Consider the following 56,210-nt stretch of genomic DNA (forward strand, 5'->3'; position numbering starts at 1 on the left):
ATGACGCGGGGGTCGAGCAGGGGTGCGGCGCCGGTCATGACTGCTCCTCGTTCTTGTCGGTCTCGCTGCTGTCGGTGGAAGGGCCGAGAGGTGCGTCGAGCAGGGCCGTCAGCTCGCGGGTCAGCTCCCGCGTCCGCGCGCTGTCGAGACCGCCGAGCGGCTCCAGGAGCTGCTGGAGCAGACCGTGCACGACGTCGATCGCCCGCCGGGTGACCTCCTCGCCCCGCTCGGTGAGCGCGAGCTGCACCGCGCGCGGGTCGCGGGGGTCGCGGGTGCGCTCCAGAAGGCCGGCGGCCTCCAGCGCGCGGGCGAGCTTCGACACGTACAGCGGTTCGAGGCCCGTGTGGTCGGCGAGGCGGCGCTGACTGGGCCGCTCGCCGCCGCGCCGCATGCCGTACAGCGAGGCGACGAGCGAGTACTGCGCGTGGGTGAGTCCCAGGGGCGCCACCGCGCGGTCGACCGCGACCCGCCACTTCATCGACAGCCGCCACACCAGGAACCCGGGGGTCGCGCCTTCGGAACCGTTGCTCATGCGAAAACAGTACATGGATACTATAGCCATGGCTACTATTGTCTCCTTGGTCTCCCCGTTGGTCCGCCCGTGGCACGGCCGGGATGACACGCAGACGCGGGGTGCCCCTCGGACTAGGTTGTGCGCCATGAGCAATCTCGAGCGCGAGGCGGTTCCCGCGGTGTGCGGCGGCCGGGGTTTCGTCGTGGCGGAGCCGGTCCGGGAACTCCTCAGCCCTCGCCGGGTCCGGCTCGGCGAGTCCACCGAGGTCCGCCGGCTGCTGCCCAACCTGGGCCGCCGGATGGTGGGCGCCTGGTGCTTCGTCGACCACTACGGACCCGACGACATCGCCGACGAGCCCGGCATGCAGGTGCCGCCGCACCCCCACATGGGGCTGCAGACGGTGAGCTGGCTGCACGAGGGGGAGGTGCTGCACCGCGACTCCACCGGCAGCCTCCAGACGATCCGCCCGCGTGAACTCGGACTGATGACCTCCGGCCGGGCGATCAGCCACTCCGAGGAGAGCCCGCGCCCGCACGCCCGTTTCCTGCACGGCGCACAGCTGTGGGTGGCCCTCCCCGACCGCCACCGCCACACCGAGCCGCGCTTCGAGCACCACACCGGCCTGCCGCGCGTCACCGCGCCCGGCATCGAGGCGACGCTGATCCTGGGCGCCCTGGACGGCACGGCCTCACCGGGCACGGCGTACACCCCGATCGTCGGCGCCGACCTGGCCCTGACCCGGGGCGCGGACGTACGCCTGCCCCTGGAACCGGACTTCGAGTACGCCGTGCTGTCCATGTCCGGCGAGGCCCACGTCGACGGCGTCCCGGTGCTGCCCGGCTCCATGCTCTACCTCGGCTGCGGCCGCGGCGAACTGCCGCTGCGGGCCGAGTCGGACGCGGGCCTGATGCTCCTGGGCGGCGAGCCGTTCGACGAGGAGCTGATCATGTTCTGGAACTGGATCGGACGCTCCCAGGAGGAGATCGAGCAGGCGCGCCGGGACTGGATGGAAGGGACGCGGTTCGGGGAGGTGAAGGGGTACGACGGCGCTCCGCTGCCCGCGCCCGAGCTGCCCGCGACGGCGCTGAAGCCGCGGGGCCGGACCCGCTGACGGCCTCCTCGAAGGACCCTCCCGAAGGTCCGGGACCGCACGGGCCGAACGTCCCCCGGGCCGCCCCCGTACGGCCCAAGCCCCGTTCGTCCCCGGCCGGAAGGCTGGCGGTGACACAGAGGGACCGACCCGAGGGGCGACTGACATGAGCGTGCGCGTGGGCATCAACGGCTTCGGCCGCATCGGACGCAACTACCTGCGCCTGGTGCTGGAGCGCGCGGCGACGGGGACCGGGACGCCCGTGGAGGTCGTGGCGGTCAACGACATCACCTCGCCGGCGGCGCTGGCGCACCTGCTGGCGTACGACTCGACGTACGGCCGCCTCGGCCGCCCCGTCGAGCACGACGACGACTCGATCACCGTGGACGGGCACCGCATCGCCGTGACGGCCGAACGCGACCCGGCCGCCCTGTCCTGGTCCGGCCTCGGCGTGGACGTCGTGATCGAGTCCACCGGCCGCTTCCGCACCCGTGAGCAGGCCGGACAGCACCTGCGGGCGGGGGCCCGCAAGGTCCTGCTGTCGGTGCCGGGCAAGGACGTCGACGCGACGATCGTGATGGGCGTCAACGAGGGCGCGTACGACCCGGAGAGCGACCACGTGGTCTCCAACGCCTCCTGCACCACCAACTGCGTGGCGCCCATGGTGAAGGTGCTGGACGAGCACTTCGGCCTCGTCAAGGGGCTGATGACGACGATCCACGGCTACACCAACGACCAGGTCGTCCTCGACGGCCCGCACAAGGACCCGCGCCGCGGCCGCAGCGCCGCCGTCAACATCATCCCCACCAGCACCGGCGCCGCCCGCGCCGTCGGCCTGGTCCTGCCCGCACTGGCCGGCACCCTGGACGGGATCGCCGTGCGCGTCCCCGTGGAGGACGGTTCGCTGACCGACCTGAGCGTGGTCCTGGACCGGCCGGTCACCGCGGAGGAGGTCAACGCCGCGTTCCGGGAGGCCGCCGACGGCCCGCTGAAGGGAGTCCTGAGGGTCTCCGACGCCCCGATCGTCTCCCGCGACATCGTGGGTGACCCGGCCTCCTGCGTCCTGGACGCCCCGCTGACGCAGGCCCACGGCGAACTGGTCAAGGTCTTCGGCTGGTACGACAACGAGTGGGGCTACACCAACCGGCTCCTCGACCTCACCGAGTACGTCGCCGCCCGGCTCCCGCGGACCTGACGGACCCGGTGACCGGAGGGCGGCGTGCGCCCCGTACCGGCGGTCAGGGCGTGGACAGTTCGAACCGCGTGACGCGGACCGCGCCGCCGAGCGCCTGCGTGGCGTGGTTGAACAGGGCGAAGCGGTAGCCCATGAAGAACCGCCAGTCGTCGCCCATCGGGAAGGCGGGACCGAGGCGGGTGAAGCTCGTGCCGTCGGTGCTGTAGGAGAAGGCGCCGGGGCGTGGCCCGCCGGGCCGGATGTCCGCGTTCACGCGCAGCCGGATCCGGCCGCCGGGCGCGGGCGCGCTCGCCAGTTCGGTGCCGGTGCCGGTGGTGTTCCAGTTGCCGTCCATGGTCAGCCCGCCGACCATCACCACCCGGGTCACGCCGCCGTCGCGCTTGAGCCCGATCCACGCGGAGGAGTCGCGCAGCAGCGCGAGCCCGGCCCGGTCGCCGTCCCGCATGCCGGAGTGGTCGAGTTCGGCCGTGGCGGTCGAAGTGGGGCCCTGGATACGGTGCGTGAGGGTGTTGCGCGCCTGGTACAGGTCGTGGGTGACGGTCGCGGTCCGCAGGGTCAGGCCGCCGCCGGCCGACCACTTGGTGGCGTCCGGGTTGTGGTTCCACTCCCACCTCGGCTTCAGGGCCGGGCCGTCGAAGGTGTCGACGCCGGTCATGGGGGTGACCTGACGGGGCGGCGCGGGCACGGCCGGGCTCGGATACGACGTCCCCCAGGCGCCGTTCACCAGCTGCACGACGGGCCAGCCGTCCGCGGTCCAGGTGACCGGCGCCAGCGCGGGCATCCGGCCGCCCGGGTAGGCGTCCACGAACGCCAGGTAGTACCAGGCGCCGCCCTGCGTCCGCACGAGCCCGCCCTGGTGCGGCACGCCGCCGCCGGGGATCGGTCCGCGCAGGTCGAGAAGCACCTGCCGCATGGTGTACGGGCCGAACGGGCCGCTCGACGACTTCAGGATGTACTGCCCGTTCGCGGGCCGGGTCAGGAAGATGTAGTACTGCCCGTTGATCTTGTAGAACCGGGAGCCTTCCAGGGTGCCGACGCTCGGCGGTGTCGTGAACACCTGCTGGGAACGGACCTGGTTGCGGCCGTCCGGCGAGAGCTGGGCCACGCTGATGGTGGTGTTCCCGTACGCCACGTACAGGGAGTCGTCGCTGTCGACGAGCAGCCCCGCGTCGTAGTACGGCGTGCCGATCGTGGTCAGCCTGCTCCAGGGTCCCTCGGCGTTCGTGGCGGTGTAGACGTAGGTCCTGGCGAAGTCGATCTGGCCGAGCCAGTAGAAGGTCCGGTTGCTCGGCCGGTAGGCCAGCGAGGACGCCCAGATGCCCCGGACGTAACCACGCGCGCCGTTCAGGTCGTACTTGGCGCCGAAGTCGAGGACGGGCACCGCGTGACCGGCGATCTCCCAGTTCACCAGGTCGTAGGAGCGCAGGACGGGCGCGCCGGGGGAGTAGTGCATCGTCGAGGCCGAGGCGTAGTAGGTGTCGCCGACGCGGAGGACGTCGATGTCCGCGAAGTCCTGCCAGATCACCGGGTTGGTGTAGGAGGCGCCGGGCGCGGGGGCCGTGCCGGGGGCGAGGGGGGAGGCGGCTGCGCGGGCGGTGCGGGGGAGGAAGGCGCCGGCGGCCAGACCGGAGGCGGCGGCCAGCGCCCGTCGGCGTCCCAGCGGGTGGTGATGAGTCCATGACATAGCTGTCTCGCTCTCGCTCTCGCAGGTTCGGGATGTCGAACGCCGGTCGGCTCATCGAGCATCCTGGATGATAGGAGGCCGGGAAGGGCCGTCAATACCCCGCGCATGATTCGCCGTTGGCAGCGAAATGTTTCGATGGCGGGGTTCTTTCGGGGGCCGTCGCGCGGACGAAAGGCCGGGTCGACGGGGATTGACTTGTTCGAAAGTCTCCCTAGGATCCCTGACGCTCCGCCGCTCGAATGGCGTTCGAAATTCTGAACGGTCCTGCGCCCTCCTGGGAAAGGAATCCCGTGCTCAGACGATCACGCGGGCGACTGCTCCACCTCCTCGCGGCCGCGGTCCTGACGGCCACCGCGTCCCTCACGGCCTCCGCCCCCTCGCCGGCCTCGGCCGCGCCCGGCAGCCCCGCACTCACCCCGCCCCTCGGCTGGAACAGCTGGAACAGCTTCGGCTGCGGCGTCACCGAGACGCAGGTCCGCGCGGCCGCCGACGCGATGGTGTCCTCGGGGATGCGGGACGCCGGTTACCGGTACGTCGTCGTCGACGACTGCTGGTTCGCCCCGCAGCGCGACGCGGCCGGCAACCTGCGGGCCGATCCGGCCAAGTTCCCGAGCGGGATGAAGGCGCTCGGGGACTACATCCACGCCAGGAACCTGAAGTTCGGCATCTACCAGGCGCCGAACGAGCGCACCTGCGCCCAGGCCGTGGGGACCTACCCGGGCTCCACCGGCAGCAAGGGGCACGAGGCCCGGGACGCCGCCACGTTCGCCTCCTGGGGTGTGGACTACCTCAAGTACGACTGGTGTTCCCCCAGCGGCACGCGTGACGAACAGGTCGCGCGCTTCACGCTCATGCGCGACGCCCTGCGCGCCACCGGGCGGCCCATCGTCTACAGCATCAACCCCAACAGCCTGCACACCCCCACCGGCGCCACCTACGACTGGGGCGGGGTCGCCGACCTGTGGCGGACGACCGAGGACCTGCTCGACATCTGGCAGAACGGCAACACCAACAGCTATCCGATGGGCGTCGGCAACGTCGTGGACGTCACCGCTCCGCTGGCGGCGCAGTCCGGGCCGGGGCACTGGAACGACCCCGACATGCTGGTCGTCGGCCGTCCCGGCCTGACCCTGACCGAGTCCCGTTCGCACTTCGCCCTGTGGGCGCTGCTGGCCGCCCCCCTCATGGCCGGCAACGACATCCGCACCATGTCCGCCGACGTGAGCGCGATCCTGCGCAACCCCCGTCTGCTGGCGGTGAACCAGGATCCGCTGGGCGCGGGCGGGCGCAGGGTACGCGACGACGGCAGCACCGAGGTGTTCGCCAAGCCGCTGTCCGACGGATCCGTGGCGGTGGGCCTGTTCAACCGGGGCGGCACCACCGCGACGGTCACCACCACGGCCGGTCAAGTCGGCCTGTCGGGCGGGCCGTTCACCCTCACCGACCTGTGGACCGGCGGCACGTCGAGCACGTCGGGGCAGATCTCCGCGAGCGTCCCCGCGCACGGCGTGGCCGTGTTCAGGGTGAGCGGCGGCAGCCCGGTGGACGCCACCACCTCGCGGCTGCGCGGCGCCGGGTCGGGCCGCTGCCTGGACGTGGACGACGCCTCCACCGCGGCCGGTGCCACGGTACTGATCTGGGACTGCCACACGGCCGCGAACCAACTGTGGACCACCTGGGCCGGCGGCGAGATCCGCGTCTACGGCGACAAGTGCCTGGACGCCTACGAGCAGGGCACCACCGACGGCACCCGCGTCGTCACCTGGCCCTGCAACGGCCAGGACAACCAGAAGTGGACCTTCGGCGCCGACGGGTCGATCCGCAACGTCCACGCCGGACTGTGCCTCGCCCCGGACAGGTCCGGGACCGCGGGCGGCACCCCACTGGTGCTGACCGGATGCAACGGCCAGACCGGCCAGAAGTGGACCCGCGCCTGAGACCGCCACCCGGGCGGGACACGCCGCCCACCGCAACCAGCCCGAGAACAAGGGGAGTCGCCCCATGAAATGGACAAGCTCCAGCACACGGACAAGCTCAGGGACAAGGGCAAGGACACAGAAAGGGGCAAGGGTACAGAAGGGGGCAAGGACTGGGAACACGGCAGGCTTACGCACCAAGGCCCTCGTGCGGCCCGCCGTGCTGGCGGTGCTGCTCGTCCTGGCCATGGCCGTCACGGCACTGCCCGGCGGCGCCGGCACGACCGCACCGCTCAAGGCCACCGCTCCGGCCGCCGCGACCTCCGGCATCACCGCCGCGAGTCCCGGATGCGGCAAGGCCCCCACCCTGACGAGCGGTACCCACACCCTCCAGAGCAACGGCAGGAACCGGAGTTTCATCCTGCGCGTTCCCGACGGCTACGACCGCAACCGGCCCCACCGGCTGGTCTTCGGCTTCCACTGGCTGGGAGGCACCTCCACCGACGTCGCCACCGGCCGCACCGTCGAAACGGGCACCTGGGCCTACTACGGGCTCCAGCGACTGGCGGGCGGCAGCACCGTCTTCGTCGCGCCGCAAGGCCTCGACAACGGCTGGGCCAACACCGGCGGGCAGGACGTCACCTTCGTCGACGACATGATCCGGCGGATCGAGGCGGACCTGTGCGTCGACACCGCACAGCGCTTCGCCCTGGGCTTCAGCTACGGCGGCGCCATGTCCTACGCGCTCGCGTGCTCCCGGGCGACGGTCTTCCGCGCGGTCGCGGTCCTGGGCGGCGGGCAGCTCAGCGGATGCAGCGGCGGCACCCAGCCCATCGCCTACCTCGGTGTCCACGGCCTCCGCGACAGCGTCCTCGGCATCTCCGGCGGACGGGCCCTGCGGGACAGGTTCGTCAGGAACAACGGCTGCACCCCGCAGAACCCGCCCGAGCCGGCCCAGGGCAGCCTGACGCACCGGGTCACCACCTACGCGGGGTGCTCGGCCGGCCATCCGGTCGCCTGGGCCGCGTTCGACGAAGGGCACATCGCCGCTCCGCAGGACGGGGCGCCCGGTGACAGCGGCTCCCGCACCTGGGTGCCCGCGGAGGTGTGGAAGTTCTTCACGCAGTTCCAGACCTCCGACCCGGCACCGGCGCCGTCGGCCTGCCGGGTCACCAGCACCGTCAGCGCCTGGAACACCGGCCTGACCGGACACATCACCCTGACCAACACAGGTGACGACGCCGTCGACGGCTGGTCCCTCGCCTTCACCCTGCCCGGCGGTCAGTCCATCACCTCCGGCTGGAACGCCGCCTACTCGCCCGCCTCCGGCCGGGTGACGGCCCGGAACGTCTCCCACAACGCGGTCATCGCACCCGGAGCGTCCGTCGACATCGGGTTCCAGGCGGCCCACACCGGCGACACGGGCACGCCCACGTCCTTCACCCTCAACGGCACCGCCTGCGCCACCTCCTGACCGACAGCCCGAACCCCACCCGGCACGGGCACCGGCGGTGCGCGGGCGTCAGGCCGTCCCGCGCACCACCAGTTCCGTGCGGAGGATGACGTGCCGGTAGGCCACCGACGGCTCCTCCATGTCCTCCAGCAGCAGCCGGATCATGGCCCGGCCCATCTCCTCCAGCGGCTGGCGCACGGTGGTCAGGGGCGGTGCGGTGCGCTGGGCCAGCGGGAAGTCGTCGAAACCGATCACGGCGACGTCGTCGGGTACCCGGCGTCCCGCGTCCCGCAGGGCCCTCAGCGCCCCCGCCGCCGTGGTGTCCGAGGCGGCGAGGACACCGTCGATCCCGGGATGCCGTTCGAGCAGTTCGGCCATGGCGCGGCGCCCGCTGTCCTCGGTGAAGTCACTGGCGGCGACCAGGGACTGCTCGCCCTTCAACCCGGCCAGTTCCAGCGCCTCCTGGTAGCCGCGCAGCCGGCACCGGGCGGCGTACATGTCCAGCGGCCCGGTGATGGTGGCGATCGTTCTGCGGCCCGTCGCCAGCATGTGGGAGACGGCGTCGCGGGCACCGCCCACGTTGTCCGCGTCCACGTAACTGACGTACTCGTCGCCCGAGCGGCGCCCCAGCAGCACGGTCGGCAGCCGCGCCTCGGCGAGCATGTCCGGCAGCCGGTCGCCGGCATGCACCGACATCAGCAGGATGCCGTCCACCCGGCCGCCGCGCGCGTACTCCAGGAAACGCCGGCGCTCGGTGTCCGAGCGGACCAGGGTCAGCAGCAACTGCATCCCGGTGTCCGTCAGCGCGTCCCCGAGCGAGCGGACGATCTCCGAGAAGAACGGCTCGGCGAACACCCGCCAGTCGGGCTCCGTCAGGACGAGAGCGATGGCGTCGGTGCGCCGCCCGGCCAGGGAACGGGCCGCGAGGTTGGGGACGTAGCCCAGTTCCTCTATGGCTTGCTGCACGGCCCGGCGCGTCGACTCCTTCACACCGGCCGCGTTGTTGATGACGCGGGAAACCGTGCCCCGGCCCACGCCGGCGCGAGCGGCCACCTCTTCCAGCGTCGGCGTGCCAGGGCGTCGCCTGCCCATGACCACCTCCCCCAAGAGATCACCGATCTTACGGCCGCGAGGGACCGGGCACACGGCTTCCGTACGGGACCGGTGCGGTGTCGGCCAACCGGCCCGGGTGAGGGGGAAGGGGGGCCGTGCCCGGGCCGGTGCCGGGCAGGGCGCCGTACCGTGGAGGCGTGGGGAACGTCTTCAGAGGTGGACAGCAGAGCCTGTACCTGTCCAACGGCGGCACGGAGGTTTTCGTCGGTACGCTGATGCTGGCGGTGTCCGAACTCGCCGAGGAGGAATGGGACTTCCGCTTCGCCGCGCTGCTGACGTTGCAGGACCAGAACGTGATGGGGCGCGGCGCCGTCGGATTCGATCTGCGGGACATCGCGTGGGGCGCGACCCCGCGCGAGCGTGCCCGGGCGAAGGACTTCGTACTGCGGGCCACCGAACTGGCGCTGAGCCGCCACCGCTGGAGCGACCTGGGCTACGAGCCCTCCTTCGCGCCGGACCATCTGAGCCGGTTCCGGGCGATGGCCGAGTCCTTCGAGCCGACGGCCGCGGCCCGGCTCGCGGACGGCTTCCCCGGCCCGGGCGAACAGGCGTGTGCCTCGTGCGTACGGCACCGGATCCTCAGCGCACTCCCGTACTGGGACGGGTGCTTCCTCTGCACCGGCCCCTGACGGCCGTCCGCCGGAAAGGGGGTCGCCTCCGGACGAGCGGTCCTGGCAGGGTGTTGGGTATGCGTGACGAGCCGACGACCTCTCCACCCCCGCGCCACCACGACGTCGGCACGTGGCTCGTCCGGTTCACCGCCCGGGTGCTGGTGGTCTGCCCGCGGTGCGGCGGCCGCGCGGACGTCGTGCCGCGGCCGGGGACGGCGGTGCCGAAGTACTTCGGTGAACTGCTGTTCCAGCCCCGCCGTCTCGCCTGCGGCGGATGCGGGGCGGTCACGGAGTGGGCGGCCGAGCGGGAGGGCCGGGCCCTGGTCGGCGCGGTGCCCGGAGGCACCGAAGACCCCTTCTTCCGGCGGCCGTTGTGGTTGCAGACCCGCTGTGCGGGACGGATCCTGTGGGCCTGCAACGAGGAGCACGTCGACGCCCTCGCCGCCTACGTGGGGGCCCGGCTCCGCGAGCGATCCAGTTCCCCGACCCTGGCGATGTTCCCCAGGTTGCCCGTGTGGATGAAGTCCGCGTCCCGTCGTGACGAGGTCCTGGCGGGCCTGACGGAGCTGCGGGCCCTCGCCGGGCGCTCGGCCCCCGCCGACCGCTCCGACGCCGCCCACGAACGCGGCGACCGGCCGCGCCACCACCACAGCCTGTTCTTCCGCGGCGGACCGTACTGACCCACGGGGCGCCCGGGCGTCGTGCGGCCGGTCCGGGCCTTCCCCCAGCGGTAGAGCCCTCGTGAAAACCCAGTGGAGGGCCTGTCGGTGGGGCCGCTTATGCTGCACCCCGATGATCACGCGGGACCAGGGGAGGGCGCGGCATGCTCGGCAAGCTGTTCGGCAGGAGTGCGGAGAGATCCGAGGCGGGGCCGTACGCCCTGCCCGTCCCGCGCAGACAGAGGAACGGGACCTATCCGCTGCGCGCCCTCGGCGACACGCGGGTGCTCGCGCTGGTGGAGGCGTCCGACGCGGGTGACTGGGAGGGCGTCAAGGAGGCACTGGCCCCCTTCGACCTCGGCCGCGACCACCAGGTCCTGGGCGAGGTCGCCGACCGCGACGGTGTGCAGGACTGGATCGGCCGCGCCGTCGAGGAGGACAAGGAGCACCGGGCGACGGCCCTGCTGATCTCCGGGACACGCCACATCATGTGGGGCTGGGAGGCCCGCACCGCCGAACGCGCCGTCAACGTCACGCGGGAGCAGTGGCGGATCTTCCACGAGCGGCTGGAGATCGCCGAGGCACAGCTCCTCGAAGCCGCCGAGCTGCGGCCCGAGTGGATCACGCCGTGGCGCCGCCTGCTCACCTCCGGCCGGGGCATGTCACTGGGCCGGGCCGTCAACGAGACGCGGTTCGACGCCGCCCTGCGCCGCGACCCGCTGGACCTGGAGACCCACCTCGAGTGGCTGTCGCAGCTGCAGCCCCGCTGGGGCGGCGAGGAGGGACAGGCCCTGGCGTTCGCGCAGGAGGCGTACTCCCGCGCCCCGGAGGGGCACCGCCTCGGCTGCGTCATCGCCATGGCTTACATCGAGGAGTGGGTCGAGGCGGACCGCGGCGACCACCTGCAGACCTCCGAGATCAGGGCGAGGTTGCGGGAGGCGGCCGACCGCAGCATCCTCCACCCGGCCTACACCTGGCCCCTGGGCTGGCAGAACGACTTCAACATGTTCGCCATGGCCCTGACGCTGGCCGGCGAACGCCACACGGTGCGGCGGGTCTTCCAGACGCTGGACGGCGCCTACACCGAATGGCCCTGGACCTACTACGCGGAGCCCGAGAAGCAGTTCGCCCGGGCGTACCGCCGCGCCTGAGCACCGGCCCCCCCGCGGAGCGCCCGGGCCCGGCCGCTCACCCTCCGCGCACGCGCACCCGAGCCACCGCACCCGCGCACGCACACCCGAGCCACCGCACCCGCGCCCGCACACCCGAGCCACCGCACCCGAACGCCCGGACCTGGCACCGCCGTCCGAGCGTTCGCGTCCGAGCCCCGGCTCCCGGCCGCGCGCCGTACCTCCGGTGCGAGCGGTCCCACCCCTACGGCGACGCCCCGCGCACCCCGCCCAAGGGCGAGGCCCCCGCACCCGCACCCCCTCGGACCGGCGCCGCCCCCTTCCACCGTCCGTCCACTCCCACCCCGGACCAGCCGATGACCCCGTCCCACACCGCCGCGACTCCGCCCGGCAGCGACCGCACCTTCCAGGTGGACCTGCGCGGCCTCGTCGACCTCCTCTCCCACCACCTCTACTCCAGCCCCCGTGTCTATCTGCGCGAACTGATGCAGAACGCGGTGGACGCCCTCACCGCCCGGCACGGCCTCGAACCGGGCGCGCCCGCCGGCGCCTACGGCGTACGCCTGTACGCCGACGGCTCGGCGGTCCGCGTCGAGGACGACGGCGTCGGACTCACCGAGGCCGATGTGCACCGCTTCCTCGCCACCATCGGCCGCAGCAGCAAGCGGGCCGAAGGGATCGCCGAGCAACGGGCCGACTTCATCGGCCAGTTCGGCATCGGACTGCTCTCCTGTTTCCTGGTCGCGGACGAGATCCACGTCCTCAGCCGCTCCGCCCGCACCCCGGACGCGCCCGCCGTCGAATGGCGGGGACGCGGCGACGGCAGCTACACCGTCCGCACCCTGCCCGCCTCCACCCGCCCCGCGCCCGGCACCACCGTCACGCTGACGCCGCGCGCCGACGCGGGGGAGTGGACCCGCCCCGCCCAGGTGCACGCACTGGCCCGCCACTTCGGCTCCCTCCTGCGCCACCCGGTGACCTTCGACGACGGCACGGACGGCGCGGGCGTGCCCGTCAACCCCGAACCCGCCCCCTGGGCCCGCACGTACCCCACCCCCGGCGCCCGCTCGCGCGCCCTGGCCGCCTACGGCGAGGAGGTCTTCGGGTTCACGCCCCTGGACACCATCGAGCTGGACCTGCCGGCCGTCGGCCTCAAGGGCATCGCGTGCGTGCTGCCCGAAGCCGTGCCGGCCGGCCGCCGCCACGGCCACCGCGTGCACGTCAAGGGCATGCTGCTGTCCGAGCAGGCCGAGGAGATCCTGCCCGACTGGGCGTTCTTCGTCCGCTGCGTGGTCGACGCCGAGAGCCTGCGCCCGACGGCGTCCCGGGAGTCCCTGTACGAGGACGACACCCTCGCCGCCGTCCGCGACGCCCTCGCCGGCCGGCTGCGCGACTGGATCGCCCGGGCCGCCGCCAGCGACCCGGACCTGCTCCACCGCTTCCTCCAGGCCCACCACCTGGCCGTGAAGTCGCTCGCGGTGCACGACGACGAGATCCTGCGGATGCTGCTGCCCTGGCTGCCGTTCGAGACCACCGACGGGCACTGCACCCTCGACGAGTTCGCGCGCTCCCACCGCACGGTGCTCGTCACGTCCAGCGTGGAGGAGTTCCGGCAGGTCGCGGCGATCGCCTCCGCCGCCGGACTCGGCGTCGTCAACGGCGGCTACACCTACGACCGCGAACTGGTCCACCGGCTCCCCGAGATCAGGCCCGAGGCGACCGTCGCCGACCTCGACCCGGCGACCCTCACCGCCCATCTCGACCCGGTCGACCGGGAGACGGAACTCGCCGCCGCGGCCTACCTCGCGCGGGCCCGCGACGCCCTCGCCCTCTTCGACTGCGACGTCGCCCTGCGCACCTTCCAGCCCGCCTCCGCGCCCGCCCTCCTCGTCGACAGCCGCGAGGCCCGGCACGAACGCACCCGCTCCCAGCTCGCCCGGGAGCAGGAGGGCGGACTGTGGGGCGACATCCTCGGCGCCCTGCGCCAGGAGGCGCCGCGGGCCCAGCTGATCCTCAACCAGCTCAACCCCCTGGTGCGCGCCGCCGTCGCCATCGACGAACCCGAACTGGCCCGCACCAGCGCCGAAGCCCTCTACGGGCAGGCCGCGATGCTGTCCCGGCGCCCGCTGCGGCCCGCCGAGTCGAGCCTCATCAACCGCTCCTTCCTCGACCTTCTCGCCCACGCCCTCCGCAAGGACAGCTGACGATGCCGACGACCGCACCCCAGACCACCGACGAGCTGTACCAGGCGCTCCAGGAGAACGACCGGCGCCCCTACGGCCGCACCCGCACCCTCACCGCCGAGGAACTCGTCGACGCGGCCGAGCAGTTCGACGAACCCGTCCCGCTCGTGCACGCGCTCCTCGAACTGCAGGAGGCGTACACCTACGGCTCCGAGCCCCGCAAATCGCCCGTCGTCTTCGCCCGGCTGCTCACCCTCTTCGACGAGCAGCCCGACGTCTTCGACGACCGCCTGCGCCACCTGCTGTTCTGGCGGTTCAAGTGGGTCGCGAACGCCCTGCGCCAGCTGCCGGAGATACCGCTGGCCAGCCTGCGCCAGTGGCTGACGGAGATGCGCGACCGGTACGAGAAGGCCGGACTCGGCCTCCAGCCCTACTACGGGCAGGCCTACCAGCTCGCCTCCCACCTCGGTGAGGACACCACCCTCGCCTACGAGTTGTGGGCGGGCCGCACCCGCACCCGGCTCAGCGACTGCGAGGCCTGCGAGACCTGCGAGCGCGCCCTGCACCACCTCACGGCCGGCGACGACGCGCGGGCCTTGGCCACCTGGGAGCCCGTCCTGGCCGGGAAGGAGTCCTGCCAGGAGGAGCCGTCCCGCTCCGTGTCGTACGCGCTGCTGCCCCTGCTGCGCACCGGCGACGCCGACCGGGCCCGCGCGCTGCACCTGGCCGGCTACCGCGGCTGCCGCCGCAACCCCTCGATGTCCGCTGAGGTCGGCCGGCATCTGGAGTTCTGCGCGCTGACCGGCAACGAGGCCCGCGGGCTGGAACTGCTCGCCGAGAACCGCAACCTGTTCGACGAGGTCGCCTCGCCCCTGGACCAGCTCCACTTCCTCACCGGCGTGGAGGTCCTCCTCCAGCGTGTCGAACTCCTCGGCCACGGCGGGCTGCCCGCCGCCGGGTACGCGGGCCGCACCTGGACGGCGAGCGGCCTGTGCGCGGAGGTGCGGGGCCGCGCCGACGACCTCGCCGCCCGCTTCGACGCCCGCAACGGCACCACCGCGCACACCGACCGCCGCAGGGCCCGTCTGGACCGGGCCCCGCTGCTGGACGCGCTGGAACTGACCCTGCGCACCCGCACCCTCGACGAGGTGACCCCGGCCGCCCCCGCGGCACCGCCCGCCGACCGCACGGCCCCGGCCGCCGTCCCCGACGCGCTGCCCGAACTCGTCCTGCGCGCACGGGAGCTGGAGGAGCAGGGGCACCCGGACGCCAAGGCGTGCTGGGCACGGCTGCGGACGCTCGTCGCCGCCCGCGACTACAGCCACCCCGACGACCCGGCCGTGGGCCCGCTCGTCCGGCTGCGCGCGGACCTGCTGGCCGAGGAGGCGGGCCGGGCGGGCGAGAACGACGAGTTCGCCGAGGCCGCCGCGCTCTTCGAGGAGGCCGCGGCCCTCTACGACGACGCCGGGGTGCCCCAGCACGCGGCACTCGCCCGCGCCTCCGCCCTGCTGGCCACCGCCGAGATCCCGGCGGCGGACGCGCAGACGGAGCCGGCCGTCCCCGACCAGGCCGGGCGGGGCGCCGAGGCGACGGCCGACGCCCTGACCTCAGCCCACGCGGCCATGGTCCGGCTGCACGAGGAGACCCCCGGCCTCGCCCCGTACCAGGAGGCCCGGCTGCTGCGGCTGCGGGTGACCGCGCTCGCCCTGCGCCTGCAGAACTCGGGCCGCGAGGAACACGTCGCGCCGGTCCTCGCCGAGGCGGACCTGCTGCACGCGTTCGCCACCCGGCACGACATCCCCGGGCAGATCTCCGGCGCCCTGCTGCTGCGGGCCAGCACCTTCGCGATCTCCGGCGACCTGCCCGCCGCGATCACCGGGATCGACGCCCTCCTCGACCGGCTCAGGGCACACGGCCCGGCCTGGCACCTGCCCCGCACGCTCGGCCTGCGCGGCCGGATCCAGCTCGGCCTGCGGGAGCCGGAGGCCGCGTACGCGGACCTGACGGAGGGCCTGCGACGGGCCGCCGACTGGCCGGTCGACGCCATCGACACCGCCCGCCTGCACGGCGACCTGGCCGAGGCCTGCATGCATCTGGGCCGCCCCGACGAGGCCCTGCGCCACCTCACGCGCTCGGCGGAACTGGAGCTGCGCCGCGGCAGCCGGACGGACGCGTTCTGCACCTACAGCAACGCCGCCCGCCTCAGCCTCGACCTCGGCCGCGTCGAGGACTGCATCGCCCTGCTCGACTCCCTGCTGGCCGAACCGGACGTCGCCGCCGGAGAGCTGGACGACCGGCTCGTGGCCCAGCTGCGCCTGACCCGGGCCCGTGCCCTGCACGCCGGGGAGGACCTCAAGGCCGCCACGGCCGAGTTCGTCGCCCTCGCGGCCGAGTCGGCCGGCTGGGACGACGACCCGGGAAGCCACGCCATGATCGCCGCCGAGACGGCGGTGCTGCTCGGCGAGTCGGGCGACTTCGACCGGGCCCGGGAGGCCGCGGACCAGGCCCTCGCCGCCCACGCCCGGGACCCGCGCATCGAGCTGCTCAGCAACTGCCTGCGCGAACTCGGCCGCCTCCAGGCGCAGCGGCAGGGCCCCGACGGTCTGGCCGCCGCCCTCGCCTACCTCGCCGACGCCGGCCGGATCGCCGACGAGGCCCGCGCCACCGGGTACGAGCCCCACGGCCGCGACCTCGACACCGCGCTGGCCTACGAGTACGGCAGGGTCAACGCCTACGCCGGGGCGTACGACGACGCCCTGGCCGCCCTGGAGAAGGCCCTCGCCCTGCTCGGCGAGCCGGGCGAGGGGGACGAGCGCGCGGGCGAGTGGGCCGAGTGCGTCCGCCTCGCGGCGGTCGTGGAGGGCATCTACCTGGAGCGCACCGCTCCCGCCCTGAGCCGGCTCGACCCGGCGATCGCCCGCCTGACCGCCCTGGGCCACACCGAGGAGACCGAGGCCCTGACCTCCCTGGCGGCGCGGCTGCGCGACGAGGACTGACCCGCCCCGGTACGGCCGGGAGCCCCGGCTCCCGGCCGTACGCATGCCCCGGGGTGGGGCCGGGTCCCGGCGCGGCGTCAGGGATCCGTCAAGGCCGCGGGTGCGGCCGTAAGGGAGCCGTCAACACGTGATCCCTTCCGGTCGGCGAGGCGATTTCCTCTAGTCGTCCGTTGTCACTCGCACCTCACTCCAGGAGTTCACGATGGCCGATCCGGCCTTCGTCGTCACCGTGCTCGCGGCCTTCGCGCTGGTGGCCCTCGTCGCCCGGGGGGTGACGAAGCTGTGACCGCCGAGAACGTCGTCGGCCTGATCGTGGCCGTCGCCCTGCTGGGCTATCTCGTCCTCGCCCTGCTCTTCCCGGAGAGGTTCTGAGATGGGCCCCGTCCTCGCCGGCGCACTCCAGCTGCTCGCGCTCGTCGCGGCGCTGGCGCTCGCCCACGTCCCCGCCGGCACCTACATGGCCCGGGTCTACTCCTCGGAGCGGCACCTGCGGGTGGAGAAGTGGATCTACCGGGGCATCGGCGCCGACCCCGGCACCCGGATGACCTGGCCCGCGTATCTGCGCGGCGTCCTCGCCTTCTCGCTGGCCGGCGTCCTCTTCCTCTACCTCCTGCAGCGTCTGCAGGGCGTGCTGCCCGGCTCGCTCGGCTTCCGTGCGGTCGGCCCGGCGCAGTCGTTCAACACGGCCGTGTCGTTCGTGACCAACACCAACTGGCAGTCGTACGCGGGCGAGCAGACCATGGGGCACCTGGTGCAGACCGCCGGCCTCGCCGTGCAGAACTTCCTCTCCGCGGCCGTCGGCATGGCCGTCGCCGTGGCCCTCGTCCGGGGCTTCGCCGGGTCCCGCACCGGTGAGCTCGGCAACTTCTGGTCCGACCTGGTGCGCGGCACCGTGCGGATCCTGGTGCCGGCCGCGGCGGTCGCCGCCCTCGTGCTGGTGGCGTGCGGTGTGATCCAGAACTTCTCCGGCATCCACGAGGCCGGCCGGTTCGCCGGCGGGGCACAGCAGTGGAACGGCGGCGCCGTGGCCTCCCAGGAGGCCATCAAGGTGCTGGGCACCAACGGCGGCGGCTACTTCAACGCCAACTCCGCCCACCCCTTCGAGAACCCGACGCCCTTCACCAACCTCTTCGAGATCTTCCTGATCCTGCTGATCCCGTTCTCGCTGCCCCGCACGTTCGGCCTCCTGGTCGGCAACGTCCGGCAGGGCTACGCCGTCCTGGGCGCGATGTGCACGATCTGGCTCGGGTTCGTGGCCCTGATGATGTGGACCGAGTTCGCCCACCACGGCCCGGCGCTCCAGGCCGCGGGCGGGGCCATGGAGGGCAAGGAGGTCCGCTTCGGCGTCGGCGCGTCCTCGATCTTCGCGGTGTCGACGACGCTGACCTCGACCGGCGCGGTGGACTCCTTCCACTCCTCGTTCACCGGTCTCGGCGGCGGCATCACCCTGCTGTCGATGATGCTGGGCGAGATCGCACCCGGCGGCACCGGCTCCGGCCTGTACGGCATGCTGGTCCTGGCGGTCATCGCGGTGTTCGTCGCCGGGCTGATGGTCGGCCGGACCCCCGAGTACCTGGGCAAGAAGATCGGCGCCCGGGAGATGAAGCTCGCCGCCTGCCACCTCCTCGTCACCCCGGCCCTGGTGCTGGTCGGCACGGCGGCCTCCCTGGCGCTGCCCACCCCGCCCCACTCCGTCCTCAACCCGGGCCCGCACGGCTTCTCCGAGGTGCTGTACGCCTTCACCTCCGCCGCGAACAACAACGGCTCCGCCTTCGCCGGGCTCGACGCGAACACCGACTGGTTCAACACCACGACCGGCCTGGCGATGCTGCTCGGCCGTTTCCTGCCCATGGTCTTCGTCCTGGCGCTGGCCGGTTCGCTCGCCGCGCAGCGGCCGGTCCCGGTCACCGCGGGCACCCTGCGCACCGAGAAGCCCCTGTTCTCCGGACTGCTGGCCGGCACCGTCCTGATCGTCACCGGTCTGACGTACTTCCCCGCCCTCGCGCTGGGCCCCCTCGCCGAAGGGCTGGCGTCATGACCACCCGTACCGAACCCCACGAGGACGCGATGTCCACACCCACCCTGGTCCCGCCCCGGCACACACCGACGGGGCACCGGACCCCCCAGGGCCGCGCGGGCGCGGGCCTGTTCGACCCCGGGCAGCTGGTCAGGGCGCTGCCGGACGCCGTCCGCAAGCTCGACCCGCGGGCGATGGCCAAGTCGCCGGTGATGTTCGTGGTGTGGGCCGGGTCCGTCCTAACCACCCTGTCCGCCCTGCGGGACCCGGGCGACCGGTTCGGCTGGACCATCAGCGCCTGGCTGTGGCTGACCGTCGTCTTCGCCAATCTGGCGGAGGCGGTCGCCGAGGGCCGCGGCAAGGCGCAGGCCGCCACCCTGCGCCGGGCCAAGAGCGACACCATGGCCCGCAGGACGGACGGCACGCTCGTCCCCGGCACCGAGCTGACGGTCGGCGACCTGGTGGTCTGCGAGGCCGGTGACGTCGTCCCCGGCGACGGCGACGTCGTCGAGGGCGTCGCCTCGGTCGACGAGTCCGCCGTCACCGGCGAGTCCGCCCCGGTCATCCGCGAGTCCGGCGGCGACCGCTGCGCCGTCACCGGCGGCACGAAGGTCCTGTCCGACCGGATCGTCGTCCGGATCACCACCAGGCCGGGCGAGACCTTCATCGACCGGATGATCGGCCTCGTCGAGGGCGCCGCCCGGCAGAAGACGCCCAACGAGATCGCGCTGAACATCCTGCTCGCCTCGCTCACGATCGTCTTCCTGCTCGCCTGCGCCACCCTGCCGCCCTTCGCGGACCACGCCGGGACGCGCCTGTCGACGGTCGTCCTGGTCGCCCTGCTGGTGTGCCTCATCCCCACGACGATCGGAGCGTTGCTGTCGGCGATCGGCATCGCGGGCATGGACCGGCTGGTGCAGCGCAACGTGCTCGCCCTGTCCGGCCGGGCGGTCGAGGCGGCCGGGGACGTGTCGACCCTGCTGCTGGACAAGACCGGCACCATCACCCTCGGCAACCGGCAGGCCGCCGCCTTCCTGCCGGTGCGCGGCGTCACCGAGGCCGAACTCGCCGACGCGGCGCAGCTGTCGTCCCTGGCCGACGAGACGCCCGAGGGCCGTTCCGTGGTCGTGCTCGCCAAGGAGGGGTACGGCCTGCGCGAACGCGACCTCGCCGGCGCCGTGTGGATCGCCTTCACCGCGCAGAGCCGGATGTCCGGGGTCGACCTCGGCGGACGCAGGATCCGCAAGGGCGCGGCCGGCGCGGTCGGCGCCTGGGTGCGCGAGCGGGGCGGCACGGCCGCCGAGGACGCGACAGCCATCGCCGACCGCGTCGCCGCGTCGGGCGGCACCCCGCTGCTGGTCGCGGTCGACGACGCCCGCGGAGCCCGGGTGCTCGGCGTCGTCCACCTCAAGGACGTCGTCAAGCACGGCATGCGGGAGCGGTTCGCGGAGTTGCGCCGCATGGGCATCAGGACCGTCATGATCACGGGCGACAACCCGCTCACCGCCCGGGCCATCGCGGAGGAGGCCGGGGTCGACGACTTCCTCGCCGAGGCCACCCCCGAGGACAAGCTGGCCCTCATCAAACGGGAGCAGGCGGGCGGCAGGCTCGTCGCGATGACCGGCGACGGCACCAACGACGCCCCGGCCCTCGCCCAGGCGGACGTCGGCGTGGCGATGAACACCGGCACGTCGGCCGCCAAGGAGGCCGGCAACATGGTCGACCTCGACTCCGACCCGACCAAGCTCATCGAGATCGTCGAGATCGGCAAGCAACTCCTCATCACCCGGGGCGCGTTGACCACGTTCTCGCTCGCCAACGACGTCGCCAAGTACTTCGCGATCATCCCGGCGCTGTTCGCCCCGGTCCATCCGGGCCTCGCCGCGCTCGACATCATGCGGCTGTCCTCGCCCGACTCGGCGATCCTGTCGGCCGTCGTCTTCAACGCGCTGGTCATCGTCGCACTGGTGCCGCTCGCCCTGAGGGGCGTGCGCTACCGGCCGGCCGGCGCCGACCGGATGCTCCGCCGCAACCTCGCCGTCTACGGCGTCGGCGGGCTGATCGCCCCCTTCGCCGGCATCAAGCTCATCGACCTGCTCCTCTCCCTCGTCCCCGGGATCGGCTGACCGCCATGACCAACTCCCTCAAAAACACCGCCCGGTTGCTCGGAGCGGGCCTGCGCGCCCTCCTCGCCCTGACCCTGGTGACCGGCGTCCTCTACCCGCTGGCCGTCACCGGCGTCGCGCAGGGACTGTTCCACCACCAGGCGAACGGCTCCGAGATCAGGGCGGACGGCAGGGTCGCCGGCTCGTCCCTCATCGGGCAACAGGGCTACGACCTCGACCACTTCCAGCCCCGCCCCGCGCACGGCCTGGGCCGGAACACCCTCAACACCCGCTACGACCTCGTCGTCTCCGGCGCCACCAACCTGGCCGCCGACAACGAGGTCCTGGTCCGGCAGGTCGAGGAGGCCAGGGCCCGGGTGATCCGGGACAACTCCGTACCCGGTCACACCGTCAAGCCCTCCCAGGTGCCCGCCGACGCCGTCACCTCCTCCGGGTCCGGACTCGACCCCGACATCTCCCCGGCCTACGCCCGGCTCCAGGTCCACCGGGTCGCGCAGCGCAACGGCCTCCCGGTCGCCCGGGTCGAGCGGCTGGTGAGGGACCACACCCGCGGGCGCACCCTGGGCTTCATGGGCGAGCCGCGGGTGAACGTCCTCCAGCTCAACGTGGCGCTCGACGAACTCGCCGACGAGGGACCCGCCGGCCCCGCGTCATGAGTACGCGTACTCAGTCACGCCCGTACGCCTACCGATCCCAACGGCCTTGCCTGGAAGCAGACTTGGCCCATGCCCACCTCCGGACCCGCCCGGCGCGCCGCGACCGCAGCGGCCCTGACCCTGCTCGCGGCTCTCACCCTCACCGCGTGCGGTGACCTGCACGCCTCGGGCGGGACGGGCGGGAGCGCCACCCCCGGTACCTCGGACGGGACGGGCGAGAGCGCCGTCCCCGGCACGCCGGACAGGGCGGGCGGGAGCGCCGTCCCCAGCGCCTCCGGCACCTCGCCCTCGCCCTCGTCCTCTCGCTCCGCGGCGGGCCCCTCGCCGTACGTGGAGCCCGGAGCCGGGGACGGAGCCCCGCACCACGACGAGAACAACGCCCACCGCCGGCCCCGCGCGATGTCCGCCGCCCACGCCGAGGACGCCGCGCGGGAGGCGGACCGCGTCCGCCCGGTGCTGCGGCGGCTGTGGGAGCGGCGGACATGGGACCCCGGGACCGTGCGCACGGCCCTGCTCCGGCTGGGATACGAGGAGGAGCGCGTCGCCGCCGACGGCACACGGCTCGGCGGCACCCTCACCGTCACGACGCTGCCCTCGGACTACGAGAACGGCGCGTACGTCACGCCCGAGGGGGCGATGGCCGGGCTGCGCGTCCACGACGACGCCTGCGTCACGGCCGTCCTGCAGCCGGCGAACTTCCGGGTGGAGGTCCACGGCCCGTACCTGGAGACCGGCTGCTTCGCGCCGCCCACCGGCCACTGACCCCCGCAGCGGGCCCTCACCCGTCCGTACGCGCTGGGCAGGGCGGGGCGCGGCGCCCCGGTCAGGATGGGGATGCCGGGACGCCCGCATCGGCGGGTCGGTGATGCCGGTGGGACGGGCGGCCGTCCCTGCCGTGGACGTGCGAGGGAGCGGTATGACCGAGACCGACGTCTCTGCGAAGGCCCCGGGCGAACGGCCCGGGCCCGGTGGCGGCGTGACGGACCTGCGGCGCGTCGGCGCGAACCCGGACTACTGGTACCCCGTCGCGCTGTCGCGGCGCGTACCCGCAGGGCGGGTGATCGCGACCGCCTTCGCGGGCGAGCGCATCGCCGTGTACCGCGGCGACAGCGGAGCCGTCCACGCACTGGAGGACCGGTGCGCCCACCGCCAGGTGCCGCTCAGCATGGGCGTGGTGGAAGGCGACACGCTCCGCTGCTGCTACCACGCCTGGGCCTACCGCGGCGACGGCCGCATCTCGCAGATCCCGTACCTGTCCAAGGGCGACGGCAGGCCGCCGCGCGGCGTGCGCGGCTACCCCGTCCGCGAGGCGTACGGCCTGGTGTTCGTGTTCCCGGGCGACCCCGGCAAGGCGGCCGCCACCCCGCTGCCGCACCTGCCGGCCCACGGCTCACCGCGCTACCGGACCATGACCTACGAGCGGACCGTGCGCTGCCACTACTCCTTCATGCACGAGAACCTGCTCGACATGAACCACCAGTTCCTGCACCGCGGCGTCGTCGGCAAGCTGCACCCGGAACTGCTGGACCACCGCGCCGACGCACGGTCCGTGGAGGCCAGGTACCTGTTCACCCACGCCGGAGGGAAACGGAACCGCGGCGCGGGCCTGCTGGCGTCCGAAGGGCTCGGCGGCAGGGACACCAGCGACGTCATGACGATCCGCACCGAGTACCCGTACCAGACGCTCGACCTGGTCCCGGAGAACGCCGAGCGCCCGTCCTTCCGCCTGTGGGCCGCCTACGTGCCCGAGGACGCCGGGCAGCGCCGCTGCCGCGCCTACGGCCTGCTCATGATCGAGAAACCGCGGATCCCCGGCGTCCTGTCGCTGGCCTGGCCGCTGATCAGGCGCTTCACCGAGCGCGTGTTCGCCGAGGACCGGATGGCCGTCGAGGCCGAGCAGCGGGCCTGGGACGAGCAGGGGGAGGACCGCAACCACGAGGTGTTCCCCCTGATCCTGGACGTCCGCGAGGTGCTGCGCGACAACGGCGTCCCCATCGAGCCCGTGGCCGCGAAGGCGGCGTGCGGCTCCGCCCTGGGGTGCGGCGACCCGCCGGAGCCGCCCGCCGGGTGACGCGGCCGCCGCGCCCGCGCGCCCTTGTGCTCCCGGGAGGTCAGGGCCGGGGGTTGGTGCGCTGCCACCGCGGGCGTGCGTCGGGTCCGCGCCGGCCGGCGGCCGAGGCGCAGCGCGGGCGCAGGCGCCGTACCCGGTCGGCGGCGCCGCCGGACTCCGGGAAGGTGTCCGGCCATCCAATGTGGGGGAAACGGGCCAGGCGCGACCGGCTCAGGGACAGCCCGCAGACGGTCTCGTTGCGGTCCGGCTCCCAGGCGTGCACCTCACCGGAGGGCAGGCGGCGCCGGCCCTCCTCCTCGTCGGTCCACTGCCCGGACGCCGCGACGGCGTACTGCTTCACCCGTGCCATGACGCGCCCCGCCGGTCAGCCGCCGGCCTGCTCGACGCGCAGCCGCACCCGGTCCTCCAGGCGCCGCAGGCTCGTGTCCAGGGCCTCGCCCACGCGCAGCGCGCCCGGGTCGTGACCGGCGTCGCGGCACCTGCCTCCTGTTCGGGGACGTACAGCGCACCGCGTTCCCGGCCCGCCGCACCCCGACCACGGGAGCCCGCCGGCTGGGGCCGCCGCCCCGGGCGGGGAGGCGGCCCCGCCCGGGCTACACCACCCCGGCCCGGCCCGCGGTGTCGTCGAGGAACCCGCCCGACTGGTGCTGCCACAGCTTCGCGTAGGCGCCGTCGATCCCGAGCAGCTCCTGGTGGGTGCCCTGCTCGACGATCCGGCCCCGGTCCAGCACGACGAGCTGGTCCATGGTCGCGACCGTGCTCAGCCGGTGCGCCACCACCAGCGCCGTCCGCCCCTCCATCAGCCGCCACAGCGCCTGCTGGACGAGGACCTCGCTCTCGGAGTCCAGGGCGCTGGTCGCCTCGTCGAGCAGCAGGATCGGCGCGTCGCGCAGGATCGCCCGGGCGAGGGCGACCCGCTGGCGCTGCCCGCCCGACAGCTTGATGCCCCGCTCGCCGACCATGGTGTCGAAGCCGTCCGGCAGCGCGTCGGCGAACTCCGTGACGTGCGCCGCCGCGGCCGCCTCGCGGATCTCGGCGTCGGTGGCGTCCGGCCGGGCGAAGGCGATGTTCTCGCGCAGGGTGCGGTGGAACATCGCCGGATCCTGCGGCACGTAGGCGATCTGCCCGCGCAGGTCCGCCTGGCGCAGCCGGCTGATGTCCTGGCCGCCGACCAGGATGCGGCCGCCGTCGATGTCCGTCATCCGCAGCAGCAGCCGCGTCAGGGACGTCTTGCCGCCGCCGGACCGGCCGACCAGCCCGACCTTCGCCCCGCTCGGCACGTGCAGGTCGAGTCCGTCGAACAGCGGTCGGCCGCCGCGGTGGGCGAAGGTCACCTTCTCGAAGCGGACGTCGGCGCCTCGCGGCCGCAGCGGCTCCGGCTCCGGCGGGTCGAGCACCGTCGGCGGGGTCAGCAGCAGCTCGGTGAACTGCGCGGCCTCCGTCATCGAGCTCTCGAGCCGGCGGTAGATCTGGTTGAAGTCGAACATGATCCGGGTCGCGTTGTTGTAGTAGGCGAAGGCGACCACGATCGCCTCCACGCCGTGCGCGCCCCCGGCGAGGGCGACCGCGAGCAGCAGGCCCAGCGCGTTGGTGAGCACGGACATCGGCGCGACCAGCGTGTCGATCCGCAGATTGCCGTAGTCCCACGAGCGGATCGTCAGCCGGCGCGACATCGCGACCCGGGAGCGGTGCTCGGCGGCCTCGCGCTCCTCCGCGGCGAACGCCCGGACCGTGTCCATGTTCATCAGGCTGTCGGCGACATGGCCCGAGACCCGGGCGATCGCCTCCTCACGCTCGTCGACGAGCCGCTGCCGCCTGCGGATCAACGGCACGACCAGCACCGCCGTCAGCGCGATCATCGCCAGCAGCCCGACGACGAGCAGCGGTTCGTAGCGCCACAGCACCACCGCGCCGAACGTCAGCGGCACGAAGCTGCCCACGATCTGGAACGTCAGCGTGTCGACGAACGGCTCGAACCGGGACGCGAAGCTGAGGACGCGCTTGGTCAGCGACCCGGCGAAGTTGTCGTGGAAGAACGCGGCGTCCTTGGCGAACAGCTCGTCCATCCCGATCACGTACAGGTGCTCGATGCCGAGGGCGTCGAGCCGGTTGAGGCAGTGCAGGGCGACGCGCCACAGCACCTCGGCGAGCAGCAGCACACCGGTGAAGCCGAGCACGTACGGCACGGTCGAGGCGACCGTGACGTCCCCGCCGCCGGCGAGGTCGCCGACGAGCTTGGCCACGATCAGCGGCGCGACGTAGTGGATGCCGATGTTGCCCAGCGCCGAGAGCAGCATCGCGGGAGCGGTCCACCGGCGCAGCCGGGACAACTCCCTCGTGTAGTGGCGTAATGCGAGCAGTACCGAGCGCTTGCCCGGCTGAACCCTGCGTGTTCCAGACGTTTCCATCCCACCCCTGTGTCGTTGTGCGGCCGCCCGCCACGCGCGTGTGCGGGCAGGGGCCATCGCCGCAACAAATGTGTGGATTGACGGGTCGAGTCCGGAAGTGTCCCGCGACGGCGCCCGCGCAGTCCAAGCGTTTTCCGGCCGGGCGGTGGTGTGCGGGGAGCGCCAAGGGGCGCGGCGGGCGGACTCGGGGGTGCGGCCGGGCCGCCGCGGACCTCCCCGCTCAGGACGACGGGCTGTCCGGGCGCAGGGTGAAGACCCGGTCGAGCCCGACGAGGCTGAGGACGCGCAGCAGGCTCGCCGGTACGGCGGCCAGCACGACCTCGGCCTCCGCGGCCAGGGCGCGCTGGCGGGCGGCGAGCAGGGCGGTGATGCCGGAGGAGTCGCAGAACCCCAGCCCGGACAGGTCGAGGACCAGGCACTGCCCGGCGCTCAGCGGGAGGTCGTCGATCCGCCGGCGCAGCTCGGGCGCCCGGTCGAAGTCCAGGTCCCCGGCCACGCGCAGGACGGGGCCGCTCGCGGTGTCGTGGTGGTCGACGGTCAGCGGGTTCATCAGGAGCGGCTCGTCGCGGAACGTGAACGTGAACGGGAGCCGGCACGGGGCCGGGACGGGGCCGCGGGGACACCCAGGGCCAGCAGGGCGGTGTCGTCGTTCAGCCCGTCGCCGAAGCTCTCCAGCAGTCCGGTGAGCGCGCCGATCACCTCGCCGGGGGAGGCGGGTGCGCGGCCCGCGGCGAAGGCGAGCAGGGCGTCCTCGCCGAGCAGGTCGTCACGCCCGGCTCCGGCACGCGCCTCGGTGAGTCCGTCGGTGTACAGCACCATCGTGTCGCCGGGGGCCAGGACCGTCTCGGCGGTGCCCATCGGCGCGCCCGGCACCACACCGACGAGCATGCCGCCCGGCGTGGGCAGGTACTCGGCCCGTCCGCCGGCCCGCAGCACGAGCGCCGGCGGATGACCGCCGGAGGCCAGCCTCACCACCGTCGGCCCGTGCTCACCGCCCGGCTCGACGATCCCGAAGACACACGTGCAGTAGCGGGGGTCGCCGCCGGCCGTGTACCGCTCGTGCAGCACGGCGTTCAGCGTGGCCAGGGCCGAGGCCGGATCCGGGTCGTGGTGCGCCGCCGCCCGCAGGGTGTAGCGGGTCAGCGAGGTGAGGGCCGCGGCCTGGGGGCCCTTGCCGCACACGTCACCGAGGAAGAACGCCCAGCGGTTCCCGGCGGCGGGGAACAGGTCGTAGAAGTCGCCGCCGAGCAGGTCCGGCGCGGCCGTGTGGTAGTGCACGGCCGTCTCCAGCCCCGGCACCGCGGGCAGTGAGTCCGGCACCAGGGAGCGCTGCAGGACGGTGAGCGCGGCGGCCAGCCTCGACCGGTCCGCCTCGGCCTGCCGCCGGGCCTCGTCCGCCGCGGCCCGCAGCTGTTCCGCCTCCGCCCGGGCCCGCTCGGCCTCCTGGCGGCGGCGCAGCAGCTCCTCCTCGTAGGCGCGGCGGTCGGAGGCGTCGAAGACGGTGGTGCGGATCAGCAGGGGCTCGCCCTCGGTGCCGTACTTGACCACGGCGGAGACCAGCACCGGCAGCCGGGCGCCGTCCTCGCACCGCATCTCCAGGGCGATGCCGCGCAGCTCGCCCTGCATGCGCAGCAGCGGGGCGAAGTGCGTCTCGTGATACAGCCTCCCGCCCACGGTCAGCAGATCCGTGAAGTGCTTGCGGCCCACCACGGCCGCGCGGTCCAGGCCGAGCCAGTCCAGCAGGGTGTTGTTGATCTTGGCGACGGTGCCGTCCATCAGCGTGGACAGGTAGCCGCACGGCGCCGACTCGTACAGCTCGTCCGCGCCGTCCTCGAGCAGTGCCGTGAAGGCCGCGTCCATGCTCGCCTCGTCCCCTGTACCGGCGGGTTCGGGCACGCCGCCCGGCCGGCACATCACGTCAGGGTCCCGAGGAACCCGAGGATCGCCGCGCTCGTGGCCTGCGGCGCGCTCAGCTGCGGGCAGTGCCCGGTGGCGGCGAGCGTCACCAGGCGGGAGGACGGGATCGCCGCGTGCACGTAGGCACCGACCTCGCGGGGCGCGATGGCGTCCTGCTCGCACTCCAGCACCAGCGTGGGCACGGTCACGCCCTTGAGCTCCTCGCGGCTGTCGGACAGGAAGGTCGTACGGGCGAAGACCCGGGCGATGTCGGGGTCGGTCGCGCAGAAGCTGTTCGTCAGCTCCCGGCCCAGCTCCGGGCGCTCCGGGTTGCCCATGATCACCGGCGCCATGACGGACGACCAGCCCAGGTAGTTCGCCTCCAGCGAGGACAGCAGCTCGTCGATGTCCTCCGTGCTGAAGCCGCCGCGGTAGCCCTCGTCGTCGATGTAGCGGGGCGAGGGCGCCACCATCACGAGCGCCCCGATCCGCTCCGGCGCGGCCCGCGCCGCCAGCACCCCGACCATGGCGCTGACCGAGTGACCCACGAACACCGCTGAGCGCAGGTCCAGCTCCTCGCAGACGTCGACGACGTCATCGGCGAAGCCCTGCAGCGAGGAGTAGCGCTCCTCGGTCCAGGCGGACAGGTCCGAGCCGCCGCAGCCGACGTAGTCGAAGAGCACCACGCGGTACCGCTCCGCCAGGGCGGGCACCACCAGCCGCCACATGTTCTGGTCGCAGCCGAACCCGTGCGCCAGGACCAGCACCGGCGCGCCGTCGGGGCCGGCGAGCTGCACGTTGTTCCTGCGGCGGATGTCCATACCGACCATGCTCCCACCTCGCCGGGCACCCCACGACGGCGGGCGGCACCGCACGGTCCCGCCGCCCGGCCTCCGGGCACCGCCGTCCTCCGCGCGGCCGCGCTCAGCCCAGGTACACGGGAAGGCGCGGGCCCGGCCCGCCGAGGCGGGCCGGGGCGTGCCACCCGGGCGCGGGCCCGGCGACGACGGGCGCCCGGTCGGCGGGCGCCGGGGATCGTCGAGGTGCTACCACCGGTCCGGGTCACACGACCCCCGGCGCCGGCGCGGCCGGGGGGCGTGCGAGCGGCGTCAGCTTCCCGGTGTGCCGAGCCGGTCCGCCGCCACGGCCAGCAGCTCCTCCGGCGTGCGCGGTCCCGGCTCCTCAACCGGCAACAGCCCCTGCACGCGCAGGAGTTCCGCCGCCGCCGCGCCCCACGGCAGTCGCAGTCCGGCCTCGTGGAGCAGGTCGGTGCGGGCCAGGACCGTGGACGCGGGGCCGGTGCGGACGCCGGACGGGGTGAGCAGCGCCGCGTCGTCCGCCCAGCCCAGGGCCAGGTCGACGTCGTGGGTGGCCATGACCACGGTGGTGCCGCCCGCGCGCAGCCCGTCGAGCGTGGTGAGCAGCCGTTCCTGGCCGTCGGGGTCGAGTCCGGCGGTCGGTTCGTCGAGGATGAGTACGCGCGGCCGCATGGCGACGGCGCCCGCGATGGCGGTGCGTTTGCGCTGGCCGTAGGAGAGCAGGTGGGTGGGCCGGCCGGCCAGGGCGGTGATGTCGAGGGCGGCGAGCGCCTCGGCCACCCGGGCCCTGACCTGCGCGTCGTCCAGACCGAGGTTGAGCGGCCCGAACGACACGTCCTGCTCGACGGACGCCGCGAACAGCTGGTCGTCGGGGTCCTGCACCACCAGCTGGACGGTCGTGCGCAGCCGCGTCAGGCCCTTGCGGTCGTACGTCACCGGCTGCCCGGCGACCGTCAGCCGGCCCTGGTGCGGTTTCAGCCCGCCGCTGAGCAGCCGCATCAGCGTGGTCTTGCCGCTGCCGTTGCGGCCGAGCAGCGCGAGCGCGCGCCCCTCGCGGACGTCGAAGTCGAGGCCGCTGAGCACGGCCGGGCCGTCCTCGTAGGCGAAGGAGGCGCCCCGCAGGGCGACGAGGGCGGGCTCGCTCATGCCGGCGGCCTTTCCAGGACGAGGGTGAGGGCGGCCAGCGCGGCGAGCAGCGCCCCGCTGGCGGCGGTGAAGCGGGCGGAGACCCGGGCCTCGGGCACCAGGACCCGCAGGGTGCCGTCGTAGCCGCGCCCGGCGAGCCCCGACTGCAGGCGCGCCGCCCGGTCGAAGGCCCGGACGAACGCGGTGGCGCCGAGCCCGGCCAGGGAACGCCACTCCGCGGCCCGGCCGGTGTGACCGAGCCGGGCGGCCTGCGCTTCCCGGATACGCCGCACGGAGTCCAGCAGCAGGAAGCTCATCCGGTACGTCACGAGCGCCACGTCGACGACCGGCGCGGGTACTCCGGCCCGCACCAGACGCGGCAGCAGGTCGGACATGGGCGTGGTGAAGGCGAACAGCAGCACGCCGAGGGACGCCGCCGAGGTGCGCAGCAGCAACTCCCCGGCCCGGACCGGCCCGTCGGGGGCGAGGGAGACGAAACCCCCCGGCCCGCCGACCTGGACGAGCAGCGTGACCGCACCGGTCACGCAGAAGCCCAGCGGCACCCGGTAGGCACGCCACAGCCGCCGCCCGGGCACCCCGGCCGGCCCCAGCAGCAGGACCAGCGCCGTCAGGAGCACCAGGGCCGCGCCCGGCCAGGGCGGCAGCGAGATCGCCAGCAGGGTGAGGCCGAGTCCGAGCACGGCCTTGTCCACGGGGTGGCGGCGGCGCCAGCGGCTGCTGTGCGCCGCCGCGTCGATCGGCAGCACGCGCGCTCAGTCCTGCCCGGCGGCGGACGGACCGCCGGCGTCCGCGGGCACGCTCCCGGTGTGCCGCTCCAGCGCCCGCTGCTCGCCCTGCCGCCGTCCCCGGTGCAGCCCGAAGTAGTAGGCGAGGAAACCGGTGCCGAGGGCCGCCTGCAGGGAGAACAGCGCCGACTCGATCTCCCCGGACGGCGGCTCGTACAGCGGTGAGAACCACGGCTCGTAGTCCGGCTCGATCTCGGTGATCGCCGCCTCGGCCTCGCCGTCGGCGCCCGTGAACGGTTCCTTCTTGTGGTCGCCGAGTCCGAGCGCCAGCGGCAGCACGGCGAGCGCGGCCACGACGAACAGCAGCACCAGGTTGATCTTCGTGTTCCGCTTCATCGGGCCACCGCCTCGGTCTCCGTACGGGACCGCTTGCCGGCGACGAGGACGCCCAGCCGGGTCAGTTCGCCCTTGCTGGACTGCACCAGCAGCCGCATCACGAGCACCGTCAGCAGACCCTCGCTCACCGCGAGCGGGATCTGGGTGACGGCGAAGATGGACCCGAACTTCCCGAGCGCGCCCCAGAACCCGCTGCCCGGGTCGGGGAAGGCGAGCGCCAGCTGCACGCTGGTGACGCAGTAGGTGGACAGGTCGGCGACGAACGCCCCGCAGAACACGGCCGCCATCAACGGCACGTCGTAGCGCCGGAGCAGCTTGTAGACCGCGTACCCGGCCCAGGGCCCGACGATCGCCATGGAGAAGACGTTGGCGCCGAGCGTGGTGAGCCCGCCGTGCGCGAGCAGCAGCGCCTGGAAGAGCAGCGTGATGGTGCCGAGCACCGCCATGACGGGCGGCCGGAACAGGATCGCCCCCAGGCCGGTTCCGGTGGGGTGGGAGCAACTGCCGGTCACGGACGGCAGTTTCAGCGCGGACAGGACGAACGTGAAGGCGCCGGAGGCACCGAGGAGCAGAGTGCTCTCGGGGTGCTCGCGGACTTCACGGGTGAGTGACCGGACCCCGTGGACGACGAACGGCGCCGACGCGGCGCCCCAGGCGACCGCGTGCGCCGGAGGCAGGAAACCCTCGGCAATGTGCATGGCTCAGCAGACCCTCTCCAGCACCTCGTGGATGGTTGACGCGCCTTGGCCGGTCTCCTGGCTGACGGGTACCACCGCCCGAACTCCGCCTTCCCGGGTCACGAGGACCCAGTGGCTGCCCGTGAGGGCTGGAGCCGGACTTCCCGATTCACAGTGGCGAGGGCCGCACCGGCATCACACCGGATTTCCCGTTCACCAAGGCCTGGTGACAATAAGGCCGGGGTAAGGGCGATGACAAGCCGCCCCAGGGGGCGCGTGAGGGGGCGTCCGCTCGCACACCGGCGCAAGCGCGCTCAGTCGTCACCCTCGTCGTCCTCGCCGTCCCCCTGGCCCCCGGGCCGCTGATCCTGCGGGGGTTGCGGTGCGTCCGCCTGCTCCTGAGGGCTGCCGGCCGTCTCCTGCGCCGGGGTCGCGGGGGCGGACGCCGGGGCGGCGGAGGCCGGTGGTGCGGGTGCCGCGGGGGACGGGGTGACATCGGCCACTGTGCCGGCCTCGGGCGCCGCGGCGCCGCCGGGGCCGGAGGTGACGGGCCCGGCGGACTCGGCACTCTCGGCGCCCTGTTCGGCCGCGGGCGCGGCGGGGCCGCTCGCGGACGGGGACGGGTCGGGTTCCGTGCCCTCCGTCGAGGTGTCGTCCGGTGAGAACCACAGCATGCCGAGGAACATCGCGGCGAGGAAGAGCGCCGCCGCGCCGGCGCCGGCGGCCACCCGCGGCCGGTTGCCGGGGCCGCCGCGCGGCGCCGAGCGGCGGCCCCGCCCGCCCCGCGCCGTACGCGGCCCGGTGGGCAGCGCGTAGGTGACCGGATTGCTCGTCTCGCCGGGCGCGTACGTGGCCGGCCCGGGGGAGCGGACCGGGGCCGTGGCCTCCGGCAGCGGCTCGGGCAGACCCCGCCAGGCGCCGCCCGCGAACCACTCGGCGGCCTGCTGGGCCGTGGGCCGGTCCTCGGGCTGCTTGGCGAGCAGCCCGAGCAGGTAGTTCTCGAAGGCCGGCGGCAGCTGGGCGACTCCCAGCTCGCGCGGCGGCACGGGGGCGGAGTCGAGGTGCTGGTGGAGCAGCGCCACGGCGCTGTCGGCGTCGAACGGTGGCCGGCCGCTGAGCAACTGGTAGAGCACGCACCCCAGGGAGTACATGTCGGAGGCGGGGCCCGCGGGCTTGCCCAGGGCACGCTCCGGCGCCAGGTAGAGGCCCGTGCCGACGATCTGCCCGGTCGCGGTGAGGGCCGCTCCGGGGTCGTCGAGGAACCGCGCGATGCCGAAGTCACCGATCTTCAGGGTGCCGTGGGCGTCCAGCAGCAGGTTCGCCGGTTTGACGTCACGGTGGACGATGCCGCGCGCGTGCGCGGCGGCGAGCCCCGCGGCCGCCTGGGCGGCCAGCACCGCCACCCGCTCGGCGGGAAGCGCCCCGGAGGTGGTCAGCACCCGGGCGAGGCTGTCGCCCTCGACCAGCTCCATCACCAGGTACAGCCGGTTGTCGTACTCGCCGAAGTCCAGCACACCGACGACGTTCGGGTGGTTGAGACTTCCGGCGGTCTGGGCTTCCAGACGGAAGCGGGAAGCCGCCGTGGCGTCGGTGTCCTGGGGCAGCAGCAGCTTGACCGCCACCGCTCGGGCGAGCGTCTCGTCGTACGCACGCCACACCTCTCCCATTCCACCGCGCCCGATCTCCTCGTCCAGCCGGTAGCGGCCCGCTAGCAGCACACGTCCTCGTCTCATGCTCGGGGAACTCGCCGCAGCCCGAACTCTCCGTGGTCGCACGGGGATTGGTGGGGGTGCCGCAGCCGACCCAGGATACTGGCGCCGGATGACCGCTCCTGTCCCGACCGATGTCCCGAACCGTACGCTCCGGGACATCCCGGAGCGAAGGCCTCGCAGGTCGCGGGGGTGCCGGGGCGCGTCCGGCGCCGCGCCTCCCCGGCCGGGGCGTGGCTAGGCCGCCGTTGCCGTCTCCTTCTGCGCGCGTGGCAGCAGCGCCACCGCCAGCGCCGGTACGGCCGCCAGGACCAGCCACGGCACCGCGGCCGGCAGCCCCGGGTCGAGCAGGGAGCCGGTGGCCGCGCTGCCCGCGAGGACGATCAGGCCGGACACCGAGGACAGCGCGCCCGTGTACAGCCCGATCCGCCCCTCCTCGGCGAGGTCGGGCACCCACGCGCGGGCGGCGGGCACGACGAGCATCTGCCCGACGGTCAGCAGCACGACGAAGCCCGCGGCCGGCAGCAGCCCGGCGCTGCCCGTCCAGCCGGCGGGACGGGCCGCGGCCACCACCGCGAACCCCGCCGCGATCAGTAGCAGTCCGGCCGTCATGGAGCGGCGCAGGCCGAGCCGCTCGCCCGCCCAGCGGGTCACGGGCAGCTGGGCGCACACCACCAGTGCCGAGGACAGCGCGAACAGCCAGGACAGCGGCGCCTGGGAGCCCGCCGCGCGCTGCACCTCGCCGGGCAGGGCCAGGTAGAGCTGGTTGTAGGCCAGCAGGTACGTGCCGTACGCGCAGCACAGGGCCAGGAAGCGGCGGTTGCGCAGCAGCGCCCGCGCCCCGCCCCGGCGCCCGGCCCGGACCCGGCCCGGGATGTGCTGCGGCATCAGCCGCAGATGCCCGGCGAGGACGAGCACGAACACCGCCGCGCCCGCCAGGCACGCGGTGCGGAAGTCGACGACGAGCAGCAGCGCGCCGAGCAGCGGCCCGGCGAAGGCGCCGGCCTGCCCCGCCACGCTGAACAGGGCCAGCACGCCGGTGCGTGAGCCGTGCCCGGCCTCCTCCCAGGCCACCGCCTGGCGGGCCACCTCGGACTCCACGGCGGGCGAGAACAGCGCGGCGGCGAAACCGATCAGCAGCACCGCCCCGATGACGGCCCAGCCGGCCCGCGCGTACCCGAGCCAGACGAACCCGGCGATCCGCAGGGCGCAGCCGGCCAGCACCACCGGCCGCACGCCCCACCGGTCGACGAGCCAGCCGCCGACCACGAACAGCCCCTGCTGGCTGAAGGTGCGCAGCCCGAGCACGAAGCCGACCAGCCAGCCCGCCATGCCGATCGCGGTGCCGAGGTGCCCGGCGAGGAACGGCAGCACGGCGTAGAAGCCGACGTTGAAGGCGAGCTGGGTGAGGATCAGCAGCCGCAGCAGCGGGGACAGGGCGGACCACAGCCGCCGGGCGCTCTCGCGGGGCGCGCGTGCGCTTCGTCCCCGGGCCGGGGCGCGGGAGATCGGTTCGGTCATCGTTCTTCCACGGGGGAGCCGGACACGGGAGCCAGGGGGGCGGCCGGGCGGTTCGTCCGTGGCCGCGGCGCGACCGTGACCCGCTCTCCGGGCGACTCGGGCGACTCGGGCGACTCGGGCGGCTCGGGCGGTCCGGGCGGTCCGGGCGGTCCGGGCGGGACGTCCGGCCGCGTGCGTCTCCGGGGCAGCCGCAGGCCACCCGCGGCGGTGACCGCGAGTGCCCCGAGCAGGGCCAGGACGGCCGCGGGGAAGAGCACGGCCCACGGCGCGCGCTCGGCGTACGGCTGGTTCTCGGCCAGCAGCAGACCCCACTCGGGGGACGGCGGCTGGGCGCCCAGGCCGAGGAAGCCCAGCGCGGCGAGGCCCAGCGCGACGCCGGGCAGCCGCAGCAGGGCGTGCCGGGTGACCGGCGGCAGCACGGCGGGCAGCAGCGCGTGCCGCAGCAGGTGCAGGCGGCCCGCTCCCAGCGCCCGGGTGGCCACCAGGTGGGTCGTCGCGCGTTCCTGACGCAGCAACGAGGCGGTGTGCGCGGCCAGCGGCGCCCAGGCCACGACGGCGAGCGCGTACGCGGGCGTCCACGGACCGCTGCCCGCGACACCGGTGACGAGGAGGCCCGCCACCACGGGCGGCACGGCGCTGACCGTGTCGACCAGCGGCCCGGACAGCCGAGGCAGCAGCCCCAGCAGCACACCGGCGGCGAGCGCGGCGGCGCTCACCGCGAGGGCGGTGCCGAGGGTGGTCAGCGCGCCGTGCGCGACCCGGGCCAGCACGTCCCGGCCGAGGGCGTCCGTGCCGAACGGATGGGCGGGGGAGGGGCCCTGCAACCGGGCCAGGGGGTCCAGGGCGAGCGGGTCCCGGGGCAGCCCGGACACGACGACGGCCGCGAGCAGCGCCCCGTACACGAGCGGCAGGACGCGGGGCGCGGGCGGCCCCGGCCGGTGCAGGGAGTGCAGAGCCCCGTCGCGCAGGGCGGGTCCGATGAGCAGCCGGGCCGTGAGCCGGGCGAGGACGCCGGCGACGGCCGCGAGCAGGACCAGGGTGAGGGTGCCGGTCTGCAGCACGGGCAGGTCCTGCGCCAGCGCGGCGTGCAGGGTGAGCCGGCCGAGGCCCGGGATGTCGAAGATCTGCTCGACGGCGACGGAACCGCCGGTGAGACCGACCACGAACAGGCCCAGGTTGGGCAGCAGCCCGGGCACGCTGCGGCGCACCGCGTGCCGGGCCACGGTCGCCGGCGGGATGCCGCGCGCGGCCGCCGCGACCGCCCACGGTTCGGTGAACGCGCCGGGCAGCAGATCGTCCAGCATCCGCCCGAGGATCGCCCCGGCGGGCAGGCCGACCGCCAGCGAGGGCAGCACCATCCACTGCGGGCCGTACCAGCCCAGGGCGGGCAGCAAGCCGAGCTGGACCCCGAGCACCGAGGCCAGCACCGAGGCGACGAGGAACTCGGGCAGCGCGGCCAGCACCGCCGACGCCGTGCCGCCGGGGCGGCGGGCGCCGAGCCGGCCGCGCGCGCCGAGCCGGAGCGTGCGGGCGCACACGGCCGCCGCCGTGACCGCGGCGACGACGAGGGCCCCGGCCATCAGCAGCAGCGACGCGCCGAGCGCCCGCACCACACCGGGCAGCACCTCGGAACCCGACACCCAGGAGGTGCCCGCGTCCCCGTGCAGCAGCCCGCCCAGCCAGCGGCCGAGCAGCACCGACGGGCCGTCGTCGAGACCGAGTTGGGCACGCACGGCACGCAACGCCTCGGGGGTGGCGTCGCGTTCGGCCGACCGTGCCCTGAGCACGGTCAGGGCGGGGTCGGTGCGGGACAGCCACGGCAGCAGGCCGATCCCGCAGACCAGGGCGGCCGTGAGGGCGGTCCGCCAGAGCAGGACCGGGCCGCCGCCGCGCACCAGGGCGCGCCGGCCGGCGGCGGCCCGCTTCATCAGGGGGTGGCCGAAGCTGTTCAGCGCCGGGTCCCCGTACCGATGAGGGTGCGCTCGTACGGGTCGGGCAGCGCGCCCCGCACGGACGCGGCGACGCCCGTCGCGATCTTCAGGTGCACCAGCGGGATGACCGCGTCGGTGCCGAGGACGGCGGCCTCCGCCTTCATCGCGGCGGTCTGCCGCTCGGCGGGGTCCGTCTCGGCCTGGGCGGCGGCGACCAGCCGGTCCACGTCCTTGTCGCACAGGAACGACAGGTTGTTGGAACCGTCGCAGGTGTAGTCGCTCGCCAGGACGGTGACCGGGTCGCCGGTGTCCAGCATCATGTTGCGGGAGAACACCGCGGCGTCGAACTTCCCGGCGAGCAGGTCACCTTCGAGGCGGGCGTACGTCCGCACCTCCAGCTTCACCTCGAACCCGGCCTTGCGCAGCTGCTGTTGCAGGACCTGGGCGGTCTCCGGCAGCTCGGGCCGGTCGCTGTAGGCGGCGACGGTGATGTCTTCGCCTCCGGGTTCGGTGGCCCGCGCCCGCCCGGCCGGTTCGAGGCGCTTGCCCGCCGCCCAGGTCAGCGCCGGCCCGAACAGGCCCTGCGCGGGCACCGCGTACCCCTCGTAGGAGCCCTTGGCGACGACGGAGGGGTCGATCGCCTCGCGTGCGGCCGCCCGCAGCCCCGCGTCGGTGAAGGCACCGGACTCGGTGTTGAGGTACAGGCTGGTGTTGCGGGCGGTGTCGACCTCGTGGACGGTGCCCTCGTCCAGGGACGGGACCTGGGCCACGGGCAGCGACTCGGCGATGTCGACGTCCCCGGTGCGCAGGGCGTTGGCGCGGGCCGTGCCGTCGGACACGAACTTGGCGTCGACGCCGGAGGCCTGGGCCCGTCCGCCCCAGTGGTCGTCGAACCGGCGCAGGGTGGCGGCCGTGTCGCCGGTGACCTCGGTCAGTTCGAAGGGACCGGTCGCGGTGCCGACCACGTCGACCTCGCCCTTCGCGCCGTACGCCTTCGGGGCGAAGACCGCGAGGGACGGGTTGGACAGGCGCAGCGGGAGGACCGGGTCGGGTTCGGCGGTGCTGACGCGGACCCGCTCGCCGTCCACCGCGGTGGCGGTCAGCTCGACTCCGGAGAGCGCGGGCGGCTGCGGGTCCGCCCTGCCGGCGGCGGTGAGGGCGGCGGCGACGGCCTTCGCGGTGACGGCCTCGCCGTTCTGGAACGTCGCGTCCCGCAGGGTGAACACCCAGCTCTTCCCGCCGTTCTCGCTGCTCCAGGACTCGGCGAGCGCGGGCACCGCCGTGCCGTTCGCGTCCAGCCGGGTCAGCCCCTCGGTGACGCCGAGCCGGGACAGGAGCATCGCGTCCTGGCCGTAGGGCGAGTAGTTCTCCGTCGGTGCGAAGGCGAGGGCGATGCGCAGACGTGCGCCGCCCTGCGCGCCGGCGGAGTCCGCGGAGTCCTCGCCGGGGGAGGCGAAACAGCCGGAGAGCAGCGGAGCGAGCAGCAGACCGGCTATGAGCCGGCGACGAGGAGCGTTCATAATGTATATGAATACCATTTTCGGTAAGCGCTTCGCCAAGCGGTGCGCTAGGCGAACGGGATCTCGAAGTGCACGGCGCCGCTTCCTCCGCCGGGCACCTCCTCCCGCTCGTCGCACACCACCTTGCCGAGCGCGCGCCACAGCTGCATCGCGCCGGGTGAGTGCGGATGGGTGTGCAGGTAGACCGACCGGTAGCCGCCGTCGTTCCGGGCGAACTCCAGCAGACGGCCGACGAGTTGCCGCGCCAGTCCACGCCGCCGGTGTGCGGGCCTCACGTACACCCGCCGCAGCTGCGCGGTCTCGCCGGACGGGTACCGCTCGGCCAGCCGGCGCGGGTTGGGCGGGTGTGCCGGCCCCCGTGCGTCCAGCGCGGCGGTGGCCGCCACCGTCCCGTCGTGCTCGTCCACGGCGACCAGCAGGGTGTGCCGGACCGGGGTCAGGTAGAAGGACGCCGGATCGATGATGTCGGCGTGCCAGCGCGGGACATAACCGGTCCCGAAGTCGCGGTACACCGCGTCGAGCATCACCGCCCGGGCGTCGTCGACGTCCTCGGGCGTGGCTTCCCTGATGATGTAGGCACGCATTTGCGCATCATATGCAAGTACTGCATCCGGGCGGCCTGTGGGTGAGCGTCCCGGCCGCGTCCGGGCTCAGCGGCTCAGCCCTCCGACGGCGTCATCAGGACGAAGTCCGCGTTCGCCGGGTCGAGGCAGACCGCCAGCCGGCCCACGCCCTCCGCGTCCTCGGGGCCCATCTGCACGCTGCCGCCGTTCTCCCGGACCCGGGCCACCGCGGCGTCGCAGTCGTCGACGGTGAAGACCGGATGCCAGTACGGCCGCCCGTCGTTCAGCGAGAGGTCCTCCGCGCGGAGCTCCATGAGGCCGCCGTGCATACGCTCCTCGGGCAGCCCGGCCGGGGTGATGAGGGTGTACGTGCCCGCGCCGCCCGGCAGCGCCATGTCGCTGAACCGCCAGTCGAAGAGCCCGCCGTAGAACTGCCGAGCGGCCGTGGCGTCGGTCGTGTACAGCTCGGTCCAGGACAGTGAGCCCGGCTCGTCCACCAGGTCGAGGCCCTTGCTCGTCCCGGGCTGCCACACGGCGAACTGGCCGCCCAGCGGGTCGGTGTACTGAGCCATCCGCCCCCAGCCGTCGAGGTCCATCGGGGCCACCCGGACCGCCCCGCCCGCCTGCTGCACGGCCCGGGTCGTGGCGTCCGCGTCGGTGACGCTGAAGTAGAGCATCCAGGCCGGGCGGGCACCCTCCTCGGTGAGCGTGCCGAGGCCGGCGACGATCTTGCCGTCCTTCTTGAACATCCCGCCCTCGAAGTCCCCGTTCCCGCCCATGGACTCGTACTCCCACCCGAGCACGGCGCCGTAGAAGGCCGCGGCGGCCCGGACGTCCGGAACGCCGAGGTCGAGCCAGCAGGGCGAGCCGGGGGCGTACTCGGTGGTGATCATGGCTGGGCGTTCCTTTCCGCGGGTCCTGCGCCCAGCGTGGCACCGGGCAGCGGCACGCGCCCGCCGGCGGAACCCGTTCGGCGCTGCCGCCGCGGCGTCCCGGTCGTGCGATCATCAAGGCCGTCGCCCGGCCGGACGGCCGCGCGTCCGGTGAGGGGGTGGGCGGGCGTGGCCACCGGCTGGGAGTGGGACGAGACGCTCTTCGCGGGGGCGGCCCCCTACTACGACCGCGGGCGGCTGCCGTACGCCCCCGGGCTGGCGGACGCGATCGCCCGCGCACTGCCGCCGGACGGGCGGGGCCGCCTCCTCGACGTGGGCTGCGGGCCCGGGACCGTCGCGCTGAATCTCGCGCACCTGTTCCGCGAGATCGTCGGAGTGGACCCCGACCCGGAGATGATCGCCGAGGCCCGGCGCAGGGCCGGGGAGCGGGGCGTGGACGCGAAGGCCCGCTGGGTGCGCGCCCGCGCGGAGGCGCTGCCCGCGGGGCTCGGCCGCTTCGACGTCGCCGCCTTCGGCCAGTCCTTCCACTGGATGGACCAGGACCCGGTGGCGGCGACCGTCCGGGACATGCTGCGGCCGGACGGGGCCCTGCTGCACATCGCGGACCTGAAGTCGCCGTCCCGCACCGCTGAGGGCCTGCCGCATCCCGAGGTCCCCTACGCGGCCGTCGACGCGCTCGTCAAGCACTACCTGGGGCCCGTGCGGCGGGCCGGCCGCGGGGTGCTGCCGCAGGGGACGCCGGGCGGAGAGGCCGAGGTGTTCGCGCGGGCCGGGTTCGCCGGCCCCCTGCGTCTCGTGGTGCCCGGCGGGCAGGCGCTGGAGCGGAGCGTCGACGACGTCGTCGCCTGGGTGTTCTCGATGTCGTTCTCGGCGCCCCATCTGTTCGAGGGCCGCCGGACCGGCTTCGAAGCGGACCTGCGGGCCCTGCTGCGCGAGGCGTCACCGTCGGGCCGGTTCTCCGAACGCGGCCCGGGCACCGAGGTGTTCGTCTGGCGGCGGCCGCCGGACGCCGGCTGACCGGGGCGTCGCCCACGGGCCCGCGCGGGACGGCGTGGGCGGAGGGCCGGGGGAGCGGCGTCAGTGGACGGACAGGCCGCCGTCGACGAAGAGCGACTGGCCGGTGATGTAGGCCGACGCAGGGCTCGCCAGGAAGACCGCCGCGCCCGCGAAGTCCTCGGCCAGTCCGTTCCGCCCGACCAGCGTGCGCCCGGCCAGGGCGGCCACCGTCTCCGGGGACGACGCCAGCCGCGCGTTGAGCGGGGTCATGACGACGCCCGGCACCAGCGCGTTGCTGGTGACGCCGCGCGCCGACCACGCCTCGGCCTGGGACCGCGTCAGCGCCTCCAGCCCGCCCTTGGACGCGCCGTAGGCGCCGCTCTGGACGAACGCCCGGTGGGCCTGCTGCGAACTGACGTTGAGGATCCGCCCGTACCCGCGCCGCGCCATGCCCGGACCGAAGCGCTGGCCCAGCAGGAAGGGCGCCTCCAGGTTGACGGCCATCGTCATGTCCCAGACGTCCTCCGTGAGTTCGTCCATCGGCGGGCGCAGATTGACGCCGGCGCAGTTGACGAGGATGTCGGGCTCCCCGAACGCCTCGGCCGCCCGCTCCGCCGCCGTGCGCACGCCCTCGCGCGTGCCCAGGTCGGCGCTGACCCACGCGGCACGGCAGCCCTGAGCCGTCAGCTCCCCGGCCGTGGCGATCAGGTCCGGCTCCTTGCGGGCCACGGCCACCACGCTCGCCCCGGCACGCGCGAGGGCCCCGGCGATGGCCCGGCCGATGCCGGAGCTGCCGCCCGTGACCACCGCGACCCTGCCCTCCAGGGAGAACAGCCCGGACAGGTACGTCTGCGTCGCCTCTGTCGTCATGGCCCGCACTCTAGGCGGATCCGGTCTCGTCACACCTCTGGCCAGATACCCCTGGGGGGTATATATTCCGGGCTATGGACCACACCCTTCCTCACCACACGGAGCACCACACGCACCAGGCCGCGGCTTCCTGGGGGACCGCCGTGAAGGCCACGCTGCACTGCCTCACCGGCTGTGCGATCGGCGAGATCCTCGGCATGGTGATCGGTACGGCGCTGGGCTGGGGCAATGTGCCCACGATGGCTCTCGCGATCGGGCTCGCGTTCCTCTTCGGCTACTCGTTCACCCTGTTCGCCGTGGCGCGCGCCGGCCTGAGCCTCAAGGCCGCGATCAAGGTCGCGCTCGCGGCCGACACGGTCTCGATCGCGGTGATGGAACTCGTCGACAACGCGATCATCGCGCTCACCCCGGGAGCGATGGACGCGCATCTCACCGAGGGCCTGTTCTGGTACGCGCTCCTCGGTGGATTCGCGGTCGCGTTCCTGATCACCACCCCGGTCAACAAGTGGATGATCGGCCGCGGCAAGGGGCACGCGGTGGTGCACGCGCACCACTGACGCACCGTCTGACGCACCGTCACCGCGGCACGTGAGCCGGATCATAGGCCGGGGATTGAGTGCCCGGCCCGGGCGGGGCCCGTACCCCTGGGTGACGCAATGGGGCCGGATGCGAGGATGAGGCGCCATGACAGCTGGGTGGGGCGTGCGCGCGACGCGGTCCGCGGTCTTCGCGGCCGTCTGCGTCGTGCTCGCCGCCCTGGGCCACGTCATGATGTCCGGCGATCACGTGCCGCTGCCCACGCTGGCGTCCGGCTGGGTCCTGACCGGCCTCGCGGGCTGGTGCCTGGCGGGGCGCGAACGAGGGCTCCGGCTCGTCGTCGCCGTAGCCGTGAGCGTGCAGACGGCACTGCACTCGGCGTTCTCGCTCACCTCCCGGACCCCCGGCACCCCGGCCCTCTCGACGGCCGCGGGCGGTCCCGTGGGGCACGACATGGGCGCCCCCATGGAGCACCTGGGACACACGGGGCACGCCTCGGCCGGTGACACCTCCCTCGGCATGCTCGCCGCCCACCTCCTCGCCGCGCTGCTGTGCGGACTGTGGCTGGGCCACGGGGAACGCGCCGCCTTCCGGCTCCTGCGCGCCGTGGGCAGCCGGCTGGCCGCGCCGCTGCGCCTGCTGTTCGCCCTGCCCGCGCCGCCGCCCCCGGCGGTGCGCGTCCGCCGTCCGGCCTCGGACCGGGCGCCGCGGCTCCTCCTTCTCGTCCACGCGGTCACCTCCCGCGGCCCGCCCCCGGGGACCGCTGCCGCCTGACGGCAGCCGGCAGTTCCGGGGCGGCCCTCGCGCGCCCCGGCCTCGGCCGTACGCCTCTGCGACGGGCCCTGCCCGCGGGCGGTCACGCCTGCCCGGCGGGCGCTCAGCGGATCCGGCGGCCGACTCCCCGCTCACCGGACCACGCGGCCCCGCGCGCACGCCCGGCACCCGCCGTGCCCCCGCGCCCGTGCGCCCCTGGTCCCGGAATCCGAGAAGGACCTCAGGTGATCACTCCTGCCCCGCCCCGTGAGAGATCGGCGTCCGCCGACGCGGCGATAACCGCCTGGGCGCTGGCCGCCCGGGGCGGTGACCCCGCGGCCGTCGAGCGGTTCGTGCGCGCCCTCCACCGCGACGTCATCCGCTACGTCGCCCATCTGTGCGCCGACCCGCAAGCGGTGGACGACCTGGCCCAGGACACGTTCCTGCGGGCCCTCGGCAGCCTGCACCGCTTCGAGGGCCGGTGCTCGGCACGTGTCTGGCTGCTCGCCATCGCGCGGCGCGCGGTCGCCGACAGCATCCGGCACGCCGCCGTCCGCCCCCGCCCGGCCGACCTGCCGGACTGGCAGCCGGCGGCCGAACTCGCCCAGCCGCGCGGCCTGCCCGGCTTCGACGACGGGGTCGCGCTGCTGGAACTGCTGGCCCGGCTGCCGGACGAGAGGCGCGAGGCGTTCGTCCTCACGCAGCTGCTCGGCCTGCCGTACGCCGAGGCGGCCGAGCTGAGCGACTGCCCGGTCGGCACGGTCCGCTCCCGCGTGGCCCGCGCCCGGGCGACGCTCCTGGCCCTGCTCGCCGAGGCGGAGGGCCCGCCGGCGCCCGCACCCCGCGCGACGCCGGCGCCCCGCGCGGCGCCTGCACCCCGCGCGGCGCCTGCACCCCGCGCGGCGCCTGCACACCGCGCGGCGCCTGCACACCGCGCGGCACCCGCACGCCGCGAGACACCCGCACCGTGCGCGGCACCCGCACCGTGCGCGGCACCCGCACCGTGCGCGGCGCCCGGACCCTGCGCGGCGCCCGCACCGTGCGCGGCGCCCGGACCCTGCGCGGCGCCCGCACCCCGCGCGGCCCCCGCGCCGGCGGCCGCCTGAGGCGCCCCGGCCGCCCGGTGCCCCGCTTCCCCGGGGGCGCCGGGCGGCCGTGGGTCGAGCCGGCAGCACGGAACCCCGTCACGCCGTCAACTCCGTCACCTCCGTCGCCACCGGGGGCCGGTGGCACCCCGCTCGGTGCGCACGGCGCCCCGCGGGCGAGGGCCGGCGGGCTTCGCGGACCGGGAGGTGACCCGCCGTCGGGCCGCCCGGGACCTCGGCGTTCGGCCCCACGGACACCGTGCCGTCGGCGGGCCCGCCCCACGCGGGCGCCCGGCACGCGTGCCCGGTCACCGGAAGCGGCGGCCCGGGGAGGGCTCAGTGCTCAGTCCCGGGCGGGCTCGATGTTCTGGTTCGCATGGAACAGGTTGTCCGGGTCGTAGGTCCGCTTGACGCGGGCCAGCCGGTCGTAGTGGTCGCGGTAGGTCGTCCGGACCCGCTCCTGGCCCTCGTCCGCGCCCATGAAGTTCACGTACGCGCCGCCCATCGAGTACGGGTGCAGCTCCTCCTGGTAGTCGACGCACCACTGCCTGATGACCCCGGCGTTGGCCGGATCGGGGTCGACTCCGCCGAAGACGCCGGACCAGACCGCGTCCCGGTAGCTCCACGCCGTGTCGTCCGGGCCCACCCGGTGGGCGGCCCCGTCGACCGGATACAGGTGCATCAGCGACAGCGGAGTGGGGATGTTCTCGCCGTACTTGAGGTGGATGTCCAGCGCGGCGTCGGGGATCGAGTCGAAGAAGTCCCCGCGCCAGTACCACTGGTAGCCGCCCGGGATCAGCTCGTCGAACATGCCCTGCAGCGCGTCGTACGGCATCGGCGCCGAGAAGTGGAAGGCGGGCCTGCCCGGTTCGCTCACCGCGGACAGGGCCGCGTCGGCCGCGCCGGGGTCGCCCGTGCAGCACCACACCACGCCGCACACCTTGTGCCCGTGCAGCTCCTCGGGGAAGGGCGGGGCGGGCGGGACGACGAGGACGGCGAAGAAGCCGTACACGTCCTCGGGCGCCCGCGGCAGGAACTCCCGGTACCACGCCAGGACTTCGCGCGTGCTGTCGACCGGCCAGACGGTCGCCCCCGCCACGACCGTGCCCACCGGGTGCAACCGGTAGGTGAGTGAGGTGACGATCCCGAAGTTGCCGCCGCCCCCGCGCAGGGCCCAGAACAGGTCCGGGTGGCGGCTCTCGCTCGCGGTGACGAAGCTGCCGTCGGCGAGCACCACGTCAGCGGAGACGAGATTGTCCACGGTCAGGCCGTACTTGCGCGTCAGGTAGCCGTGGCCGCCGCCGAGGGTCAGCCCTCCCAGGCCTGTCATGGAGACGATGCCCGTGGGGGTGGCGAGCCCGAACGCCTGCGTGGCGTGGTCGAGATCGCTGAGCCTGCTGCCGCCGCCCGCCTGGGCGGTCCTGGTCTCCGGGTCGACCCGCGCCCAGCGCATCGGCGACAGGTCGACGGTCACGCCGTCGTCCACCAGGCACAGGCCCGGCCCGCTGTGCCCGCCGCCGCGGACGGCGAGCTCCAGACCGTGGTCGCGGACGTAGTCGACCGCGGCCATGACGTCCGAGGCGTCCCGGCAGGGCACGAAGGCGGCGGGCCGTTTGTCGATCATCCCGTTGTAGATGCTGCGGGTCCGGTCGTACTCGGCGTCCCGCGGGCCGATCACCGGCCCCCGCAGCGTGGTTCGCATGTCTTCCAGGGTGGCGCTGTCCATGACGATCTCCTCGGGGCGCCCGGCCGGTACCGACTCCTCCAGCCTCTCGCCGTGCCCGGCGCGACGCATGTCCGGCACCGGCGGGCGACCACGACGTCTGGACTGTCTATCCAAGAGCTGGACGTGTGGTCTAGAGTGGCGGGGGAGAGGGGAGGCCGGATGACCGAGCGAACGGACGGGGAGCGGGACGCGATCCTCGCCGCACTGGTGCCGGTGGTCCACGGGATCGCCGCGACCTTCGGGCCCGTCTGCGAGGTCGTGCTGCACGACTACCGCGACCCGGAGAGATCGGTGGTCACCGTGGCCGGATCGGTCACCGGGCGGACGGCCGGAGGCGCGATGAGCGAGATCGGCCTGCGCGTCCTCGCGCGCGGCGACGAGGCGGCCGACGAGCTGAACTACGTCACCCGCACCCGCAACGGGACGCGGGTGAAGTCGTCCACGATGGTGCTGCGGGACTCCACGGGGGCCGTCTTCGGCGCCCTCTGCGTGAACGTGGACGTCGGCGCCGTCGGCCGGGTCCAGGAGCTGCTCGGCGCGCTCGCCGGGCACGCGGCGGAGCCGGCGGAGCTGCCCACCACCACCTTCGGCAACGACATCGACTCCGTCGTCGACGCCCTCGTCGACGCCCACCGGTCCCGCCAGCGCGGCAGCTGGGCGGAGCTCGACCGCGCGGAGCGCCTGGAGCTGTTCGGCGGGCTGGACGCGCGCGGTGTCTTCGCCGTGCGCGGCGCCGTCGAACAGGTCGCCGCCCGGCTCGGCATCTCCCGCGCCTCCGCCTACCACTACCTGTCCCAGGCCCGGGCCGCCCACGACACCCCCACCGGAGGATCCGCGTGACGACCACCACCCCACCGGTCACCCTCGACGACGTCCGGGACGCCGCCGCCCGTCTGCGGGGCGTGGCCCACCGCACCCCCGTGCTGCGCTCCCGCACGCTCGACGCGCTCGTCGGCGCCGAGGTCCACCTCAAGTGCGAGAACTTCCAGCGCGTGGGCGCCTTCAAGTTCCGCGGCGCCTACAACGCCGCCTCCCGCCTCACCCCGGAGCAGCTGTCCCGGGGCATCGCCGCCTACTCGTCCGGCAACCACGCCCAGGCCGTCGCCCTCGCCGCCCGCGAGCTGGGCACCACCGCCGTCATCGTCATGCCCGAGGACGCCCCGCCGTCCAAGCGCGCGGCCACCGCCGGCTACGGCGCCGAGATCGTCACCTACGACCGCTACAGCGGCGACCGCGTCGCCATCGCCGAGGCCCTGGCCGCCGAGCGGGGCCTCGCCCTCATCCCGCCCTACGAACACCCGCACGTCATGGCCGGACAGGGCACGGCCGCTCTCGAACTGCTGGAGGACACCGGTGAGCTGGGCGCGCTCCTCGCGCCGGTCGGCGGCGGCGGGCTGATGGCCGGCAGCGCCACGGTGGCCAAGGGCCTGTACCCCGGCATCCGCATGATCGGCGTCGAACCGGAGGCCGGGGACGACACCCGGCGCTCCCTGGAGGCGGGGCGGCGCGTCAGCATCCCGGTGCCGCGCACCATCGCCGACGGACAGGCCCTGCACACCCCGGGCGAACTCACCTTCTCCGTCAACCGCCGCCTCCTCGACGCGATCGCCCTGGTCTGCGACGACGAGATCCGCGACGCGATGCGGTTCGCCTTCGAGCGCCTGAAGATCGTCGTCGAACCGAGCGGCGCCACCCCGCTGGCCGCCCTGCTCACCGGCCGGGCGGGCCCGCTGCCCGCGCGGGTCGGTGTGATCATCTCCGGCGGCAACGTGGACGCGGGGCGCTTCGCCGACCTCTGCGGCCACGGCGGCTGACCCGCGGGTCACCCGAATGGCGGCCCCGGGTGGCCGGGCGGACGATGGAGAGGTAGGGCCGACCGCCGACGGCGGTGTCCAGGGCCGCCGGGGAGACCGGCCCGGCCGCGACGCACCGCGGCCGGAAGGGAGCGCGTCATGCTGGAAGTGAAGACGCTCGACAAGCCCGACGAGCGGCGTGATTTCCCCCGCGGCCACCTCGAAGCCGTCCACATGACGAATCTCGACTTCGCCGTGGCGACGTTCGAGCCGGGCTGGCGCTGGTCGGAGTCCGTGTCCCCGATCGCGGGCACCGAGAGCTGCCAGATGCACCACAACGGCTACATCGTCCAGGGACGGTTGCACATCCGCATGGACGACGGCGGTGAGACGGAGGTCGGCCCCGGCGACGTCTTCGTCTGCACCCCCGGACACGACGCCTGGGTCGTGGGCGACGAGCAGGTCGTCACGTACGACTTCCAGGGCCAGACGGCCAGGGAGTACGCGAAGGGCACCTGACGGCCACGCGTCACACCGTGACGACCACCTTGGCGCGCGCGTGCTCCACCTCCAGGTACCGGATCGCCTCGGCCGCCTCCGCGAGCGGATACGTCCGCTCCACGACCGGGGCGATCTTCCCCGACTCGGCCAGGTCCCGCAGGGTGGCGAGATGCGCCGTGCTCTGCCGCGCCGAGACCTCCAGCCACCGCTGGCCGCGCGCGAACGGCGCCAGGAACCGGCGCTTGAGGAAGAGCCCCATCGGCCCGACGGCACTGCCGCCCTCGTACACGCCGCCGCCGGACAGCACGAGCGTGCCGGTGGGGGACAGCGCGCGGCGGAGCTCCCCGAGTGAGCGGTTCCCCACCAGGTCCAGCACGACGTCGAACCGGCGCCCGGCCCGGGTGAAGTCCTCCCGGGCGTAGTCGACGACCCGGTCCGCGCCCAGCGAGCGGACCAGCTCCGCGTTCCGCGCGCTGCACACGGCCGTCACCTCCGCGCCGAACGCCTTGCCGAGCTGCACCGCGAACGTGCCCACGCCACCCGAGGCCCCGTTCACCAGGACCGACTGTCCCGGCCGCACCAGGGCGACGTCGCGCAGCGCCATGAGGGCGGTGTTCGCCGCCAGCGGCACGGCCGCGGCCTGCTCGAAGGTGAGGTTCGCGGGCTTCGGGCCCAGCTCGCCCGTCCGCGCGCACACGAACTCCGCGAAGGTGCCGTCGGCCTCCCCGTACACCTCGTCCCCGGGCGCGAGCCCCGTGACGCCGGGGCCCAGCGCCTCCACCCGGCCCGCGAAATCCCGGCCCCGCACCGGGTTCCTGGGCCTGCGCAGCCCCATCATCCCGCGCCCGAGCAGCGGATCACCGCGCATGAAGTGCCAGTCGTAGGCGTTGACCGAGGCCGCGTGCACCCGCACCAGCACCTCACCCGCGCCCGGCACCGGCCGGTCGACCTCCCGGAACTCCAGCGTGTCCGCCGAGCCGTACCGGTCCTGCACCACTGCCTTCATGGGACCCCCTCCGCCACCGCGAGCGTAGGCGGCCGCCCCGGTGCGGACCATCGGGGACGAACCCTGATTTCCCCCGGAGACCGCACGACCGGACCACCGAGCCCCCGCCGCCGGTCACACCGGCAGCAGCCGCGCCACCAGCGCGCTCAGCTGCCGGGCGTTGCGGCACTCGTGCATCTCGACCACGTCGGCGTAGGCGGGGGCGGCCGAGTCGCCGGTGCCCCAGCGGGAGCGCTGCTCCGGGTTCAGCCAGTGCACACGGCGGGCCCGCTCGGCGATCCGCCGGAGCGCGGGCAGGTTGGGGTCGCTCCGGTTCGTACGGGCGTCACCGAGGACGAACACGGTCGTGCGGGAACCGACGGCCTCCGCGTACCGCTCGGCGAACTCGCCCAGGGCCATGCCGTAGTCGCTGCTGCCGTGGTAGCCCGTGACCGCCGCCTCCGCCTGGATCCGGGCGGCCAGCCCCTCCGGGTCGGCGGTGCCGTGCTCCAGCAGCCCGGTCACCTCGTCGACGCGGTTGACGAAGGCGAACACCCGCACCTTGCCGAACTGGTCGTGCAGCGCCTGCACCAGCAGCATCGTGAAGTCCGAGAAGCCCGACACCGAGCCCGACACATCGCACAGCAGCACCAGTTCGGGGCGCGCGGGACGCCGTCTGCGCAGCACCGGCTTCATCGGGACGCCGCCCGTCGACAGCGAGCCGCGCAGGGTCCGCCGCAGATCGATCGTCCCCCGCGAGGCGCGACGGCGGCGGGCCGCGAGCCGGGTCGCCAGCTTGCGGGCGAGCGGCTGGACCGTCCTGCGCAGTTCGGCCAGCCGGTCCTTCCCGGCGAACAGGAAGTCGACCCGGTCGGCGGTCGGGGCCACCGCCCGCCGGGCGATCTCGTCCCGCCCCCGGCGCTCGGCCACCCGGCGCCGCGCCTCCGCGGTCACCAGCGCGCGGAAGGCCTCGATGCGCCGCCGGATCTCGTCCTCCAGCAGCCGGTCCGTGAAGCCCTGGCTGCCGCCCCGCGCGCGCACGGAGTCGCGGACCCGGGCCATGAGGGTCTGCGGCCGCAGCCGCTCCAGCGCCTGGTACGACGACCAGCCGTCCGACTCCGGTGCGGAGCCGTAGCCGCCGAAGCCGTCGACCGCCTCGACCGCCAGCCGGCCCAGCAGGGCCCGGTCGTCGGCGGCCAGGGCCTCGGCCAGCCGGTCGCGCAGCTCCTCGCGGCCCGCCGTCCGCCCGGCCGGGCCGCCGACCCCGCGCGGGAAGTACAGGTCGAAGACCTGGTCGAACACCTGCCGCTGCCCGGGCCCGTGCAGCAGCGTCGCCGCCAGCCCTTCCCGCAACAGTTCCCGGTCCGCCAGGCCGAGTTCGCCGACCGCCCGCGCCGCGTCCACCGTCTCGCCGGTGCCGATCCGGACGCCGTGCGCGCGCAGCGCCCCGACCAGGGACGTCAGCCGCTCCGCGACACCGGCCGGTGTGGTCACAGGGCGTCCAGGTCGAGCTTGGCGGACGCCTTGAGGACGTCGTCCTGATGCTTGAGGAGCACCCCCAGGGTGGCCCGCACCACCGTCTCGTCCAGCGTGTCCGCGCCGAGCGCGAGCAGCGTGTGCGCCCAGTCGACGGTCTCGGCGACCGACGGCACCTTGCGCAGGTCCATCGCCCGCAGCGCGCCCACGACCCGGACGACCGAGCGGGCGAGCGCCTCGTCGAGCCCGGGCACCTTCAGCCGGACGATCCGGCGCTCCAGCTCCTCCTCGGGGAAGCCGATGTGCAGGAACAGGCAGCGGCGGCGCAGCGCCTCGGACAGCTCCCGGCTCGCGTTCGAGGTGAGGACGACGAAGGGGCGGCGCGTGGCGGTGATGGTGCCCAGCTCGGGGACGGTCACCTGGAAGTCGCTGAGCACCTCCAGCAGCAGGCCCTCCACCTCGACGTCGGCCTTGTCGGTCTCGTCGATCAGCAGCACCTTCGGGTCGTCGCCCCGGATGGCCGTCAGCAGGGGCCGGGTGAGCAGGAACTCCTCGCTGAAGATGTCCGTGCGGGTCTCGTCCCACGACGCGTCGCGGCCCGCGCTGATGCGCAGCAGCTGCTTGGCGTGGTTCCACTCGTACAGCGCCCGGGACTCGTCGACGCCCTCGTAGCACTGCAGGCGGACCAGCCGGGCCCCGGCGACCCGGGCGACGGCCTTGGCGAGCTCCGTCTTGCCGACGCCCGCCGGGCCCTCCACCAGCAGCGGCTTGCCCAGGCGGTCCGCGAGGAACACGGTCGTGGCGACGGCGGGGGAGGCGAGATAACCGGTCCCGGCCAGGCGGGCGGAGACATCGTCGACGGACGTGAACAACGGAGCCTCCAGCGGCGAGAGGTCGTACGGGCGGGTCCGCACCTATCTAAGCGCTTGTTCAGCGCCGCTGTCACGGGGTTCCGTGCCCGCACGGGCCGCCGGGACCCGCGCCGGGGGGTGTGCTCGGCGGGACCCGGCGGGTACCCGGCCGTTCCCCGCACGGAGAAAGGGCTGACCCGGTATGCGTATCGATCTGAGGGGCCGCACCGCTCTCGTCACCGGCTCCACCCAGGGCATCGGCGCCGCGATCGCCACGGGCCTGGCCCGGGCCGGCGCCCGGGTGGGCGTCAACGGACGCTCGCCGGGGCGGGTGGAGGAGGCCGTGGACCGGATGCGGGGCGAGGTCCCCGGCGCCGACCCGGTGCCCGTCGCCGCCGACGTCACGGCCGCCGAGGGCGCGCGGCAGGCCGTGGAGGCCCTCGGGACGGTGGACGTCCTCGTCAACAACCTCGGCGTCTTCGAGTCGGCGGACCCCCTGGAGATCAGCGACGCGCAGTGGCGCCGCTTCTTCGAGGTGAACGTCCTGTCGGCCGTGCGCCTCACGCGCATGGTCCTGCCCGGCATGACCGAGCGCGGCTGGGGGCGCGTGCAGTACATCGCCAGCGACTCGGCGGTCGTCATCCCCGTCGAGATGATCCACTACGGCATGTCCAAGACGGCCCTGCTGGCGGTGAGCCGGGGGTTCGCCAAGCAGGCGGCCGGCACCGGCGTCACGGTGAACTCCGTCATCGCCGGGCCGACCCGCACCGGCGGCGTGGAGGACTTCGTGTACCAGCTCGTCGGCCGCGACCTGCCGTGGGACGAGGCCCAGCGCGCCTTCATGCGGCAGCACCGCCCGCAGTCCCTCCTCCAGCGGCTCATCGAACCGGAGGAGATCGCGAACATGGCCGTCTACCTCGCCTCGGACCAGGCCTCGGCGACCACGGGCGGCGCTCTGCGCGTCGACGGCGGCTACGTCGACGCGATCCTGCCCTGACTCACGCCTCGTCCACCAGGATCACCTCCAGCGTGCGCGGGCCGTGCACCCCCTCGACCCGGTCCAGCTCGATGTCGCTGGTCGCCGACGGACCGGAGATCCACGTCAACGGCCGTGCCGGATCCAGCCGTTCGAGCCCCTGCGGCACCGAGGACACCACCTGCGAGGGGACCCGTACGACACAGATGTGATGGTCCGGGACGAGGGTGATCCGGCGCCGGCCCTGGTCGGGCGAGCCGTCCAGCACGAGCGTCCCGGTCTCCGCGATCGCCACCGCACAGCCCGTCACGACGCTGTCCACCCGGTCGAGTTCGTGCGGGGTGCTCTCCGCCCGGTCCGCCACCCGCGTCACGCCGGTCGCCGCCAGCCACCCCTCGTCCAGCCCGGGCGGCACCAGCACCGACCTCGACCCGCGCTTCTCCAGCAGCGCGGCGATCAGCCCGGCCGGCCCCTCGCCGCCGGTGCGGTGCACGAGCGCCCGGTAGTCCGCCAGGTTCTCGGCGAGCAGGTCCACCATCTGCGCGGCGGTCCGCTGCCCGTGCTCGCGCAGATAGTCCCGCGCGATCGGCGTGTCGTCGGCCGGCGCGTCCGCGAGCGCGCGCCGCACCCGCCCCAGGATCCGCTCCCTGCTGTTCACTTCGCCCCGTCCTTCCCGCCGCGCGTGCGCTGCCACCAGTCCCGGAACGGCTCGGCGGGCACCGGCGGCAGATCCCGCGTCCCGCTCCACGCCCGGCCCGGGCCGGGCAGCGTACGGGGGTGGAAGCGGCGGGTCCGGGACGCGGCGCGCTGCCCGGTGCGCAGCGCGCCGGGGCGGGTGAACGCCCAGCGCGCCGCGCGCATCGCGGCCCGCTCGGCGGCGTGCCCCTTCGCGGGCCGCAGCACCACCTTGTTGCCCTCCCTGGTGACCGCCCCGCCCTGCACGACCCGTTCCCGCAGGTGCACCAGCACCTCGGGGATGTCGATGGCGACCGGGCAGACCTCGTAGCACGCCCCGCACAGCGAGGACGCGTACGGCAGCGACGCGTCGATCTCGCTGCCCGTGCCCCGCAGTTGAGGGCTGAGGATCGCGCCGATCGGGCCCGGGTACACCGAGCCGTAGGCGTGGCCGCCGGCCCGCTCGTACACCGGGCACACGTTCAGGCACGCCGAGCAGCGGATGCAGCGCAGCGCCTGCCGGCCGACCTCGTCGGCGAGGGTGTCGGTGCGGCCGTTGTCGAGCAGCACCAGATGGAACGTCCGTGGGCCGTCCTCGTCGGTCGTGCCGGTCCAGGTCGACGTGTACGGGTTCATGCGCTCGGCCGTGGAGGAGCGGGGCAGGGTCTGCAGGAAGACCTCCAGGTCCCGCCAGGACGGCACGATCTTCTCGATGCCGACGACCGAGATCAGCGTCTCGGGCAGGGTCAGGCACATCCGCCCGTTGCCCTCGGACTCCACGACCACCAGCGTGCCCGTCTCGGCGACCATGAAGTTGGCGCCGGAGATGCCGACCTTGGCGCGCAGGAACTTCTCCCGCAGGTGCAGCCGGGCGGCCTCGGCGAGTTCGGCGGGCCTGTCGGTGAGGCCCTCGGGGGCCGGGCGGCCCCACTCGCCCATCTCGCGGGCGAAGATGTCGCGGATCTCGCCCCGGTTGCGGTGGATCGCCGGGACGAGGATGTGCGAGGGCCGGTCCTTGCCCAACTGCACGATCAGCTCGGCGAGATCGGTCTCGTAGGCGGCGATGCCCGCGGCCTCAAGCGCCTCGTTCAGCCCGATCTCCTGCGTGGCCATCGACTTGACCTTGACGACCTCCGACTCGCCGGTCATCCGCACGAGTCGCGTGACGATCTCGTTGGCCTCGGCCGCGTCGGCGGCCCAGTGCACGATGCCGCCCGCCGCCGTGACCGACTCCTCCAACTGGACCAGGTAGCGGTCGAGATGACGCAGCGTGTGGTCCTTGATCCGCTTGCCCGCCTCGCGCAGCGCGGCCCAGTCGGACACCTCGCTGACGGCCTTGGCCCGCTTGGCGCGGATGGTGTGCGTGGCGTGCCGGAGGTTGCCGCGCAGGGTCGTGTCACCCACCGCCGCGCGTGCGGCCTCCGGAAACGCCGGCATGCCGACGAACGTCCCGCTCATACGGCCGGTTCCTCCTCCGTGCTCGCCAGGATCTCCGCGAGGTGCACCGGCCGCATGCCGCTGCGCAGCCGGGTCATCGTCCCGCCGAGGTGCATCAGGCACGAGTTGTCGGCCGCGCACAGCACCTCGGCGCCCGTCGACTCGGCGTTGCGCACCTTGTCCGCGCCCATCGCCGCCGAGACGTCGGCGTTCTTCAGCGCGAAGGTGCCGCCGAACCCGCAGCACTCCTCGGCGCCCGGCAGCTCCACCAGCTCCAGTCCCCGCACGGCCTCGAGCAGCCGCCGCGGCCGGTCGCCGAGCCCGAGTCCGCGCAGCCCGTGGCAGGTCGGGTGGTACGTCACCGTGTGCGGGTAGTACGCGCCGACGTCCGTCACGCCCAGCACGTCCACCAGGAACTCGGTCAGCTCGTACGTCTTCGGCACCACCGGCGCCAGCGTGGCCGCCAGGGTGTCCCCGCGCCCCTCGGCCCGGGCCCGCTCGCCCATCCGCGGATACAGCTCCCGCACCATCGCCCCGCACGACCCGGACGGCGTCACGATCGCCTCGTAGCCGCCGAAGACATCGGAGAAGTGCCGGGCGAGGGGCTCGGCCTCATGGCGGTATCCGGTGTTGTAGTGCGCCTGCCCGCAGCAGGTCTGCGCCATCGGGAAGTCGACGTCGACGCCCAGTCTGGTCAGCAGTTTCACCACGGCGCGCCCGGTGTCCGGATACAGCGTGTCGTTGACGCAGGTCAGGAACAGGGCGACACGCATCGCGGCTCCTTGTGGGTTGATCATCGGACGAGTGCAGCGTAGTGCGGGCGCGAGGCGTCAGGGAGACCCCGTCAGCCACCGGCGAGCCGGGCCTGGGCGGCACGCCACCGCCCGGTGCCGCCGCGCGGCTCGTAGCGCGCGAGCGGCTGCGTACGGGCCAGCAGCTCACGCATCCCGGCCAGGTCACCGGCCCGCCCGTGGGCACGCGCCTGCACGAGCACGTTGCCCAGGGCGGCCGCCTCGGTCGGCCCGGCCACCACCGGCAGCCCGCACGCGTCGGCGGTCAGCTGGCACAGCAGCGCGTTGTGCGTGCCGCCGCCGACCACGTGCACCACGTCGACCGCGTGCCCGGCGAGCCGCTGGGCGTCCTCGACCGCCCTGCGGTGGGCGAGGGCGAGGGAGTCGAGGATGCAGCGGGTCACCTCGGCCCGGGACGCGGGCACGGGCTGGCCCGAGGCCCGGCAGGCCCCGGCGATCCGCTCCGGCATCCGCCCGGGCGCGAGGAACGCCGCGTCGCCCGCGTCCACGACCGACCGCAGCGCCGGCACCCGGGACGCCTCCCGCAGCAGCGTGTCCAGATCCGGGTCGCCCCAGGCCCGCACGCACTCCTGGAGCAGCCACAGCCCCATGATGTTGCGCAGGTAGCGGACCGTGCCGTCCAGGCCCAGCTCGTTGGTGAAGTTGGCCGCCCGGCTCTCCTCGGTCAGCACCGGCGCGTCCAGCTCCAGACCGGCCAGGGACCAGGTCCCGGTGCAGATGTAGGCGAACCGCTCACCGGCGGCCGGAACCGCGGCGACGGCCGACGCGGTGTCGTGCGACCCGACGGCCGTCACCGGCACGGGCCCGGTCAGCCCCGTCTCCTCCAGCACCTCCGGACGCAGCACCCCCGCGGGGTCCCCGGGACGGCGCAGCGGCGCGAACAGCCCCAGGTCGATCCCGAGGCGCCCGGCGACGCCGTACGCCCAGTCGCGGGTGCGCGGATCGATCAGCTGGGTGGTGGAGGCGTTGGTCAGTTCCGTGCCCTGCTCGCCGGTGAGCCAGTACGACAGCAGATCGGGGATCAGCAACAGGCGCCTCGCCCGGCCGAGTTGGACCGTGGAACGGGCCGCCGCCAGCTGGTACAGCGTGTTGAAGGGCGCGTACTGCAGCCCGGTCGCCG

The 56,210-nt window shown here is 74.2% G+C and carries 50 protein-coding genes, 2 pseudogenes and 1 riboswitch (2 of these 53 cut by a window edge); of the genes and pseudogenes, 23 read left to right on the forward strand and 29 right to left on the reverse strand.

Going from position 1 to position 56,210, the window contains the following annotated elements:
* Both ABZY20_RS08235 and ABZY20_RS08240 read right to left on the reverse strand, forming a co-directional pair.
* On the reverse strand, positions 1 to 38 hold the start of the coding sequence (locus tag ABZY20_RS08235; protein ID WP_356438303.1) for a MarR family transcriptional regulator. 421 nt of this gene lie to the left of the window's left edge; only the first 38 of its 459 coding nucleotides appear in the window; the start codon lies at positions 36 to 38; its stop codon lies off the left edge, out of view.
* Positions 35 to 532, reverse strand: coding sequence for a MarR family transcriptional regulator (locus ABZY20_RS08240; RefSeq protein WP_356438306.1), 498 nt, complete (start codon positions 530 to 532; stop codon positions 35 to 37). Before ABZY20_RS08240 ends, ABZY20_RS08235 begins: the two co-directional genes overlap by 4 nt.
* Before the next feature lie 127 nt (positions 533 to 659).
* Between ABZY20_RS08240 and ABZY20_RS08245 the strand changes: the two genes are divergently transcribed.
* A complete protein-coding gene (locus ABZY20_RS08245; protein WP_356438309.1) occupies positions 660 to 1,625 on the forward strand; it encodes a pirin family protein in 966 nt (321 codons plus the stop codon).
* 145 nt (positions 1,626 to 1,770) lie between these two features.
* The gene (gene gap, locus ABZY20_RS08250) at positions 1,771 to 2,799 is read left to right on the forward strand and encodes a type I glyceraldehyde-3-phosphate dehydrogenase (RefSeq protein ID WP_356438312.1); all 1,029 of its coding nucleotides are present in this window, start codon (positions 1,771 to 1,773) and stop codon (positions 2,797 to 2,799) included.
* Between the two features lie 43 nt (positions 2,800 to 2,842).
* Here the strand turns inward: gap and ABZY20_RS08255 are convergent, their stop codons facing one another.
* Complete coding sequence (locus ABZY20_RS08255) at positions 2,843 to 4,483, reverse strand: glycoside hydrolase 43 family protein (protein WP_356438315.1); 1,641 nt, start codon at positions 4,481 to 4,483, stop codon at positions 2,843 to 2,845.
* Positions 4,484 to 4,773: 290 nt separating this feature from the next.
* On the opposite strand from ABZY20_RS08255, the gene ABZY20_RS08260 reads away from it, so the two are divergent.
* Both ABZY20_RS08260 and ABZY20_RS08265 read left to right on the forward strand, forming a co-directional pair.
* The gene (locus ABZY20_RS08260) at positions 4,774 to 6,420 is read left to right on the forward strand and encodes a ricin-type beta-trefoil lectin domain protein (RefSeq protein WP_356438318.1); all 1,647 of its coding nucleotides are present in this window, start codon (positions 4,774 to 4,776) and stop codon (positions 6,418 to 6,420) included.
* A gap of 226 nt (positions 6,421 to 6,646) precedes the next feature.
* Positions 6,647 to 7,873 (forward strand): cellulose binding domain-containing protein, encoded by a 1,227-nt coding sequence (locus ABZY20_RS08265; protein ID WP_356438682.1) that lies wholly within the window; start codon positions 6,647 to 6,649, stop codon positions 7,871 to 7,873.
* Between the two features lie 48 nt (positions 7,874 to 7,921).
* On the opposite strand, the gene ABZY20_RS08270 is transcribed toward ABZY20_RS08265, so the two are convergent.
* Positions 7,922 to 8,944 (reverse strand): LacI family DNA-binding transcriptional regulator, encoded by a 1,023-nt coding sequence (locus ABZY20_RS08270; protein ID WP_356438321.1) that lies wholly within the window; start codon positions 8,942 to 8,944, stop codon positions 7,922 to 7,924.
* Between the two features lie 158 nt (positions 8,945 to 9,102).
* On the opposite strand from ABZY20_RS08270, the gene ABZY20_RS08275 reads away from it, so the two are divergent.
* From ABZY20_RS08275 to ABZY20_RS08325, 11 genes are all read left to right on the forward strand, one after another.
* The gene (locus tag ABZY20_RS08275; protein ID WP_356438324.1) at positions 9,103 to 9,594 is read left to right on the forward strand and encodes a hypothetical protein; all 492 of its coding nucleotides are present in this window, start codon (positions 9,103 to 9,105) and stop codon (positions 9,592 to 9,594) included.
* A 59-nt stretch (positions 9,595 to 9,653) separates the two neighbouring features.
* Complete coding sequence (locus ABZY20_RS08280; protein ID WP_356438327.1) at positions 9,654 to 10,256, forward strand: hypothetical protein; 603 nt, start codon at positions 9,654 to 9,656, stop codon at positions 10,254 to 10,256.
* A 143-nt stretch (positions 10,257 to 10,399) separates the two neighbouring features.
* Positions 10,400 to 11,386, forward strand: coding sequence for a hypothetical protein (locus ABZY20_RS08285; RefSeq protein WP_356438330.1), 987 nt, complete (start codon positions 10,400 to 10,402; stop codon positions 11,384 to 11,386).
* 335 nt (positions 11,387 to 11,721) lie between these two features.
* Positions 11,722 to 13,569, forward strand: a complete 1,848-nt coding sequence (locus tag ABZY20_RS08290; RefSeq protein ID WP_356438333.1) for an HSP90 family protein — start codon at positions 11,722 to 11,724, stop codon at positions 13,567 to 13,569.
* A gap of 2 nt (positions 13,570 to 13,571) precedes the next feature.
* Complete coding sequence (locus tag ABZY20_RS08295; RefSeq protein WP_356438336.1) at positions 13,572 to 16,544, forward strand: hypothetical protein; 2,973 nt, start codon at positions 13,572 to 13,574, stop codon at positions 16,542 to 16,544.
* 282 nt (positions 16,545 to 16,826) lie between these two features.
* A complete protein-coding gene (gene kdpF, locus ABZY20_RS08300; RefSeq protein ID WP_210947791.1) occupies positions 16,827 to 16,916 on the forward strand; it encodes a K(+)-transporting ATPase subunit F in 90 nt (29 codons plus the stop codon).
* A gap of 1 nt (position 16,917) precedes the next feature.
* Complete coding sequence (gene kdpA / locus ABZY20_RS08305; RefSeq protein WP_356438340.1) at positions 16,918 to 18,582, forward strand: potassium-transporting ATPase subunit KdpA; 1,665 nt, start codon at positions 16,918 to 16,920, stop codon at positions 18,580 to 18,582.
* Positions 18,579 to 20,687, forward strand: a complete 2,109-nt coding sequence (gene kdpB, locus ABZY20_RS08310; RefSeq protein WP_356438343.1) for a potassium-transporting ATPase subunit KdpB — start codon at positions 18,579 to 18,581, stop codon at positions 20,685 to 20,687. Before kdpA ends, kdpB begins: the two co-directional genes overlap by 4 nt.
* 5 nt (positions 20,688 to 20,692) lie before the next feature.
* Positions 20,693 to 21,343, forward strand: coding sequence for a potassium-transporting ATPase subunit C (locus ABZY20_RS08315; RefSeq protein ID WP_356438346.1), 651 nt, complete (start codon positions 20,693 to 20,695; stop codon positions 21,341 to 21,343).
* A 69-nt stretch (positions 21,344 to 21,412) separates the two neighbouring features.
* Positions 21,413 to 22,105, forward strand: coding sequence for a hypothetical protein (locus tag ABZY20_RS08320; RefSeq protein WP_356438349.1), 693 nt, complete (start codon positions 21,413 to 21,415; stop codon positions 22,103 to 22,105).
* A 154-nt stretch (positions 22,106 to 22,259) separates the two neighbouring features.
* A complete protein-coding gene (locus tag ABZY20_RS08325) occupies positions 22,260 to 23,414 on the forward strand; it encodes an aromatic ring-hydroxylating dioxygenase subunit alpha (protein ID WP_356438351.1) in 1,155 nt (384 codons plus the stop codon).
* A 40-nt stretch (positions 23,415 to 23,454) separates the two neighbouring features.
* On the opposite strand, the gene ABZY20_RS08330 is transcribed toward ABZY20_RS08325, so the two are convergent.
* The 16 genes and pseudogenes from ABZY20_RS08330 to ABZY20_RS08405 form a co-directional block, all read right to left on the reverse strand.
* Positions 23,455 to 23,763 carry a hypothetical protein gene (locus tag ABZY20_RS08330; protein ID WP_356438353.1) on the reverse strand — a complete coding sequence of 103 codons (309 nt, stop codon included), beginning with the start codon at positions 23,761 to 23,763 and terminating at the stop codon, positions 23,455 to 23,457.
* A gap of 15 nt (positions 23,764 to 23,778) precedes the next feature.
* Positions 23,779 to 23,886, reverse strand: a pseudogene (locus tag ABZY20_RS08335) (SRPBCC family protein); the annotation flags it as partial.
* 121 nt (positions 23,887 to 24,007) lie between these two features.
* Positions 24,008 to 25,822: an ABC transporter ATP-binding protein gene (locus tag ABZY20_RS08340; protein WP_356438356.1), complete on the reverse strand. Its 1,815-nt coding sequence runs from the start codon at positions 25,820 to 25,822 to the stop codon at positions 24,008 to 24,010.
* A gap of 220 nt (positions 25,823 to 26,042) precedes the next feature.
* Entirely contained in the window at positions 26,043 to 26,372 is a 330-nt protein-coding gene (locus tag ABZY20_RS08345) for an STAS domain-containing protein (RefSeq protein WP_356438359.1), read from the reverse strand.
* A complete protein-coding gene (locus tag ABZY20_RS08350) occupies positions 26,372 to 27,736 on the reverse strand; it encodes a SpoIIE family protein phosphatase (protein WP_356438362.1) in 1,365 nt (454 codons plus the stop codon). The genes ABZY20_RS08345 and ABZY20_RS08350 overlap by 1 nt, the downstream gene beginning before the upstream one ends.
* Positions 27,736 to 28,539, reverse strand: a complete 804-nt coding sequence (locus tag ABZY20_RS08355) for an alpha/beta hydrolase (protein ID WP_356438685.1) — start codon at positions 28,537 to 28,539, stop codon at positions 27,736 to 27,738. The genes ABZY20_RS08350 and ABZY20_RS08355 overlap by 1 nt, the downstream gene beginning before the upstream one ends.
* A 288-nt stretch (positions 28,540 to 28,827) precedes the next feature.
* Complete coding sequence (locus ABZY20_RS08360) at positions 28,828 to 29,682, reverse strand: ATP-binding cassette domain-containing protein (protein ID WP_356438365.1); 855 nt, start codon at positions 29,680 to 29,682, stop codon at positions 28,828 to 28,830.
* Positions 29,679 to 30,428, reverse strand: a complete 750-nt coding sequence (gene cbiQ / locus ABZY20_RS08365; protein WP_356438368.1) for a cobalt ECF transporter T component CbiQ — start codon at positions 30,426 to 30,428, stop codon at positions 29,679 to 29,681. Before cbiQ ends, ABZY20_RS08360 begins: the two co-directional genes overlap by 4 nt.
* 6 nt (positions 30,429 to 30,434) lie before the next feature.
* On the reverse strand, positions 30,435 to 30,803 hold the full coding sequence (locus ABZY20_RS08370; RefSeq protein ID WP_356438371.1) for an energy-coupling factor ABC transporter substrate-binding protein: 369 nt from the start codon (positions 30,801 to 30,803) through the stop codon (positions 30,435 to 30,437).
* Positions 30,800 to 31,501: an energy-coupling factor ABC transporter permease gene (locus ABZY20_RS08375; protein ID WP_356438374.1), complete on the reverse strand. Its 702-nt coding sequence runs from the start codon at positions 31,499 to 31,501 to the stop codon at positions 30,800 to 30,802. The genes ABZY20_RS08370 and ABZY20_RS08375 overlap by 4 nt, the downstream gene beginning before the upstream one ends.
* Before the next feature lie 29 nt (positions 31,502 to 31,530).
* Positions 31,531 to 31,716, reverse strand: a riboswitch (cobalamin riboswitch).
* A 78-nt stretch (positions 31,717 to 31,794) separates the two neighbouring features.
* Positions 31,795 to 33,198 carry a serine/threonine-protein kinase gene (locus ABZY20_RS08380; protein ID WP_356438688.1) on the reverse strand — a complete coding sequence of 468 codons (1,404 nt, stop codon included), beginning with the start codon at positions 33,196 to 33,198 and terminating at the stop codon, positions 31,795 to 31,797.
* Between the two features lie 228 nt (positions 33,199 to 33,426).
* The gene (locus ABZY20_RS08385) at positions 33,427 to 34,710 is read right to left on the reverse strand and encodes an MFS transporter (RefSeq protein WP_356438377.1); all 1,284 of its coding nucleotides are present in this window, start codon (positions 34,708 to 34,710) and stop codon (positions 33,427 to 33,429) included.
* On the reverse strand, positions 34,707 to 36,638 hold the full coding sequence (locus ABZY20_RS08390; protein ID WP_356438380.1) for an ABC transporter permease subunit: 1,932 nt from the start codon (positions 36,636 to 36,638) through the stop codon (positions 34,707 to 34,709). Before ABZY20_RS08390 ends, ABZY20_RS08385 begins: the two co-directional genes overlap by 4 nt.
* A 20-nt stretch (positions 36,639 to 36,658) precedes the next feature.
* Positions 36,659 to 38,161, reverse strand: coding sequence for an ABC transporter substrate-binding protein (locus ABZY20_RS08395; protein ID WP_356438383.1), 1,503 nt, complete (start codon positions 38,159 to 38,161; stop codon positions 36,659 to 36,661).
* Between the two features lie 47 nt (positions 38,162 to 38,208).
* Positions 38,209 to 38,745, reverse strand: coding sequence for a GNAT family N-acetyltransferase (locus tag ABZY20_RS08400; protein WP_356438386.1), 537 nt, complete (start codon positions 38,743 to 38,745; stop codon positions 38,209 to 38,211).
* Positions 38,746 to 38,819: 74 nt separating this feature from the next.
* The gene (locus ABZY20_RS08405; protein ID WP_356438389.1) at positions 38,820 to 39,617 is read right to left on the reverse strand and encodes a VOC family protein; all 798 of its coding nucleotides are present in this window, start codon (positions 39,615 to 39,617) and stop codon (positions 38,820 to 38,822) included.
* A gap of 168 nt (positions 39,618 to 39,785) precedes the next feature.
* Here ABZY20_RS08405 and ABZY20_RS08410 point away from each other — a divergent pair, with 168 nt between their 5' ends.
* Complete coding sequence (locus ABZY20_RS08410; protein WP_356438392.1) at positions 39,786 to 40,634, forward strand: class I SAM-dependent methyltransferase; 849 nt, start codon at positions 39,786 to 39,788, stop codon at positions 40,632 to 40,634.
* Between the two features lie 60 nt (positions 40,635 to 40,694).
* Here ABZY20_RS08410 and ABZY20_RS08415 read toward each other — a convergent pair whose 3' ends face one another.
* Complete coding sequence (locus tag ABZY20_RS08415; protein WP_356438395.1) at positions 40,695 to 41,483, reverse strand: SDR family oxidoreductase; 789 nt, start codon at positions 41,481 to 41,483, stop codon at positions 40,695 to 40,697.
* 74 nt (positions 41,484 to 41,557) lie between these two features.
* On the opposite strand from ABZY20_RS08415, the gene ABZY20_RS08420 reads away from it, so the two are divergent.
* From ABZY20_RS08420 to ABZY20_RS08430, 3 genes and pseudogenes are all read left to right on the forward strand, one after another.
* Positions 41,558 to 42,040, forward strand: coding sequence for a DUF4396 domain-containing protein (locus ABZY20_RS08420; RefSeq protein ID WP_356438398.1), 483 nt, complete (start codon positions 41,558 to 41,560; stop codon positions 42,038 to 42,040).
* Between the two features lie 127 nt (positions 42,041 to 42,167).
* Complete coding sequence (locus ABZY20_RS08425) at positions 42,168 to 42,794, forward strand: hypothetical protein (protein ID WP_356438401.1); 627 nt, start codon at positions 42,168 to 42,170, stop codon at positions 42,792 to 42,794.
* A gap of 224 nt (positions 42,795 to 43,018) precedes the next feature.
* Positions 43,019 to 43,594 (forward strand): annotated as a pseudogene (locus ABZY20_RS08430) (sigma-70 family RNA polymerase sigma factor); the annotation flags it as partial.
* Positions 43,595 to 44,201: 607 nt separating this feature from the next.
* Here ABZY20_RS08430 and ABZY20_RS08435 read toward each other — a convergent pair.
* Positions 44,202 to 45,584 (reverse strand): FAD-binding oxidoreductase, encoded by a 1,383-nt coding sequence (locus tag ABZY20_RS08435; RefSeq protein WP_356438691.1) that lies wholly within the window; start codon positions 45,582 to 45,584, stop codon positions 44,202 to 44,204.
* Positions 45,585 to 45,743: 159 nt separating this feature from the next.
* Between ABZY20_RS08435 and ABZY20_RS08440 the strand changes: the two genes are divergently transcribed.
* From ABZY20_RS08440 to ABZY20_RS08450, 3 genes are all read left to right on the forward strand, one after another.
* Positions 45,744 to 46,424 (forward strand): PAS domain-containing protein, encoded by a 681-nt coding sequence (locus ABZY20_RS08440; protein WP_356438404.1) that lies wholly within the window; start codon positions 45,744 to 45,746, stop codon positions 46,422 to 46,424.
* Complete coding sequence (locus ABZY20_RS08445) at positions 46,421 to 47,398, forward strand: pyridoxal-phosphate dependent enzyme (RefSeq protein WP_356438407.1); 978 nt, start codon at positions 46,421 to 46,423, stop codon at positions 47,396 to 47,398. Before ABZY20_RS08440 ends, ABZY20_RS08445 begins: the two co-directional genes overlap by 4 nt.
* 138 nt (positions 47,399 to 47,536) lie before the next feature.
* Complete coding sequence (locus ABZY20_RS08450) at positions 47,537 to 47,896, forward strand: cupin domain-containing protein (RefSeq protein ID WP_356438410.1); 360 nt, start codon at positions 47,537 to 47,539, stop codon at positions 47,894 to 47,896.
* Positions 47,897 to 47,906: 10 nt separating this feature from the next.
* Here the strand turns inward: ABZY20_RS08450 and ABZY20_RS08455 are convergent, their stop codons facing one another.
* The 3 genes from ABZY20_RS08455 to ABZY20_RS08465 all read right to left on the reverse strand — a co-directional run bounded on the left by ABZY20_RS08455 (position 47,907) and on the right by ABZY20_RS08465 (position 51,211).
* Positions 47,907 to 48,884 (reverse strand): NAD(P)-dependent alcohol dehydrogenase, encoded by a 978-nt coding sequence (locus tag ABZY20_RS08455; RefSeq protein ID WP_356438413.1) that lies wholly within the window; start codon positions 48,882 to 48,884, stop codon positions 47,907 to 47,909.
* Between the two features lie 114 nt (positions 48,885 to 48,998).
* Entirely contained in the window at positions 48,999 to 50,357 is a 1,359-nt protein-coding gene (locus tag ABZY20_RS08460; protein WP_356438416.1) for a VWA domain-containing protein, read from the reverse strand.
* On the reverse strand, positions 50,354 to 51,211 hold the full coding sequence (locus ABZY20_RS08465) for a MoxR family ATPase (RefSeq protein WP_356438694.1): 858 nt from the start codon (positions 51,209 to 51,211) through the stop codon (positions 50,354 to 50,356). Before ABZY20_RS08465 ends, ABZY20_RS08460 begins: the two co-directional genes overlap by 4 nt.
* Positions 51,212 to 51,392: 181 nt before the next feature.
* Between ABZY20_RS08465 and ABZY20_RS08470 the strand changes: the two genes are divergently transcribed.
* A complete protein-coding gene (locus ABZY20_RS08470) occupies positions 51,393 to 52,187 on the forward strand; it encodes an SDR family oxidoreductase (RefSeq protein WP_356438419.1) in 795 nt (264 codons plus the stop codon).
* Between the two features lies 1 nt (position 52,188).
* Here the strand turns inward: ABZY20_RS08470 and ABZY20_RS08475 are convergent, their stop codons facing one another.
* The 4 genes from ABZY20_RS08475 to ABZY20_RS08490 all read right to left on the reverse strand — a co-directional run.
* Complete coding sequence (locus ABZY20_RS08475) at positions 52,189 to 52,824, reverse strand: lactate utilization protein C (protein ID WP_356438422.1); 636 nt, start codon at positions 52,822 to 52,824, stop codon at positions 52,189 to 52,191.
* Positions 52,821 to 54,299, reverse strand: coding sequence for a lactate utilization protein B (locus ABZY20_RS08480; protein WP_356438424.1), 1,479 nt, complete (start codon positions 54,297 to 54,299; stop codon positions 52,821 to 52,823). The genes ABZY20_RS08475 and ABZY20_RS08480 overlap by 4 nt, the downstream gene beginning before the upstream one ends.
* Positions 54,296 to 55,051, reverse strand: a complete 756-nt coding sequence (locus ABZY20_RS08485; protein ID WP_356438427.1) for a (Fe-S)-binding protein — start codon at positions 55,049 to 55,051, stop codon at positions 54,296 to 54,298. Before ABZY20_RS08485 ends, ABZY20_RS08480 begins: the two co-directional genes overlap by 4 nt.
* Before the next feature lie 71 nt (positions 55,052 to 55,122).
* A protein-coding gene (locus tag ABZY20_RS08490; RefSeq protein WP_356438430.1) for a rhamnulokinase family protein crosses the window boundary here: on the reverse strand, positions 55,123 to 56,210 show its 3' portion. It continues 361 nt past the right edge of the window; the window shows 1,088 of its 1,449 coding nt (coding positions 362-1,449); the start codon falls outside the window, past its right edge; it ends in the stop codon at positions 55,123 to 55,125.

Origin of the sequence: Streptomyces sp. NPDC006624, from assembly GCF_040611555.1 — a bacterium.
Taxonomy (GTDB): Bacteria; Actinomycetota; Actinomycetes; order Streptomycetales; family Streptomycetaceae; genus Streptomyces.

Bases quoted from the DNA above. Each gene is read 5' to 3' on its own strand.
- ABZY20_RS08290 (WP_356438333.1), top strand. From the start codon at position 11,722: ATGACCCCGTCCCACACCGCCGCGACTCCGCCCGGCAGCGACCGCACC.
- ABZY20_RS08320 (WP_356438349.1), top strand. From the start codon at position 21,413: ATGCCCACCTCCGGACCCGCCCGGCGCGCCGCGACCGCAGCGGCCCTG.
- ABZY20_RS08400 (WP_356438386.1), bottom strand. From the start codon at position 38,745: ATGCGTGCCTACATCATCAGGGAAGCCACGCCCGAGGACGTCGACGAC.
- ABZY20_RS08470 (WP_356438419.1), top strand. From the start codon at position 51,393: ATGCGTATCGATCTGAGGGGCCGCACCGCTCTCGTCACCGGCTCCACC.
- ABZY20_RS08455 (WP_356438413.1), bottom strand. From the start codon at position 48,884: ATGAAGGCAGTGGTGCAGGACCGGTACGGCTCGGCGGACACGCTGGAG.
- ABZY20_RS08405 (WP_356438389.1), bottom strand. From the start codon at position 39,617: ATGATCACCACCGAGTACGCCCCCGGCTCGCCCTGCTGGCTCGACCTC.
- ABZY20_RS08245 (WP_356438309.1), top strand. From the start codon at position 660: ATGAGCAATCTCGAGCGCGAGGCGGTTCCCGCGGTGTGCGGCGGCCGG.
- ABZY20_RS08330 (WP_356438353.1), bottom strand. From the start codon at position 23,763: ATGGCACGGGTGAAGCAGTACGCCGTCGCGGCGTCCGGGCAGTGGACC.
- ABZY20_RS08480 (WP_356438424.1), bottom strand. From the start codon at position 54,299: ATGAGCGGGACGTTCGTCGGCATGCCGGCGTTTCCGGAGGCCGCACGC.
- ABZY20_RS08440 (WP_356438404.1), top strand. From the start codon at position 45,744: ATGACCGAGCGAACGGACGGGGAGCGGGACGCGATCCTCGCCGCACTG.
- ABZY20_RS08375 (WP_356438374.1), bottom strand. From the start codon at position 31,501: ATGCACATTGCCGAGGGTTTCCTGCCTCCGGCGCACGCGGTCGCCTGG.
- ABZY20_RS08355 (WP_356438685.1), bottom strand. From the start codon at position 28,539: ATGGACATCCGCCGCAGGAACAACGTGCAGCTCGCCGGCCCCGACGGC.
- ABZY20_RS08340 (WP_356438356.1), bottom strand. From the start codon at position 25,822: ATGGAAACGTCTGGAACACGCAGGGTTCAGCCGGGCAAGCGCTCGGTA.
- gap (WP_356438312.1), top strand. From the start codon at position 1,771: ATGAGCGTGCGCGTGGGCATCAACGGCTTCGGCCGCATCGGACGCAAC.
- ABZY20_RS08420 (WP_356438398.1), top strand. From the start codon at position 41,558: ATGGACCACACCCTTCCTCACCACACGGAGCACCACACGCACCAGGCC.
- kdpA (WP_356438340.1), top strand. From the start codon at position 16,918: ATGGGCCCCGTCCTCGCCGGCGCACTCCAGCTGCTCGCGCTCGTCGCG.
- ABZY20_RS08280 (WP_356438327.1), top strand. From the start codon at position 9,654: ATGCGTGACGAGCCGACGACCTCTCCACCCCCGCGCCACCACGACGTC.
- ABZY20_RS08395 (WP_356438383.1), bottom strand. From the start codon at position 38,161: ATGAACGCTCCTCGTCGCCGGCTCATAGCCGGTCTGCTGCTCGCTCCG.
- ABZY20_RS08315 (WP_356438346.1), top strand. From the start codon at position 20,693: ATGACCAACTCCCTCAAAAACACCGCCCGGTTGCTCGGAGCGGGCCTG.
- ABZY20_RS08390 (WP_356438380.1), bottom strand. From the start codon at position 36,638: ATGAAGCGGGCCGCCGCCGGCCGGCGCGCCCTGGTGCGCGGCGGCGGC.
- ABZY20_RS08385 (WP_356438377.1), bottom strand. From the start codon at position 34,710: ATGACCGAACCGATCTCCCGCGCCCCGGCCCGGGGACGAAGCGCACGC.
- ABZY20_RS08240 (WP_356438306.1), bottom strand. From the start codon at position 532: ATGAGCAACGGTTCCGAAGGCGCGACCCCCGGGTTCCTGGTGTGGCGG.
- ABZY20_RS08265 (WP_356438682.1), top strand. From the start codon at position 6,647: ATGGCCGTCACGGCACTGCCCGGCGGCGCCGGCACGACCGCACCGCTC.
- ABZY20_RS08285 (WP_356438330.1), top strand. From the start codon at position 10,400: ATGCTCGGCAAGCTGTTCGGCAGGAGTGCGGAGAGATCCGAGGCGGGG.
- ABZY20_RS08425 (WP_356438401.1), top strand. From the start codon at position 42,168: ATGACAGCTGGGTGGGGCGTGCGCGCGACGCGGTCCGCGGTCTTCGCG.
- ABZY20_RS08345 (WP_356438359.1), bottom strand. From the start codon at position 26,372: ATGAACCCGCTGACCGTCGACCACCACGACACCGCGAGCGGCCCCGTC.
- ABZY20_RS08325 (WP_356438351.1), top strand. From the start codon at position 22,260: ATGACCGAGACCGACGTCTCTGCGAAGGCCCCGGGCGAACGGCCCGGG.
- ABZY20_RS08350 (WP_356438362.1), bottom strand. From the start codon at position 27,736: ATGTGCCGGCCGGGCGGCGTGCCCGAACCCGCCGGTACAGGGGACGAG.
- ABZY20_RS08360 (WP_356438365.1), bottom strand. From the start codon at position 29,682: ATGAGCGAGCCCGCCCTCGTCGCCCTGCGGGGCGCCTCCTTCGCCTAC.
- ABZY20_RS08450 (WP_356438410.1), top strand. From the start codon at position 47,537: ATGCTGGAAGTGAAGACGCTCGACAAGCCCGACGAGCGGCGTGATTTC.
- ABZY20_RS08435 (WP_356438691.1), bottom strand. From the start codon at position 45,584: ATGGACAGCGCCACCCTGGAAGACATGCGAACCACGCTGCGGGGGCCG.
- ABZY20_RS08370 (WP_356438371.1), bottom strand. From the start codon at position 30,803: ATGAAGCGGAACACGAAGATCAACCTGGTGCTGCTGTTCGTCGTGGCC.
- kdpB (WP_356438343.1), top strand. From the start codon at position 18,579: ATGACCACCCGTACCGAACCCCACGAGGACGCGATGTCCACACCCACC.
- ABZY20_RS08270 (WP_356438321.1), bottom strand. From the start codon at position 8,944: ATGGGCAGGCGACGCCCTGGCACGCCGACGCTGGAAGAGGTGGCCGCT.
- ABZY20_RS08415 (WP_356438395.1), bottom strand. From the start codon at position 41,483: ATGACGACAGAGGCGACGCAGACGTACCTGTCCGGGCTGTTCTCCCTG.
- ABZY20_RS08295 (WP_356438336.1), top strand. From the start codon at position 13,572: ATGCCGACGACCGCACCCCAGACCACCGACGAGCTGTACCAGGCGCTC.
- ABZY20_RS08255 (WP_356438315.1), bottom strand. From the start codon at position 4,483: ATGTCATGGACTCATCACCACCCGCTGGGACGCCGACGGGCGCTGGCC.
- ABZY20_RS08485 (WP_356438427.1), bottom strand. From the start codon at position 55,051: ATGCGTGTCGCCCTGTTCCTGACCTGCGTCAACGACACGCTGTATCCG.